This window comes from Pectobacterium brasiliense (assembly GCF_016950255.1).
Taxonomy (GTDB): Bacteria; Pseudomonadota; Gammaproteobacteria; order Enterobacterales; family Enterobacteriaceae; genus Pectobacterium; species Pectobacterium brasiliense.
In genome coordinates, this window is record NZ_JACGFN010000004.1 from 1 (window position 1) to 57,671 (window position 57,671).

Genomic DNA, 57,671 nt, shown 5'->3' on the forward strand with positions numbered 1-57,671 from the left:
GGAAGCGGTTTTTTTCGATGGACTGAAGGCGCACCATTTTGATCGCGGAATCCGTCAGATCGCGGATGATGGAGTCAACTCTTTACCCTACGTAGCCCCACTTCGGTTGAATTTTAGTGGCTTCCACTTTGATGAACGGCGCATTGGCGAGCTTCGCCAGACGGCGAGCGATTTCGGTTTTACCGGACGCCCGGTCGGACCGACTCATGAGAATATTTTTTTAGGCGTCACTTCATGACGAAGTGCTTCGTCCAACTGCATGCGGCGCCAGCGGTTACGCAGCGCGATGGAAAACAGCGCGTTTCGCTTTATGCTGGCCGATGATATACGCTGTCGAGTTCGCTGACTATCTCGCGCGGGTCATTTCAGACATAGTTGAATCCTTACGCCTTGGAGGCTAATTCTTCTATCGTGTGGAACTGGTTGGTGTAGATACAGATGTCGCCAGCAATCCCCAGAGATTTCTCGACGATATCACGCCGCACCCAGCTCGGTGTTTTCCAGTAAAGCACGCGCGGCAGCCTGTGCATAAGGACCCGCCGAACCAATCGCGATCAGATCGTTTTCAGGCTGCACGACATCACCATTACCGGTAATGATCAGCGAGGCATTTCGTCCGCAACGGCTAACAGGGCTTCCAGCTTGCGTAGCATACGGTCAGTACGCCAGTCTTTCGCCAGCTCGACGGCAGCTTCACCAGATGACCCTGATGTAATTCCAGCTTGCGCTCAAAAAGCTCAAAAAGGGTGAAGGCATCCGCCCGTGGCCGCCTGCGAAACCGGCGATGACGCGGTCATGGTAGAGACGACGCACTTTACGCACGTTGCCTTTCATCACGGTGTTGCCCAGAGTGGCTTGTCCATCACCGCCAATGACCACCTGGCCGTTGCGGCGTACGCTTACAATTGTTGTCACGAGTCAGTCCCCGTTTGAAGAAAAAGATCCCCGCATGATTCGGGGCCACATTGAAGTTATAGATGGGGGAAGGCGTGGGGTTTTTCAACCCCCGCTGGCAAGAGGAATACAGTTTGATGCGCCCGCGCCCTTAAGACGTTGGATCATGCTATCTGCGGCAGCACGGTTGTTATAAGGCCCAAGCATAATACGGTTCCAGCCGCCGTTAGAGGTGATGCGGCTTTCGATACCGGCAAACGCCAGCTGTGCTCTGACCGATTCGGCAGGATCCATGGTTTTGAAGGAGCCACATTGGATCGCCCAGCGCTGGGTTTTCTCGGCTTTTGGCGCTTCAGGCTGTTTGACCGGCTGTTGCTTCGGTGCTTCCTGTTTTGCTGCTTCATGTCTCGGCACAACAGGTGTCGTTTGCGTGACCGCAGGTGCGCGTGTGGCGGGTTGCGTTGTTACGACAGGCGGCTGCTGCATCGATTGGGTCGGCGGCTTGATTGTCACCTGAGAGCGCGGAACCTGCGTCTGGTCGTTATACGGCACTTCGGAAAGCTGCGTTGGCTGACGACGCATATCAGACTGCATCTGTTCCAGCAGCTGGCGCTGTTCGTCCCGTCAACTGCACTGGCGACTGAATTTCGCCACCCGCGGAAGGCTCCGTTGGCGTCGTGACGCCCAACTGACGATTTTCCAGTTCTTTGATGTAGCGCCAGCGTTCTTCCGGTTTGGGGGGCAGCCCGTTACCTTTGCCTGCATTCTGATGCGGCAGGACGGGTGAATCGTCCGGTTTATTATGGGCGATAAAGTACAGACCGCCCGCGAAGGTGACCAAAACGGCAACAGCGAGTGCGATCATCGTTTTGGACGCACCTGAAGCCTTGCCTTTTTTCCGGCTATTTGTCGTTTTCCGGCGCGTCCCTGATGAACGTCCCCGGCTCACGTAGTCTCTTTGTGCCACTGTCGTTTCGCTGTGAATTGATAGGTAAATAATATAATTAGGGGGTCATGTTACTGAACCCTCAAATATTTGACCAGCACCTGAAGTCTTAAAGCCTGTTACGGGCGTAATTCGGCGCGGCGACGCTGTCGCGTATGACCAGCTCACTGGACAACAGACGGGAACCGCTTTGTACCGTGTTACCTTGCAACTGCTCTAAGAGTAGCAGCATTGCCTCGCGTCCGATCTGATAACGAGGCTGGGCGACAGAAGTTAGAGGCGGCCAGCTGTACTGCGCCTGTTCGATATCATCGAAACCGATAATTGAGAGGTCGCGCGGGATATCCAGCCCCATCTTTCTGGCCTGCGCCAGCACGCCCAGCGCCATGAGATCGCTATGACAGAAGACTGCACTGGGCGGCTGAGGATGTTGCATCAGCGCAATCAGGCCGTTTATCCCGGTTTCGTAGGTGAAATCGCCCCGAAAGATATACTGATTATCGATAAGAATCCCGTTGCGGCGCAGGGCCTGAATATATCCCTGGAGGCGATATTGGCTCAGGTGCATGTGCTCTGGCCCCGCAATGCAGGCGATGCGTTGATGACCCGCCTGATACAGATAGTGTACGGCTTCAAAGGCGGCGGTCAGGTTATCGATATGCACGGTGGGTAGCGCCAGATCCGGTGAGAACTCATTCGCCATCACCATCGGCGGCAGATTACGCTGCTCTTCCTGGCCTGCGTCAAACGGCAGATTAGAGCCGAGTAACAGCATGCCGTCGATCTGTTTGGTAATAATCAGGTCGACAAAGGTTTTTTCTTTCTGATGCTGGTGAGCACAATCGCCAATCAACACCAGATAGCCGTGTTCGGCTGCCGTTTCCTCGATCCCGCGAAATATTTCGGAGAAATAAGGATCGCAGATATCCGGGACGATCGTCAGGATCGTGCGCGATTCGTTACGCTTGAGATTCCTGTTGAGTGCGTGAGGCGAATAGCCAACGGCGATGACAGCCTGCTCGACCTTCCTACGGGTGGTCGCAGAGACTTTCTCTGGGTTCATTAACGTTCGGGATACGGTCGCGGTGGAAACGCCCGCTTCATCCGCCACGTCTTTCATCGTCGCCGTGGTGACGCCTTTCTTCTGCTTCAACGCTTTTCTCCTTGCGTCAGCGTTAACTGGCGCTGACTGTCAGCAGAACGCCCCTGTCTACTGACTTTCTATGATTACGGGTAACGCTTTTTGGGGACGGTATGCCGATGGAACGGCGCTATACCTGAGTACACGATCTGACCTCAGTAAACGGCTGGCCTCAGCATACGGCCTACGCAGACAGTGATAACAGATTGAACGCAGGTTTTGTTGCTTAATTTGCACAGAAAGTGTGATGAATATCGTGTTCTCGACGCCGATCGCAAAAAATGAGTGGCAAGAAACCGAAATGGCGCTAACAGGAAGCGCTAACCGTCCGTGGGGTCGACATCCAGCATCCATTTCACTTTACGCGCCTGCGGCAGCGTGCCGATTAGCGTCAGCGATGTTCTGACCAGTTTCTGCAATAGCGCTCTGGAGGGGTGCTGTAGCAAGAGCTGCCAGCGGAAGCGTCCCGCACGTTTGGGTTGCAAAGCAGGGACTGGGCCCAGCAGCCAGAGTGATTCATCCCGCAGCGGGCTCGCCTCCAGCAAATTACGCAACTGCTGGAGGAATAATGCGGCCTGCTGATTATCGTGGTCGTCAGCGCGGAAGAGAATATGGCTGGTAAACGGCGGCAGAAAAACGCTTTTCCGTTCAGTCAGCGCCTGGCTGGCAAAGGCATCGTAGCCCTGTTGCAGCAGCGTTTGTAATAGCGGATGTTCCGGGTGGTGAGTTTGCAGCGCCACTTCGCCCGCCTTGCCTGCACGTCCTGCGCGACCCGCCACCTGAGTATAGAGCTGCGCAAAACGTTCGGCTGCGCGGAAGTCGGCAGAGAACAGCGAACCGTCCACGTCCAGCAGGGCCACCAGCGTCACGTCAGGGAAGTGATGCCCCTTTGCCAACATTTGTGTGCCGATGAGAAGACGTGCGCCGCCCTGCCTGACCTGCGAGAGCTGCTGCTCAAGCGCCCCTTTACGGCTGGTGGTATCACGATCGATGCGGGTGATCGGGACATCTGGAAAGATCGGCGCAAGGCTTTGTTCCAACTGCTCGGTACCCAGACCGACCGGCACCATATTGGTTGAGCCGCAGCCGGGGCACTGCTGTGGAACCGGACGCTGGCTGTCGCAGTGGTGGCAGCGCAGCATCCTCTGATGCTGGTGGTAGGTATAGTAGTGATCGCAGCGCTGACACTCGGCAATCCAGCCGCACTCGTGGCACATCACCACGGGGGCGAACCCGCGCCGATTAAGGAACAAGATAACCTGATTATCGTTCGTCAGATGGTGGCGGATGCGGGTAATCAACGGCTGAGATAACCCGGCCGTCAGCGGCAGCCCTTTCAGATCGATGACGTGCTGTTTGGCTAGCGAGGCATTGCCCGCTCGTTTGGTCAGATTCAAGCGTCGATACTTGCCGATCTGGACGTTATACAGCGTTTCCAGCGCGGGCGTCGCCGTCCCCATGACGATGGGAATGTCTTCTTCTCTGGCGCGGAACACCGCCAAATCACGGGCGTGATAGCGCCAGCCTTCCTGCTGTTTGTAGGAACTGTCGTGCTCTTCATCGATCACAATCAGCCCCAAACGGGCAAAGGGCGTAAATAACGCTGACCGCGTTCCGATGACGATGGCGGCTTCACCGCTGCGGGCACGTAGCCAGACTGCAAGGCGTTCGCTGTCGTTGAGTGCAGAGTGCAGCACATCCACCGGGGCGTTAAACCGTTCGCGGAAGCGGGCGATGGTTTGCGGCGTCAGGCCAATTTCCGGCACTAACACCAGCGCCTGTTTGCCCTGTGCCAGCACGTTTTCCAACACGCTGAGATAGACTTCGGTTTTGCCCGAGCCGGTGATACCTGCGAGCAGCCAGGCGGCAAAGTGGTTATCTTCGCTGCGGATCGCGCCGACGGCAGTAGCCTGTTCGGTATTCAAACGCAGTCGGTCGGTTGCCAAACTAAAACTTTGACGCCAGTCGTGAAGCGTTTGCTCTGCGGCCTGTAATTCGCACAGACCTTTGCTGCGTAGCGCCTGCAACGCCGTCTCCGTCAGCCCGATTTCGCTTACCTGATGGCGGTAAAGCGGCGACTGAAGTAGGGCCGCCAGCGCCTGCTGCTGTTTTGCGGCACGTTTGAGTGTGCTGAGCGGCGTCGCCCGACCCTGTTCGGTGGCAAACCACTGCCAGAGAGGAGCACGGTGTGCGGGTTTCCCCTGACGCAGTAGGATCGGCAGCGCGTGGAACAGCACTTCGCCAATCGGATAGTGATAATACTCAACGGCCCACAGCAAGATGCGCCACAGGCTGGGGGGGAACAGCGGCTGCTCGTCCAGCACGTCATGCACGGGTTTTAATTGTTCAAGCGGAAGTTCGCTGGTGTCGCTCAGCGCGGTAATAATGCCGATCGCTTTACGGTTACCAAAGGAGACGCTGACGCGCGCGCGCCGACCTGCGGAGTGATGCCTCCTGCGGGTAGCAAATAATCGAATGTACGTGCCAATGGCACGGGCAAAGCGACCTGAGCGACAGACATAACTTCTCCGTGATAGTCGACGTGATTTGTGCGGCGATCAATGACATAACCGAGGGGTCTGTATCATGCGCGACGCGGGGTGAAAATAACGCAAGGCGCTAGTGTACATGCTGCGAGGGATAATGTGTGGATGCGATTGCATCAGGGTAGCGGATTCTGTATGATCCGCCGCCATTGTGCCGTTTGCATAATGAAACTTACTTATACAACTTTCGTGTGGTGTCTGGCGGAACAGGGCTGGATAGCGACACGGCCTTAACTGAGGTTTCCCCATGAAAAAAGGTATTCACCCGAATTATTCTGCAGTTACTGTAACTTGCTCTTGCGGTAACGTGATCAAGACCCATTCTACCGTGGGTCGTGACCTGAACCTGGACGTTTGTGGCGAATGCCACCCGTTCTACACCGGCAAACAACGTGATGTTGCAACTGGTGGCCGTGTTGACCGCTTCAACAAGCGTTTCTCCGTTCCAGGCGCTAAAAAATAAGTTCTACTGGCCAATTGGCATCGTCCCTTTTGGCATAGTAACTTTCTGCAAAGGCACCGACAGGTGCCTTTGTTGTTTCTGGTGTGTCAGTGCTATTTATCGGGAAGACGAGATTCGCTCTAATGCCGCCTGCGCGAGAAAACCTGAGCGGCTTTTAAATTCAGGATTACTCGCCACGCAACGGTCAATTCGGTCAATCAGCGATTTAGGCAGCGTGACGTTAATTTTTTCTGAACCGCCCATTAAACGCGTCACATCGATATCAACAACCGCCCACGTGTACCCGGCGTATTCTGCGCTTTTTGCCAATTTGCCTACTGACGACACGGTAGGAACATCCTGACCCATCTCGATCAGCAGTTCGATATGTCCGGTAATCGCCTCTTTAGCATTCGCGATGGCATCGTCTAGCGTATCGCCTGCAGAAAAACAGCCCGGTAGATCTGGCACTGTTACACCGTATGCGTGGGTATCGTCGCCTGCTTCAATTGCAATCGGATAAAACATAATTAAGCCTCTTCGAGTCAGCGATGATCATATTCCTGCTTGTTTCCTGATGCTTTTTACCGTGCCTATCGGTAAATCTTTCTTAGGGTGGGGGATTGTGACTAACCCCGGTTTACTAGGATGCATAAAATGGTGGTGGCTTCCGTTCACTCTTATCAGTTCCCACCCATCGGCCTTGATTTCTGCTATTAACGTCCTGCTATCCATCCCTGCACCCCGCTGCCCTTTAATACGATAAAGATAACCCCAATAACTCCAGCTGGCAATATTTTGGAGTTATTGGAGTTATTTCATCCCTGCTGACGTTTTACCAGCATCCCCAGAACGAAAATGCCGCCCAACCCTGCCGTAATAATCCCGATGGGTAATTCCTGTGGTGCCAGTAGCTGTCGGCTGAGCCAATCGCCGCCGCACAGCAGTACCGCACCCAGCACGGCGGTCAGCGGCAGAAGCTTCTTGTGCAGCACGCCGCTCAGCGGGCGAGCCAGATGGGGAATCATCAGGCCGATAAACCCAATCACGCCAGTCAGCGCGACTAACAGCGACGTGGCGAACGCGCAGCAGATGAAAATTTCCACCCGTACGCGAGACAGATTAACCCCCATTGAGGCTGCGGTTTGTCCGCCAGCCAGCAGCGCGTCGAGCGCACGCCAGCGCAGGGCGGTGAGGCCGAATAGCAGCAGAACGCTGAACACCGCAAAAGGTAACGTGTTCCAACGGGCAAGGCCCAGCCCGCCCAGCGACCAGAAAAGAATCGAGCTGGCGGCCCGCTGATCGCCGGAAAACACCAAATAATTTGTCAGCGCGCCGAACAGAAATGAGATCGCCAATCCGCAGATGATGAGGCGCTCTGCGCCCCGCGCCTGTTGCAGCAGAAACAGCACGGTTACGGCGACAGCCGATAAGAGTCCGCCGCAGAAGGCCGCCATCGGCAGCGCCCAGTCACCGAGCTGCTCACCAAAGCGGGTGATGACGGCGACCGCACCCGCTGAGGCTCCTGCAGACAGGCCAAACAGAAACGGGTCAGCCAGATCGTTGCGGGTTGCCGTTTGCAAAAAGGCACCGACCATTGCTAACCCCGCGCCGCACAGCGCCGCCAGCAGGCTGCGGGGAATACGCAGTTCCAGAATGATGCGTGACGTCATCGGCGACACGTCCGCCGACGATAGCCCCAACACGCTGGCGACCTGCGTAAGGGGGATCGTCGTGCTGCCTGTCGCAATGTTTAACAGCATCAGCCCAGCCAGTATCAGCAGCGCGATAACGAAGGTCACGGCATAACGTGAAGACGTAGGGCTCACTTAAAAGCATCCGGATAGAGTGCGTGCGCCAGTTTATCGACGGCAGCGATATTCGCGGGCCCCGGCGTGAGCTCTGCATATTGCAGTTTCAGATAGCGATGCTGTCGTACGGCGGGGGTAAATTTTATCAGCGGATGTGATTCCAGAAAGCGCCTTAACGCATCTGCACCGTTGCCGGTCTGGTAATCCAGCAAAATGATAACGTCAGGCTCGCGTGCCGCCACACTTTCCCACGATGTCGAGGCCCAGCTCGTCTCCATATCGTCCATGACGTTCTTGCCGCCCGCCGCCTCAATGATGGCGGTTGGCATGGCGAATTTCCCGCTGGTAAAGGGCTTATCGTCGCCAGAGTCATACAGAAAAACCGTCTGCTTTGGCTGATTGCCAATACGGGTTTGCAGTTCGGCAATGTGCTGCTTCCAGCCGTCAATCTGTTCCTGAGCCTGTTCCTGCTTACCGAAGATTTTCCCCAGTTTCAGCATGTCGCCGTAGAGCAGATCCATGCTGGCTCGTGGCCGCTGTTTCTGCTGTTCGGTGAAAACGCAGCTTTCGCTGAGTACCAGTGTCTGAATGCCGTATTTTTGCAGCGCTTGCGGCGTGACTTCGCCACCGACTTTCATGCCGTAGTTCCACCCTGCAAAGAAGAAATCCGGGTGTACAGCCAGCAGATTTTCCAACGTCGGGTATTTTGCTGCCAGTTCAGGGATTGTGCCCTGCTGCTTGATAAAGTCCGGGGGCGCTTTATACCAGCCGGTGATCCCCGTCAGCCCGACAATATTTTTTTGCAGCCCAAGCGCAAACGCCATTTCCGTCATGTTCAGATCATGAATAACGGCTCGCTGCGGCGGCTGGGTGAAGGTTAGCGGTTGCCCACAGCTGTCGACCGTGACCGGAAAACCCGAGGCGTGTGCCCAGCACGACGTCAATGCCAGCAGTCCAGACAGAAGCGTTATTTTCATCAGGGTTCCTTAGTGCAGTTCAGGGGCTTCAAAGATGCGAATGGGCGAGCCGTTTATCGGATGCGGCACCGTAAAACTCTCCATTCCAAATACGGATTTCACACAGTCGGCGCTCAGCGCGTGTGCAGGTGTTCCCCAGCGGAGTAGCGTTCCCTGTTGCAACACAGCGACACGGTCGGCAAAGGGGGTGATGAGTGGCAGATCGTGCAGCACCGCCAGCGTTGAAATACCGCGTTTCCGCACCAGAGACAGCAGTTGCGCACGTGCTAATGGATCGAGATGGTTAGTGGGCTCATCCAACAGCAGGAGCTGCGGCGTTTGCGCAAACGTACGCGCCAGCGCCGCGCGTTGACGTTCTCCACCGGAGAGCGTGCCCAGCAGGCGGTGGCGCAGCGGTAATAATCCGGTATCGTCCAGCGCTTCTTCAATGAGCTGGCGATCGTACGCAGGCGTGCTGAATCCGTGGTGGGGAATCCGCCCTAAGGCGACGTACTCTGCGACCCGCAGACGCAGGTCCGGTGCATCGTTCTGCGCCAGAATAGCGATGCGCTTTGCTCGCTCATGACGGCTGAGTGTATTCAGCGGTTGACCGTTTAGATGGACGTATCCCGCTGTTGCGCCGAGTTCGCTGGTTAACACGCGCAACAGCGTGGATTTACCGCTACCGTTGGGTCCAACCAACGCCAAGCGCTCGCCCGCGTGCATGGACAGCGAGATATCACTGAGTCGCGGCGCACGATTGGCGTCGGCAACGGAAACATGGTGAAGCTGTAGCAGCGCGGGTTTACTGGAGAGAAGCTCTGTCATGATGCGGCATATCACCGTTATAGATTAAAAATGGTATGTTATAACATAACAAATTAAATGCAATCCCGATTCACAGCGTGAGTGGAAGACGAAGCGTTCGGAAGAAGTGCGAGCGGTGGAGGGGCGAGGTTTTAGAGGTTAATGAAGAGTGATGTGTTGAGCGGGATTCTTTGCATAGCAAAACCCCGCCAGAGAAGGCGGGGCTAGCCACGAAACCGACAGCGCAAACGCGATCAGTATTCCCATGTATCCGGGTCGATACCCATTTCACGCATGATGATTTTCGCGGCTTCAGGAATTTCATCGCTGCGTTCTTTACGCAGGTCTTCGTCATTCGGTAACGGTTGACCTGTGAACGCGTGCAGAAACGCCTCGCACAGCAGTTCGCTGTTGGTGGCATGGCGCAGGTTGTTCACCTGACGACGCGTGCGTTCGTCAGTCAGTATCTTTAATACTTTCAATGGGATAGATACTGTTATCTTCTTGACTTGCTCGCTTTTTTTACCGTGTTCAGCGTAAGGGCTGACATACTCGCCGTTCCACTCAGCCATGGGATACCTTAAAAATTAATCTAATGAAGACAGCATCTGTCATGAAATGCCACAATTCTAGCGGTTATTATGCTTATGCTCAATCTATACGCAAAGAAGTTTAGATGTCTAGATGTGTTGACGTCTATTAAAACTGCGTTTACTCTTAAGTTCCTATCTTTTCAGCCTCCAGCCAGGAAATGAGCCGATGACGCGTAAACAGGCAACGATCGCAGTCCGCAGCGGGTTAAATGATGATGAGCAGTATGGCTGCGTCGTCCCCCCCATTCACCTTTCCAGCACGTATAACTTTACCGGATTCAACCAGCCACGCGCACACGACTATTCGCGTCGCGGTAACCCCACGCGTGATGTTGTGCAGCATGCGCTTGCTGAACTGGAAGGTGGTGCGGGTGCGGTAATGACGAGCAGCGGAATGTCGGCGATTATGCTGGTTTGCACGGTGTTCCTGCGTCCCGGCGATCTGCTGGTGGCGCCGCATGATTGCTATGGCGGCAGCTATCGTCTGTTTGACAGCCTGAGCAAACGCGGCGCATTTCGCGTCAAATTTGTCGATCAAAGTGATACCGATGCGCTCAACGCGGCATTGGCAGAAAAGCCGAAGCTGGTGCTGGTGGAAAGTCCGAGTAATCCGCTGCTGCGCGTCGTGGATATTGCCGCGATTTGTCAGGCTGCGCGGGAAGCAGGCGCGGTTAGCGTGGTCGATAACACCTTCCTGAGCCCGGCGCTGCAGAAGCCGCTGGAGTTGGGGGCCGATCTGGTGGTGCATTCCTGTACCAAGTACCTGAATGGTCACTCTGACGTAGTGGCGGGTGCAGTGATCGCCAAAGATGCCGATACCATTACTGAACTGGCCTGGTGGGCGAACAATATCGGTGTTACAGGCGCGGCGTTTGACAGCTATCTGCTGCTACGTGGCCTGCGTACCTTATCGCCACGTATGGCGGCCGCGCAGCGTAATGCGCAACAAGTGGTTGAATTCTTACAGACGCAGCCGTTGGTGAAGGCGCTGTACCATCCTTCACTGCCGAACAATCCCGGTCATGATATTGCCCGCCGTCAACAATCCGGCTTTGGCGCTATGCTAAGTTTTGAGCTGGATGGAGATGAAGACACGCTACGCCGTTTTCTGGCCTCGCTGGAGCTGTTCACACTGGCGGAATCGCTGGGCGGAGTCGAAAGCCTCATCTCTCATGCGGCAACGATGACGCATGCTGGCATGGCACCAGAAGCGCGTGCCGCGGCGGGTATCTCTGAAACATTACTGCGTATTTCCACCGGCATTGAAGACGGCGATGATCTGGTTGCCGATCTGGATCGTGCGTTTCAAGCCGCAGCCAAGAGGTAAGAATGAGTGCATTAGGAGTAGCGCCATCGGTAACGGGCCGACAGCTGCATAAGTTTGGCGGTAGCAGTCTGGCCGATGTGAAGTGTTACCTGCGCGTAGCCGGTATTATGGCGGAGTATAGCCACCCCGGTGATTTGATGGTGGTATCTGCCGCAGGCAGTACCACAAACCAGCTGATTAGCTGGTTGAAACTGAGCCAGAACGACCGTCTGTCGGCGCATCAGGTTCAGCAGGCATTACGCCGCTACCACAGTGAACTGATTGCCGGGCTTCTGCCTGCGCAAGAGGCAGAGACGCTGACCGCTCAGTTTATTCGCGATCTGGAGCGTTTGGCTGCGCTGCTGGATGGCAAGATGACGGATGCCGTCTACGCCGAAGTGGTTGGGCACGGGGAAATCTGGTCGGCTCGTTTGATGTCCGCCTTACTGAATCATCGGGATATGAATGCCGCGTGGCTGGATGCGCGTGATTTTCTCTGCGCAGAACGTGCCGCGCAGCCGCAGGTGGATGAAGGCCGTTCCTGGCCGCTGTTGCAGCAATATCTGACGCAACACGCAGGGCAGCGTTTAGTGGTAACGGGTTTTATCTGCCGCAATGATGCAGGTGAAACGGTGCTGCTGGGGCGCAACGGTAGTGACTATTCTGCTACACAAATTGGTGCATTGGCGGGCGTTGAACGCGTGACCATCTGGAGCGACGTCGCCGGGGTATATAGCGCCGACCCGCGTAAAGTGAAAGATGCCTGCCTGTTGCCACTGCTGCGGCTAGATGAAGCCAGTGAACTGGCGCGTTTGGCGGCACCGGTATTACATACGCGTACCTTACAGCCCGTTTCCGGCAGCGATATCGACCTGCAGTTGCGTTGCAGCTATCAGCCTGAACAAGGGTCGACGCGTATTGAACGCGTACTGGCCTCGGGCACAGGTGCCAAAATTGTCACCAGTCATGATGACGTGTGCCTGATTGAAGTTCAGGTTCCTTCTGAACACGATTTTGTGCTGCTGCAAAAAGAAGTCGAACAGCTTCTGAACCGTGCGCAGTTGAAACCGCTGGCGATCGGCGTTCATCAGGATCGTAACCTGCTGCAACTGTGTTACACCTCCGAAGTGGTGGATAGCGCGCTGCAACTGCTGGCACAGGCTGCGTTACCCGTTGAACTCAATCAGCGTGACGGGCTGGCGATGGTCGCGATGGTCGGTGCAGGCGTGGGTAAAAATCCGCTGCACAGCCACCGCTTCTATCAGCAGTTGAAAGATCAGCCGATTGAATTTGTCCGCCAGGCCGATGATGGCATCAGCCTGGTGGCGGTGCTGCGTGTCGGTCCGACGGAGCATCTGATTCGCGGGCTGCACCATTCGCTGTTCCGGGCAGAAAAACGTATCGGTCTGGTGCTGTTCGGCAAAGGAAATATTGGTTCACGCTGGCTGGAGCTGTTTGCGCGTGAGCAGAGCAATCTGTCTGCACGTACCGGTTTTGAGTTTGTACTGGCCGGTGTGGTGGACAGTACGCGCAGCCTGTTGAACTATGACGGATTGGATGCCAGCCGTGCGTTGGCCTTCTTCGAAAGTGAAGCGCAAGAGCGGGATGGTGAAGATCTGTTCCTGTGGATGCGTGCGCACCCCTTCGATGATTTGGTGGTGCTGGACGTCACCGCCAGTGAATCGGTCGCCGATCTGTATCTGGATTTCGCCAGCTATGGTTTCCACGTCATCAGCGCTAACAAACTGGCGGGTGCATCAGGCGGCAATAACTATCGCCAGATCCGCGACGCGTTCGCTAAAACGGATCGTCACTGGTTGTATAACGCGACCGTGGGCGCGGGTTTGCCGGTCAACTTTGCGGTACGCGATCTGCGCGAAAGCGGAGATAGTATTTTGGCACTCAGTGGGATTTTCTCCGGCACGCTTTCCTGGCTGTTCTTGCAGTTTGACGGCACCGTGCCGTTCACCGAACTGGTCGATCAGGCTTGCCAGCAGGGTCTGACCGAGCCGGATCCGCGTGTTGACCTCTCTGGTCAGGACGTCATGCGTAAGCTGGTGATTCTGGCGCGTGAAGCGGGCTATGACATCGAGCCTAGTCAGGTTCGGGTTGAGTCGCTGGTGCCGCCGGGTTGTGAGCAGGGGTCTGTCGATTACTTCTTCGAGAACGGCGATTCGTTGAACGAGCAAATGCTGCGTCGTTTGGAAGCCGCACAGGAAATGGGTCTGGTTCTGCGTCACGTCGCACGCTTTGACAGCAACGGTAAAGCGCGCGTGGGCGTTGAAGCGGTTCGCCCCGATCATCCGCTGGCCTCGCTGCTGCCGGGTGATAACGTGTTTGCGATTGAAAGCCGCTGGTATCGGGATAACCCGCTGGTTATCCGTGGGCCGGGCGCGGGACGCGATGTCACCGCTGGTGCGCTTCAGTCTGACCTAAACCGTTTGGCGCAGTTGTTGTAGAACCTGCTGTAAGCGCGACATACTATTGGCCGTCTCTTAGTCATATTTTTATGCAGACGAAGAGACGGTTTCGTGCGCCACTATATCGCCATTTTCATGTTATCTCGTAGCACGCACCCGACATGGGCCGGATCAAACGCCGCTCGCCCTATGCCGCTGGTTTTCTGGCTTAGCTTGAGCCGTCTCCCTGCGTTCATCCTAAGCCCGTACTCTCCTCAGCATAATTTTTTACGCCGGATAACGGCACAACCCACGATACTTCTGGGTTTGTGTATAAAAGTCACCACTCCTGATCCATCATGAACTTTTTTCATTTACCGTGAGCAATCATCACGGGTTGTCGTGCTGAAAAACGTTGACTCTTTAAGCAGATTACGTCATTTTCTATATAGACGTCTAAACGTATAGACGTTTAACGAATGATAATAACAATCACGGTCAACGGGGTAGCAGGTATGAGCTTTTTTCACGCAAACCAGCGGGAAGCGCTGAATCAAAGTCTGGCGGAATTACAGGGGCGCATTAATGTGTCGTTCGAATTTTTCCCGCCGCGTACCAGCGAGATGGAAGACACCCTGTGGAGTTCTATCGATCGACTGAGCAGCCTGAAGCCCAAGTTTGTTTCCGTGACCTACGGGGCAAATTCTGGCGAGCGTGACCGTACTCACAGCATTATCAAAACGATTAAAGAGCGTACTGGCCTGGAAGCGGCACCTCACCTGACCTGTATTGATGCGTCGCGTGAGCAACTGCGTGAAATTGCGCAGGATTACTGGCAGAGCGGTATCCGCCATATTGTCGCGCTGCGCGGCGATTTGCCGCCAGAAGGCGGTAAACCGGACATGTACGCGGCGGATCTGGTTTCGCTGTTGAAAGAGGTCGGTGATTTCGATATTTCCGTTGCTGCCTATCCTGAAGTACACCCTGAAGCGAAAAGCGCCCAGGCTGACCTGATTAACCTGAAACACAAGATTGATGCTGGCGCGAACCGGGCTATCACACAGTTTTTCTTCGACGTAGAAAGCTATCTGCGGTTCCGCGATCGCTGCGTGGCGACGGGCATCGATGTAGAAATTGTGCCGGGCATTCTGCCAGTGTCGAACTTCAAGCAGTTGCAAAAATTTGCCACGATGACCAACGTCCGAGTGCCGAACTGGATGACGACCATGTTTGACGGCCTGGATAACGATCCAGAAACCCGCAAAATGGTGGGCGCGTCTATCGCCATGGATATGGTGAAAATTCTCAGTCGTGAAGGCGTAAAAGATTTCCATTTCTATACGCTGAACCGCGCGGAACTGAGCTATGCGATTTGCCATACGCTGGGTGTCCGCCCTGATGTGGCACGCTGAGGCGACACGCAATATTTCAGGAAGAAAGAGGCCGCAGCGCGGTGACGAAGAGTAACGGGATTGGAACGCCTTTCAACGTCACTAACTTCGGCTCTGAAAAGGAGGAGTCTCAGGGATGAGATTCCTATTCATGTAAGAGCGCTACTGAACGATTCAGTGATTATCTCCAGCGCCTGCTTTTATCTCTTATCCCGCTTTTATCGCGAGTCGTTCAAATAATTGTTTCTATTATTCATAACAGTACGATGACCGCTCGGCGGCGTTATTAACCATCCTCCTGACTATTCGAATCCTATATTTCTCTCCGCGTATTCCCATACCGTTAATGACTTTGCCTGCTGGTCAGATTTCCCGCTGTCGATCGCGGGAGTATCGTTGGCCGACACACACAAAATGCTGTCGCTGCCAAATCGCTTGAAGATGTCAGTCTGCTTGTTATAGCGTGGCGGAAGCAGGTAGGCATGCCCAAGTGGTACCGAAATCGTAAAAATATTGTTTTATTCCTGTAGAAATCAATAGATACGCTTTGGTGGGATATATTATTCATTTTGGATGTTGATAGGGATTATCGTTCGTTGATATCCTATCTATCGCTGTTAGCTATCATGATAAGGAGAATAATAATGAATATTCGGGACTTAGAGTATCTTGTCGCGCTGGCAGAACATCGTCACTTTCGGCGTGCGGCAGATTCCTGCCATGTGAGTCAGCCAACACTTAGTGGACAGATTCGTAAACTGGAAGATGAACTCGGCGTGATGCTGCTGGAACGAACCAGTCGCAAGGTCTTGTTTACGCAAGCGGGGCTGCTGCTGGTCGAGCAGGCACGAACGGTATTACGCGAGGTTAAAGTATTAAAAGAGATGGCGAGTCAGCAGGGTGAAACCATGTCCGGACCGTTGCACATCGGCCTGATCCCCACTGTGGGGCCTTATCTGCTGCCGCAAATCATTCCAATGCTGCATCGCACGTTTCCCAAACTCGAAATGTATCTGCACGAAGCGCAAACCCATCAGTTGCTGGCCCAGTTGGACAGCGGCAAACTGGACTGCGCCATTCTGGCGATGGTGAAAGAGTCCGAAGCTTTCATCGAAGTTCCCCTCTTCGACGAGCCGATGAAGCTGGCCATTTATCAGGATCACCCTTGGGCGAACCGCGAACGCGTGGCGATGTCCGATCTGGCGGGTGAAAAACTGCTGATGCTGGAAGACGGCCACTGCCTGCGCGATCAGGCGATGGGCTTCTGTTTTCAGGCGGGAGCGGACGAAGATACGCATTTCCGGGCGACCAGTCTGGAGACACTGCGCAACATGGTCGCAGCTGGAAGCGGTATTACGCTGCTGCCGTCGTTGTCGGTTCCGCGTGAGCGTGAGCGCGATGGCGTCTGCTATTTGCCGTGCTATAAACCGGAGCCCAAGCGCACTATCGCGCTGGTGTATCGCCCCGGTTCACCGCTGCGCGGACGCTATGAGCAACTTGCTGATACCATCCGCGAGCATATGCAAGGCTATATGGAAAACCTGTCAAAATAAGCGGTTAAGCCCGTTCAGCGCGGCTACACGGTATGCTTCTGCCATGGTTGGATAGTTGAAGGTAGTATTAACGAAATATTCGATAGTATTGCCTTCACCTTTCTGTTCCATGATGGCCTGCCCGATGTGGATAATCTCAGCGGCGCGTTCACCAAAGCAGTGAATACCCAGAATCTGTTTCGTTTCACGGTGAAACAGAATCTTCAAACTCCCCACATTCATCCCAACAATCTGCGCTCGCGCCAGATGCTTGAACTGTGCCCGCCCGACTTCATAAGGCACTTTCATCGCGGTGAGCTCTTGCTCGGTTTTCCCCACGGAACTGATTTCCGGGATGGTATAAATGCCGGTTGGGATATCTTCGATCAGATGCGCGCTGGCATCACCTTTGATGATCGCCTGTGCTGCGAGTCGACCCTGATCGTACGCCGCTGATGCCAGGCTAGGATAGCCAATGACATCGCCGATGGCATAAATATGCGCCAGCGCCGTCTGGTACATGCTGTTGACCTTGAGCTGCCCGCGGCTGTCAGTGCTCAGGCCGATATTCTCTAGCCCCAGCGTTTCCGTGTTACCCGTGCGCCCGTTGGCATAAAGCAGGCAGTCCGCCTTCATCTTTTTGCCTGACTTCAGATGAACGATAACGCCGTCAGACAGCCCTTCAATACTCTCGAACTCTTCGTTGTGGCGAATCACCACGCCGTTGTTCCAGAAATGGTAAGACAGGGCGTCCGACATTTCCTGATCGAGAAAGGCCAGTAGCCTATCGCGGGTATTGATTAAATCGACCTTAACGCTCAGGCCGCGAAAGATAGAGGCATATTCGCAGCCGATAACGCCCGCACCGTAAATGATGACGTGCTGAGGCTCGTGATCGAGTTGCAGAATCGAGTCGCTGTCATAAATACGCGGGTGGTTAAAGTCGACTTCTGCCGGATGATACGGACGTGAACCGGTCGCGATAATGATATTCGCGGCGGTCAGCGTTTCATGGGTATTGTCTGGGTAGTGAACGGCAATCGTATGTGCATCGATGAAGCTGGCTTCACCGGAAAACAACTCGCACTGGTTACGCTCATAAAATCCTTGTCGCATACGGGTTTGCTGACCAATGACGCTGTCGGCGTGGCGCAGGATGTCGGAAAATGAGGAGCGGATAATGCGGGAGTTGTCACTGTAGAGGGGGTTTTGATTGAACTCGATAATACGGCTGACGGCGTGGCGGAGGGCTTTGGAAGGAATCGTACCCCAGTGGGTACAGCCGCCGCCGACATTGTAGTGACGTTCAATCACCGCAATTTTGGCACCGTGCTTGGCCAATCCCATTGCTGCACCTTCACCGCCGGGACCGGAACCAATCACAATGGCATCATAATCGAATTGATGTTCTAGAGTCATGGTAGGTTAAACCTGTTTTTATACAAAATAATAACGTGGCCTTAACATTGTGCGATTGTAACATCGACTGCGGCAGAACCCAATCATCCCTGCCTTTACTATGGAAACAGATTCTCACATTCTTAATATGGCAAACTTTGTCGCATTCTGCGGACAATAAAGTTTGCTATAGTGCCCCTCTGGAAAGGGGAGTAGATCATTTGGGCAGCATAATGGGTGTCAGAGCACAACAAAAAGAACGGACTCGTCGTTCCCTTATTGAAGCTGCATTTAGCCAGTTAAGCGCTGAACGCAGTTTTGCCAGCCTGAGTCTGCGTGAAGTTGCCCGAGAAGCGGGTATCGCGCCGACGTCTTTCTATCGTCATTTTCGTGACGTGGATGAGCTGGGGCTGACAATGGTTGACGAAAGCGGGCTGATGCTGCGCCAGTTAATGCGACAGGCCCGGCAGCGTATTGCCAAGACGGGTAGCATCATCAGGACGTCGGTTGCCACCTTCATGGAGTTTATCGGCAATAATCCTAATGCGTTCCGGCTGTTGCTGCGTGAGCGCTCAGGGACGTCGGCGGCATTCCGTGCGGCGGTTGCGCGGGAGATTCAGCATTTTATCGCTGAACTGGCGGATTATCTTGAGGTGGAAAACCATATCCCCCGCAGTTTCGCGGAAGCGCAGTCGGAAGCGATGGTGACCATTGTTTTCAGCGCGGGGGCGGAAGCCCTGGATGTTTCCCTGGAACAGCGTAGACAGCTAGAAGAGCGGTTAGTACTGCAACTGCGGATGATCGCCAAAGGTGCTTATTACTGGTACAGAAAAGAACACGATAGTAGCTTTACCGTGCCATAAATCCTCTATACCAACAACATGAAAAGGGAGAATCCATGACAGAAAAACCTCACCAAGAAAAAGGTACGCTGGTGCTGGCGTTGATTGCGGGCTTATCCGTCAATGGCGCATTCGCCGCCTTGTTCAGCAGTATTGTTCCGTTCTCTATTTTTCCCCTGATTGCGCTGGTATTGTCCATTTATTGTCTGCATCAACGCTATTTACACCACAGTATGCCGGAAGGCATTCCGATGCTGGCGGCGGCCAGTTTTCTGCTGGGATTATTGATTTACAGCGCCATCGTGCGCGTTGAATATCCCGCCATAGGATCGAACTTTATTCCTTCAATCCTGTGCGTGGTGTTGGTTTTCTGGATTGGCCTGAAGCTGCGCCGCAGAAAAGAAACGGATTCCGTATCCGCAGAGGAGAGCGAGACGTTATAGCAGCAGGCGATGCTGGCGGGATGGCCCGCCAGCTTGTGTGCGTTACTGACGTCTTTCCAATAGCACGCCACACTCCATATGATGGGTGTACGGGAATTGATCGAACAGCGCCAGACGGCGAATGTCGTGGGTTTCCGAGAGCGTTTGCAGGTTGTTGCTCAGCGTTTCCGGGTTGCAGGAAATATAAAGAATGCGCGGATACGCCTGCACCAGTTTCACCGTTTCGTCATCCAGTCCGCTGCGCGGCGGGTCAACAAAAATGGTCTCGCATTGGTAGCTCGTCAGATCGATACCCTTTAAGCGGTTAAACTGGCGTACGCCCTGCATAGCCTGCGTAAATTCTTCTGCCGCCATGCGGATAATCTGCACGTTCTCTATCTGGTTCGCCGCGATATTATATTGTGCCGCCGCGACGGAGGGCTTGGCAATCTCGGTTGCCAGTACGCGTTCGAAATTTCTTGCCAGCGCGAGTGAAAAGTTGCCGTTGCCGCAATACAGCTCCAGTAAATCTCCCGTTGATCCCGCTGTCGCATCCAGCGCCCATTCCAGCATCTGAATATTTATCGCGGCATTCGGCTGCGTGAAGCTGTTTTCTACCTGTCGGTAAATCATATCCCGACCTGCAACCGGCAGGCATTCATCGACATAATCGCGATCGAGGCAGATTTTGGTTTTTGTCGCGCGACCAATCAACTGTAGACGGAACCCCTGCGCTGTCAGGCTATCGCGCAGCGCGCGGGCATGTTCCTGCCATTCCTCATCCAGTGCGCGGTGATACAGCAGAGAAACGATCACTTCGCCGCTAAGGGTGGACAGATAGTCTATCTGGAACAGTTTGCGGCGCAGGACGGAATCGGGCTGAATGGCGGCAAGCAGCTCCGGCATCAGGCGGTTGATCAGTTCACTGGCAGCCGGAAAGCGGTCGACCCGAATGCGCTGTTTGGTTTGCTGGTCAAACATGATGTGGTAAAGCTCGTCGCCATCGTGCCAGATACGGAATTCGGCGCGCATCCGATAGTGACTGACGGGAGAACGGAAGACGACAGGCTCCGGTGCATTGAACGGTGCCATCATCCCACGCAGACGCTCGGTTTTCTCTGCAAGCTGGTCGTCGTATTGTTCGATGGGCAGGATTTCTGGCGTCATGGTTTTCTCGTCAACAGCGTCTAAAAGGGTGTTATTGGCCGGGAATTGTAGGGAATCCGGCCAGGAAGTCCAGTTTTGTTACGTGATTATCCTGTAGTGATATAGAAGTCTAGACTTCCACAATTCGCGATTGTAGGATGAGCGTCCGGCCTTGTACCACAAGTTAAAAGGGAATCCAGTGTAAATCTGGAGCTGACGCGCAGCGGTAAGGAATGCCCCGGCGATAGCATTATTATGCAGACACTGTCTTCAACTTTTGAGGATGGGAAGTCATCGCTTTCGTTGTATCCCCTACCGTCGTTGACGGTTTGTGGCGACAACGGCATCCAAGCCCGAAGACCTACCGGAATACGTCGCAATTGGTTCTGCATATCGCGTGCTATTAACAGAGCCTGCGGCATCCTTATTATTTCTCGGATGCTTTAACAATGATTAAAAAAATTTCGCTGCTGACGGCGCTTTCCGTCACGGCATTTTCTGGCTGGGCACAGGAAAACAGTTCATCTCCAAATTCGTCATCGGAAAAAAATGCCGATGATATGGTAGTCACAGCAAATCGTTTCGCACAGCCAGTTTCGTCGGTGCTGGCACCCACGACTGTAGTGACCAGAGAAGAGATCGAGCGTTTGCAGGCGAAGAGCCTGACTGATGTTATGCGCCGCTTGCCGGGTGTGGACATCGGACAAAACGGCGGCTTAGGGCAAAAAAGTTCGTTGTTTATCCGTGGGACTAACTCGAGCCATGTGTTGGTGCTGATCGATGGTATTCGCCTTAATCAAGCGGGTCTAAGTGGTTCATCTGACCTCAGCCAAATCCCCCTCTCACTGGTGCAGAAAGTTGAATATATTCGTGGCGCACGTTCTGCGGTTTATGGTTCTGATGCAATTGGCGGCGTAGTAAACATCATCACCACCAGAGAGAAGAACGGTACGACGCTGTCCGCTGGTATCGGCTCTAATGGGTATCAATCTTATGATGCAGTAACGCAAAAAGCATTTGGCGACAGTACAACAGCGACATTGGCTGGTAATTACGTCTACACCAAAGGATTTGACGTGGTTGCTTACGGTACTGCTTCGCCCGCGCAACCCGACCGTGACGGATTTATGAGTAAATCGCTGTATGGGACGGTTGAACATAAGTTTGGTGAGCATTTTAGCGGTTTTTTACGGGGCTATGGTTATGACAACCGTACTGACTACGATAACTTCTCAGCAGTAGATACTCGCCAGCTTTATAGCCAAACATGGGATACCGGTCTGCGTTATCAGAGCGGCATCTACTCCACGCAGCTAATTGGAAGCTATAGCCATAGCAAGGATTATGACTACGATCCGCTCCGAGGCCTACATGGTGTTGGTGCGACGTTAGTTGATTCTCAGCAATACAACGCACAGTGGGGCAATACACTGCAAGTGGGCACGGGTACAGTGAGTGCTGGTGTTGATTGGCAGGATCAGATCATCAAGCCTGATTCAACTAATGTGAACCGAGAGGAAAGCCAGCACAATACTGGTATTTACCTGACTGGTCAGCAACGTTTTGCTTCCGTAGTGCTTGAAGGGTCTGTACGTGGCGACGATCAATCTGAATTCGGTTGGCATAGTACTTGGCAAACCGGGGCGTCCTGGGAATTTATTGAAGGCTATCGCCTGATTGCTTCTTATGGTACTGCATTTAAAGCGCCAAATATGGGACAGCTATATGGAAGGTTTGGCAGCAACCGTGACCTTCAGCCAGAAGAAAGTAAACAGTGGGAAAGTGGGGTTGAAGGCCTTACTGGGCCAGTTACATGGAGGGTTTCTGGATACCGCAATGACATCGACAATCTGATTGATGCAACAGGCAGTACAGGTTACGTTTATGAAAATGTCGGTAAAGCCAAAATCAAAGGAATTGAAGCCACCGCCAGTTTTGACACTGGGCCTGTAGGTCATCGTATTAGCTATGACTATGTTGACTCACGTAATGCCATCACCGATGAGCCACTGGCTCGCCGTGCAAAGCAGCAGGTGAAATATCAACTGGATTGGCAGGTGTTCGACCTCGATTGGAGCGTAACGTACCAATATCTGGGAGGTCGTTATGACAAAGATTATGGCAATTATGTTCCTGCGATTGATGACTACCAGACTGTCAAGCTTGGCGGCGTAAGCCTCTGGGATCTCGCTGCCTCATATCCGATCACCTCTCATCTGACAGTTCGTGGTAGAATCGCCAACCTGTTTGATAAAGATTATGAGACGGCATATGGCTACCGCACGGCAGGGCGAGAATACTATCTCACAGGAAGCTATACCTTCTAACCTGCCATCTCGTCCTACGGTTCTGGTCTTCGATTCCGGCGTAGGCGGGCTGTCTGTTTATGATGAAATCCGGCAGCTCTTGCCGGATCTTCACTATATATACGCATTCGATAACGAAGCGTTTCCGTATGGTGAAAAATCACAGCAGTTTATTATCGAGCGCGTGGTTGAGATTGTTAACGCAGTTCAACTACGCCATCAGCTCGCATTGGTTGTAATCGCCTGTAATACGGCGAGTACGATTTCCCTTCCTGCCCTGCGTGAGCGCTTTACTTTCCCTGTCGTGGGCGTTGTCCCTGCGGTGAAGCCTGCGGCTAAGCTGACGCGCAACGGCGTTGTCGGCCTATTGGCAACGCGCGCAACGGTTCAACGTCCGTATACGCACGAACTGATTGCCCGTTTTGCGACGGATTGCCAAATTTTGTCATTGGGATCGTCAGAACTAGTCGAGTTAGCAGAAGCGAAATTGCAGGGGGAGACGATCTCCATTTCTGAACTGCAAAGAATTCTGCGCCCTTGGCTGCGTTTACCGGAACCGCCAGATACGGTCGTGCTTGGATGTACGCATTTTCCATTATTAGCAGAAGAACTGAAAATGGCCTTGCCAGATGGTACACGTCTTGTGGATTCTGGTTCTGCTATAGCTAAAAGAACAGCATGGCTAATTGCTAATCTGGATAATCCTCCACTTTCGACAGATAAGAATCTGGTTTACTGCCTGACGATTACACCTAAAGTCGCCACGCTGTGGCCAATATTGCAGCGTTATGGCTTCGATTCGCTGGAAAAACTGCCACTTTGATAGCCTTGTGGGCAAATAGTAGACGAACGATAATTTTTTTGCATTTAGCACTTGTCAGCCGCCGAGAAGTCCCTATAATGCGCCTCCACTGACACGGCAACAGCGACACGCAGTTGCGGTAACAGGAAAAAAGATTCACCGAAGGCGGTCAGTAATGACTTGACTTCACAGCGGAAAAGCATAGTATATGCAGCCCGCGCCACCGATGAAGTGGCACTGCTCTTTAACAATTTAATCAGACAATCTGTGTGGGCACTCACAAGACCGTATCTTAACGATATAAAAAAGTCTTGAAGAGTGAACAACAGTAAATTCATTACGAATAAACAGTTTTAATTCTTTGAGCATCGCTGACGAGTTCAGCAAATCAAACAAATCTTAAATTGAAGAGTTTGATCATGGCTCAGATTGAACGCTGGCGGCAGGCCTAACACATGCAAGTCGAGCGGTAGCACAGAAGAGCTTGCTCTTTGGGTGACGAGCGGCGGACGGGTGAGTAATGTCTGGGAAACTGCCTGATGGAGGGGGATAACTACTGGAAACGGTAGCTAATACCGCATAACCTCGCAAGAGCAAAGAGGGGGACCTTAGGGCCTCTCGCCATCAGATGTGCCCAGATGGGATTAGCTAGTAGGTGAGGTAATGGCTCACCTAGGCGACGATCCCTAGCTGGTCTGAGAGGATGACCAGCCACACTGGAACTGAGACACGGTCCAGACTCCTACGGGAGGCAGCAGTGGGGAATATTGCACAATGGGCGCAAGCCTGATGCAGCCATGCCGCGTGTGTGAAGAAGGCCTTCGGGTTGTAAAGCACTTTCAGCGGGGAGGAAGGCAGTAAGGTTAATAACCTTATTGATTGACGTTACCCGCAGAAGAAGCACCGGCTAACTCCGTGCCAGCAGCCGCGGTAATACGGAGGGTGCAAGCGTTAATCGGAATGACTGGGCGTAAAGCGCACGCAGGCGGTCTGTTAAGTTGGATGTGAAATCCCCGGGCTTAACCTGGGAACTGCATTCAAAACTGACAGGCTAGAGTCTTGTAGAGGGGGGTAGAATTCCAGGTGTAGCGGTGAAATGCGTAGAGATCTGGAGGAATACCGGTGGCGAAGGCGGCCCCCTGGACAAAGACTGACGCTCAGGTGCGAAAGCGTGGGGAGCAAACAGGATTAGATACCCTGGTAGTCCACGCTGTAAACGATGTCGATTTGGAGGTTGTGCCCTTGAGGCGTGGCTTCCGGAGCTAACGCGTTAAATCGACCGCCTGGGGAGTACGGCCGCAAGGTTAAAACTCAAATGAATTGACGGGGGCCCGCACAAGCGGTGGAGCATGTGGTTTAATTCGATGCAACGCGAAGAACCTTACCTACTCTTGACATCCACAGAATTCGGCAGAGATGCCTTAGTGCCTTCGGGAACTGTGAGACAGGTGCTGCATGGCTGTCGTCAGCTCGTGTTGTGAAATGTTGGGTTAAGTCCCGCAACGAGCGCAACCCTTATCCTTTGTTGCCAGCGATTCGGTCGGGAACTCAAAGGAGACTGCCGGTGATAAACCGGAGGAAGGTGGGGATGACGTCAAGTCATCATGGCCCTTACGAGTAGGGCTACACACGTGCTACAATGGCGTATACAAAGAGAAGCGACCTCGCGAGAGCAAGCGGACCTCATAAAGTACGTCGTAGTCCGGATTGGAGTCTGCAACTCGACTCCATGAAGTCGGAATCGCTAGTAATCGTAGATCAGAATGCTACGGTGAATACGTTCCCGGGCCTTGTACACACCGCCCGTCACACCATGGGAGTGGGTTGCAAAAGAAGTAGGTAGCTTAACCTTCGGGAGGGCGCTTACCACTTTGTGATTCATGACTGGGGTGAAGTCGTAACAAGGTAACCGTAGGGGAACCTGCGGTTGGATCACCTCCTTACCAAGAAGATGTGTGTTGCGTGAAGTGCTCACACAGATTGTCTGATGAAAATACTGAGCAAGCGCACCTGTTGATGTCATGAGTGTAGACTCATGCTGACGCGAGCGTGCCGGGTTTATGACCTGGTGCGGATTTTTCGTGTCCCCATCGTCTAGAGGCCTAGGACACTGCCCTTTCACGGCTGTAACAGGGGTTCGAATCCCCTTGGGGACGCCAATCCGATAATGAGTGAAAGACATTATCACGAATATCTTAAAGATGATTCTTCGGAGTCATGTTTACGATATTGCTCTTTAACAATCTGGAACAAGCTGAAAATTGAAACATGACAGCTGAACATTGATGACTGCCTTCGGGCGGGTCATGATGAATCAGCCTGTCAATGAGTCTCTCAAATAATCGCAGCGCGATGATGAATCAATCGAAACATCTTCGGGTTGTGAGGTTAAGCGACTAAGCGTACACGGTGGATGCCTAGGCAGTCAGAGGCGATGAAGGGCGTGCTAATCTGCGATAAGCGTCGGTAAGCTGATATGAAGCGTTATACCCGACGATACCCGAATGGGGAAACCCAGTGTGTTTCGACACACTATCATGACATGAATACATAGTGTCATGAGGCGAACCGGGGGAACTGAAACATCTCAGTACCCCGAGGAAAAGAAATCAACCGAGATTCCCCCAGTAGCGGCGAGCGAACGGGGAGGAGCCCAGAACCTGAATCAGTTTGTGTGTTAGTGGAAGCGTCTGGAAAGTCGCACAGTAAAGGGTGATAGTCCCGTACACAAAAATGCACAAGCTGTGAGTTCGATGAGTAGGGCGGGACACGTGACATCCTGTCTGAATATGGGGGGACCATCCTCCAAGGCTAAATACTCCTGACTGACCGATAGTGAACCAGTACCGTGAGGGAAAGGCGAAAAGAACCCCGGCGAGGGGAGTGAAATAGAACCTGAAACCGTGTACGTACAAGCAGTGGGAGCCTACTTGTTAGGTGACTGCGTACCTTTTGTATAATGGGTCAGCGACTTATATTCTGTAGCAAGGTTAACCGTATAGGGGAGCCGCAGGGAAACCGAGTCTTAACTGGGCGTTAAGTTGCAGGGTATAGACCCGAAACCCGGTGATCTAGCCATGGGCAGGTTGAAGGTTGGGTAACACTAACTGGAGGACCGAACCGACTAATGTTGAAAAATTAGCGGATGACTTGTGGCTGGGGGTGAAAGGCCAATCAAACCGGGAGATAGCTGGTTCTCCCCGAAAGCTATTTAGGTAGCGCCTCGTGAACTCATCTTCGGGGGTAGAGCACTGTTTCGGCTAGGGGGTCATCCCGACTTACCAACCCGATGCAAACTACGAATACCGAAGAATGTTATCACGGGAGACACACGGCGGGTGCTAACGTTCGTCGTGAAGAGGGAAACAACCCAGACCGCCAGCTAAGGTCCCAAAGTCATGGTTAAGTGGGAAACGATGTGGGAAGGCACAGACAGCCAGGATGTTGGCTTAGAAGCAGCCATCATTTAAAGAAAGCGTAATAGCTCACTGGTCGAGTCGGCCTGCGCGGAAGATGTAACGGGGCTAAACCATGCACCGAAGCTGCGGCAGCGACACTTAGGTGTTGTTGGGTAGGGGAGCGTTCTGTAAGCCTGCGAAGGTGGCCTGTGAGGGCTGCTGGAGGTATCAGAAGTGCGAATGCTGACATAAGTAACGATAATGCGGGTGAAAAACCCGCACGCCGGAAGACCAAGGGTTCCTGTCCAACGTTAATCGGGGCAGGGTGAGTCGACCCCTAAGGCGAGGCTGAAAAGCGTAGTCGATGGGAAACAGGTTAATATTCCTGTACTCGGTGTTACTGCGAAGGGGGGACGGAGAAAGCTAGGTTATCCGGGCGACGGTTGTCCCGGTTTAAGCGTGAAGGTGGATGACTTTGGTAAATCCGGGTCATCGTTAACACTGAGGCGTGATGACGAGTCACTACGGTGATGAAGTAACCGATGCTACGCTTCCAGGAAAAGCCTCTAAGCTCCAGGTAACATCAAATCGTACCCCAAACCGACACAGGTGGTCAGGTAGAGAATACTCAGGCGCTTGAGAGAACTCGGGTGAAGGAACTAGGCAAAATGGTGCCGTAACTTCGGGAGAAGGCACGCTGATGGTAAGTGAAGTGACTTGCTCATGGAGCTGAAATCAGTCGAAGATACCAGCTGGCTGCAACTGTTTAATAAAAACACAGCACTGTGCAAACACGAAAGTGGACGTATACGGTGTGACGCCTGCCCGGTGCCGGAAGGTTAATTGATGGGGTCAGCCGCAAGGCGAAGCTCTTGATCGAAGCCCCGGTAAACGGCGGCCGTAACTATAACGGTCCTAAGGTAGCGAAATTCCTTGTCGGGTAAGTTCCGACCTGCACGAATGGCGTAATGATGGCCAGGCTGTCTCCACCCGAGACTCAGTGAAATTGAACTCGCTGTGAAGATGCAGTGTACCCGCGGCAAGACGGAAAGACCCCGTGAACCTTTACTATAGCTTGACACTGAACCTTGAGCCTTGATGTGTAGGATAGGTGGGAGGCTTTGAAGTGTGGACGCCAGTCTGCATGGAGCCAACCTTGAAATACCACCCTTTAATGTTTGATGTTCTAACGTGGACCCGTGATCCGGGTTGCGGACAGTGTCTGGTGGGTAGTTTGACTGGGGCGGTCTCCTCCCAAAGCGTAACGGAGGAGCACGAAGGTTAGCTAATCCTGGTCGGACATCAGGAGGTTAGTGCAAAGGCATAAGCTAGCTTGACTGCGAGAGTGACAGCTCGAGCAGGTGCGAAAGCAGGTCTTAGTGATCCGGTGGTTCTGAATGGAAGGGCCATCGCTCAACGGATAAAAGGTACTCCGGGGATAACAGGCTGATACCGCCCAAGAGTTCATATCGACGGCGGTGTTTGGCACCTCGATGTCGGCTCATCACATCCTGGGGCTGAAGTAGGTCCCAAGGGTATGGCTGTTCGCCATTTAAAGTGGTACGCGAGCTGGGTTTAGAACGTCGTGAGACAGTTCGGTCCCTATCTGCCGTGGGCGTTGGAAGATTGAGAGGGGTTGCTCCTAGTACGAGAGGACCGGAGTGAACGCACCACTGGTGTACGGGTTGTGATGCCAATTGCATTGCCCGGTAGCTAAGTGCGGAAGAGATAACCGCTGAAAGCATCTAAGCGGGAAACTTGCCTCGAGATGAGTCTTCCCTGGGCACTAGATGCCCCTGAAGGGCCGTTGAAGACGACGACGTAGATAGGCTGGGTGTGTAAGCGTAGCGATACGTTGAGCTAACCAGTACTAATGACCCGAGAGGCTTAACCTTACAACACCGAAGGTGTTTTGTGGGTGATGAAAGACTCATAGAGAACGATGTTCAGCTTGTTCAGAGATTGGTTCTGGTGGTTGCGTGATGACAAGAGAGAGAAAGTCAGCACAGTAACGGCTGGAATGAAACAGAATTTGCCTGGCGGCGATAGCGCGGTGGTCCCACCTGACCCCATGCCGAACTCAGAAGTGAAACGCCGTAGCGCCGATGGTAGTGTGGGGCTTCCCCATGTGAGAGTAGGGAACTGCCAGGCATCAAACAAGTGGAAAGCCCCTGTCGAAAGACAGGGGCTTTTTGCTATGGGCGTTAGGAAAAATTGTTTATACGTATCCGGTGGCAAAAGGCAGTCGGTATCTTGCGTAGATCAGGTAGACTATGCGATATCTGAATTAGTAGGTATTTCTATCATGGCGTCGAGCGTTATTTCATTAAAGTCTTATAACTCTTTCTCATTACCTGTTTCCGCATCTTGTATTAAGGTTGCGGATACTCAGGAGAAATTGATTGAAGGATGGCGCGTCGCCAGTGCATCACAAGAGCCGATTTTGTTGCTAGGGGAAGGGAGTAATGTCCTTTTTCTTGAAGACTTTTTAGGTACTATTCTGCTAAATCGGCTTAAGGGTATAGATATTCGAGAAGAAAGCGATGGCTGGTATCTTCATGTTGGTGCAGGTGAGAATTGGCATCAATTAGTTGAATATACACTTAAGCGTGGCATTGCTGGGTTAGAAAATCTGGCATTAATTCCCGGATGTGTGGGTTCTGCACCGATACAGAATATCGGTGCGTACGGTATCGAGTTACAGCATGTTTGTGATTATGTTGACGTGTTAGATCTGGCTGAAGGTAAAGTCATGCGTTTTACCTCTGAGGAATGCCAGTTCGGTTACCGTGAAAGCATATTTAAGCATCAATACCGCTCTGGATTTGCGATCACCGCTGTAGGGCTTTTTTTAAAGAAAGAGTGGAACCCGATACTTAACTACGGTGATTTGGTCAAGCTGGACCCTACAACCGTTACGCCACTGCAGGTATTTGACTCTGTATGTCATATGCGTCGAAGTAAACTCCCAGACCCTGTAGTGACAGGTAATGCTGGTAGCTTCTTCAAAAATCCAATAATTGCACAACAGCATGCCGAACGTATTTTACGAGAGTATCCAAACGCACCTCAGTATTTGCAAGCCGATGGTAACGTTAAATTGGCAGCTGGATGGTTAATTGATCAGTGTAAACTTAAAGGATTCCAGCTTGGTGGTGCTGCTGTTCACGAGAAACAGGCATTAGTTCTGATTAATAAAAATAATTCAAAAAGCTCAGATATTGTTGAATTAGCTCGTTACGTCCGCAACCAAGTTTCTGAAAAATTCTCCATACAGCTGGAACCTGAAGTTCGCTTTATTGCTGCGCATGGAGAGGTCAATGCCATCGAGGTATTATCATGAGAGATATTACAGTTCCTCTTAAGTTGATTAAAATTCTCTCTGATGGGGAGTTTTATTCCGGTGAGTTGCTGGGCGAAATGATGGGGATGAGCCGTGCTGCGATTAATAAACACATTCAAACTATACGCGACTGGGGAATTGATATATTTACTGTAACGGGTAAGGGCTATTCTTTGCCAGCGCCTATGCAGTTATTAGATGAAGAGGTTATCCTTAAGGACCTACCTGAAGGTGGCGTAACGGTTTTACCTGTCGTCGATTCTACGAATCAGTACATTTTAGAACGATTGGATACACTGTCCTCCGGTGATGCATGCCTTGCTGAATATCAGCAGGCTGGGCGTGGTCGTCGGGGGCGGCAATGGTTTTCACCCTTTGGTGCGAATTTGTATTTGTCCTTATATTGGCGCTTAGAGCAGGGACCCGCTGCGGCTGTTGGCGTGAGTCTGGTTATCGGTATCGTAATGGCCGAAGTGCTACATAAGCTGGGTGCTGATGGTGTTCGAGTCAAATGGCCTAATGACTTATATTTGAAGGATAGAAAGTTGGCTGGCATTCTTGTCGAGCTGACAGGGAAAACTGGGGATGCTGCTAATTTAGTCATTGGTGCAGGTATTAATCTACAAATGAGAGCACCTGCTCCAGATACGATTAATCAAGGCTGGATAAATTTACAAGAGGCAGGTATAGAGATTAATCGTAATACTCTCGCTTCGACTCTTATTTCTGAATTAAGAAGCGCTTTGGCCGTCTTTGAACTACAAGGTCTTGAACCATTTATTCCCAGATGGGAAAAGTTGGATAACTATTTTAATCGTCCGATCCGCTTGATTATCGGTAATCGCGAAATTCATGGGGTAGACCGAGGAATCGATCGCCAGGGTGCATTGTTATTAGAAGCTGATGGTTTGATAACACCGTATATTGGTGGGGAAATTTCTCTGCGCGGCGCATAAAAAAGGGGGAATTCCCCCTTTTCCATATTCATTCATTTTTACTTTCTTAATCGAACACATTCAACGGCATGATTAGCACTTTTAGTCATAATAAGACTCGCTCTCTCCCGAGTGGGAAGGATATTTTCTTTTAGATTAAGTCCATTAATTTCCGCCCATAACTGAGATGCAATACCGACGGCTTCTTCTTTCGCCAATTTTGCATAATTATGGAAGTATGAATTTGGATTTGAGAATGCACCTTGTCTAAATTTCAAAAAGCGATTTATATACCATGTTTTTAGCAGTGTTTCAGGTGCATCCACATAGATAGAGAAATCTACAAAATCAGAAACGAAAACTCTATGTGGATCATGTGGATAGTCCATTCCGCTTTGTAAAACATTCAACCCTTCTAATATTAAAATATCAGGTTGTTCCAACACTTTATTGTTATTAGGGACGATATCATATGTCAGATGGGAATAAGTCGGAGCTGTGACTTTGTGTGTCCCTGACTTTATATCAGAAACAAATTTTACCAGGCTGTGCATATCATATGACTGTGGAAAGCCTTTTTTCTTCATCAAGTCGCGTTCTTTTAGCACCTTATTTGGATGAAGAAATCCATCGGTTGTAATAAGTTCTACACTGCGATGTTCCGGCCAGCGGCTTAATAACGCTTGGAGCACACGGGCTGTGGTACTTTTCCCTACAGCGACACTACCTGCGATGCCGATTATGTAAGGTATTTTTTGGCCATCGGTTCCTAAAAACTGCTCGAGCACAGCCTGACGGCGTAAATTAGAGCTTATATAGAAATTGAGCAGGCGAGATAGCGGCAGATAAATTTCCGCGACTTCGTCTAATGAAAGGTCTTCGTTAATGCCTTTGAGCTTAACGATTTCTTCCTCTGTCAGCGTTAACGGGACGGAATCGCGCAAGGCGGCCCATTGGCTGCGGTTAAATTGTAGATATGGCGTGGCCAAGGATTGCTCTCTGTTGCTCATAAGTCGTGTTCTGCCTGCTTCACAGGTAAGAAAAGGGACTCTCAGCCCAGCGAAGAAAACGGGCTATTAGTTTAGCCAACGCGATGATCGCGGCACCTTCTCTTATGTAATAAATTTTTGATAATGGGCAGGTTAACACTTTGCTACTAGAAAGAAGAAGAGAAAATCGGTGCTGTACCCGATGCTTCTATGTTTACGCATCGGGTACTCGCTAGCTAGCGATGGCTTTACCTAAACCATTCACAGCAAAGAGACGCTTATAATAGATGGCTGTTGGGTGGTAATAGCCATCAGGTGTGCAAGCATAGTCTGGCAATTCTCCCAGATGGCGATAACCCAAGGCACGGTAAAACGCTTCTGCGGGGGAACCTGCTTGGGTGTCTAAGTAGAGCAAGCCCCTCTGCTGTAAAAGTGCGCTCTTTTCCAATAGCTGAATGAGCAGTCGGCCTATTCCCGCTCTTCTTGTGCGGCTATGGACCAGTAATTTTTGAATTTCAGCTCTGTTTTTTCCGTTTGTTTTTTGACACAACTCGAGCTGTACGCTTCCGACGATACCCTCCTCATCGCGCGCCACCCATATCATACGTTCACCGTTGGAAACTGATTTTTGCAAACTATGAAAATATTCTGTGGCTTCTTTATGGGACAGTGGCGAGTGGTATCCAACAGAAGCGCCTTTTTCTACAGCATCTATCAATAGATTAGCCAGTTCCTCACGATAGACAGGCAAGGTTGCTGCATTGAGTTGAACGGTTTTCATCGTACTTTGCCCCTTCTACAGACATTTATTTTTAATCAAGCAAAATGCATTCCAGGTCTGTTTTCTTAGAAAAACGAGCAAAATAGCATCGGTCGGTGCAGCGACTGCTCTTCTAAAGGGCAAAATCGTATTTTTGGTGCAAGAGAAACAAGAGGAAGGTTGATGGCGAAATCACCATTTTGTTGGATAGGGTTGGTGGTTCTTTGCACTATTTCTTACTGTTATTCTAGATTTATAGCTGAATTTGGATAAAATCTAAGCGATAGCGCATTTTACGCAATTTTTTTGTTGCATCGAGCGTTCTGTCTACCTAGAATGCGCAGCACTTGAAGCCGGCTTAGCTCAGTAGGTAGAGCAACTGACTTGTAATCAGTAGGTCACCAGTTCGATTCCGGTAGCCGGCACCATCAAGTACACAATCAGGTGGGGTTCCCGAGCGGCCAAAGGGAGCAGACTGTAAATCTGCCGTCACAGACTTCGAAGGTTCGAATCCTTCCCCACCACCAAATTCAATTCTGGCAACAGGATATTCGATACGGTAGCAAGACTAAGCCGGATCGACGAAGGCGGGGTCTATAAAATCTTATTCCTCAACTTCAAAATCTACAGAAAAATTAGGTAGCCGAGTTCCAGGATGCGGGCATCGTATAATGGCTATTACCTCAGCCTTCCAAGCTGATGATGTGGGTTCGATTCCCACTGCCCGCTCCAAGATGTGCTGATATAGCTCAGTTGGTAGAGCGCACCCTTGGTAAGGGTGAGGTCGGCAGTTCGAATCTGCCTATCAGCACCACTTCCTTTTCCTCCTCCTGATTTTCTTTCTGTGAATAAATTCAGCAAGCTATCGCTTGGTTGATGTGGTGATACCACCGATTTATCCGTGTCTTAGAGGGACAATCGATGTCTAAAGAAAAATTTGAACGTACAAAACCGCACGTTAACGTCGGTACTATCGGCCACGTTGACCATGGTAAAACAACGCTGACCGCTGCAATCACTACCGTTCTGGCTAAAACCTACGGTGGTAGCGCGCGTGCATTCGACCAGATCGATAACGCACCGGAAGAAAAAGCACGTGGTATCACCATCAACACGTCTCACGTTGAATACGATACCCCGTCTCGCCACTACGCGCACGTTGACTGCCCAGGACACGCCGACTATGTGAAAAACATGATCACCGGTGCTGCCCAGATGGATGGCGCGATCCTGGTTGTTGCTGCGACTGACGGCCCAATGCCTCAGACTCGTGAGCACATCCTGCTGGGTCGTCAGGTTGGCGTTCCTTTCATCATCGTGTTCCTGAACAAATGTGACATGGTTGATGACGAAGAGCTGCTGGAACTGGTTGAGATGGAAGTGCGTGAGCTGCTGTCTCAGTACGACTTCCCAGGCGACGACACCCCAGTGGTTCGTGGTTCTGCTCTGAAAGCGCTGGAAGGCGAAGCTGAATGGGAAGCAAAAATCATCGAACTGGCAGAGCACCTGGATTCTTACATCCCAGAACCAGAGCGTGCCATTGACAAGCCGTTCCTGCTGCCAATCGAAGACGTATTCTCCATCTCCGGTCGTGGTACTGTTGTTACCGGTCGTGTAGAGCGCGGTATCGTTAAAGTCGGTGAAGAAGTTGAAATCGTTGGTATCAAGGATACGGCGAAATCTACCTGTACTGGCGTAGAAATGTTCCGCAAACTGCTGGACGAAGGTCGTGCAGGTGAGAACGTTGGTGTTCTGCTGCGTGGTATCAAGCGTGAAGAAATCGAGCGTGGTCAGGTACTGGCTAAGCCGGGTTCAATCAAGCCGCACACTCAGTTCGAATCCGAAGTGTATATCCTGAGCAAAGATGAAGGCGGCCGTCATACTCCGTTCTTCAAAGGCTACCGTCCTCAGTTCTACTTCCGTACAACTGACGTAACGGGCACCATCGAACTGCCAGAAGGCGTAGAGATGGTAATGCCGGGCGACAACATCAAAATGGTTGTTACCCTGATCCACCCAATCGCGATGGACGACGGTTTGCGTTTCGCCATCCGTGAAGGCGGCCGTACAGTAGGCGCGGGCGTTGTTGCTAAAGTTATCGCTTAATCGCTGATAACATTTGACGCGACACGCGATAAAAGGGCATCATTTGATGCCCTTTTTCTACGCTGTCATGGTAGAACCTATCTCATCAGCGATTGTGAGATATAATCATTGGTGAGATAGGCTCTGTAGATACGGCGTAAATACCGAATTATTCGTTTTACAGAACATCTTTCGGTTTGGTTGCCCCGTGGTTGCGGGGCAAAGTTATTTGTCTGAATCATTGTGACAGGTTGGTTTATGAGTGCGAATACCGAAGCTCAGGATAGTGGGCGTGGCCTGGAAGTGATTAAGTGGTTGGTAGTAGGTGCCTTGCTGGTTGTTGCGATTGTTGGCAATTATTATTACCGCGAATTTAGTCTTCCTCTGCGTGCATTGGCCGTTGTTATCCTGATCGCCGCAGCCGGTGGTGTGGCACTGCTGACCACGAAAGGCAAAGCAACCGTAGCGTTTGCTCGCGAAGCGCGTACCGAAGTGCGCAAAGTAATTTGGCCGACTCGTCAGGAAACGTTACACACCACGTTAATCGTTGCCGCGGTGACTGCCGTGATGTCACTGATTTTGTGGGGGCTGGATGGTATTCTGGTCCGTCTGGTATCGTTTATCACTGGCCTGAGGTTCTAAGATGTCTGAAGCTCCAAAAAAACGTTGGTACGTCGTTCAGGCGTTTTCTGGTTTTGAAGGTCGCGTAGCACAATCTCTGCGTGAGCATATCAAACTCCATAATATGGAAGAGCTGTTTGGCGAAGTCATGGTTCCGACTGAAGAAGTCGTTGAGATCCGTGGTGGCCAGCGTCGCAAGAGCGAACGCAAGTTTTTCCCTGGTTATGTTTTAGTACAGATGGTGATGGAAGATGCCAGTTGGCATCTTGTACGCAGCGTACCTCGTGTTATGGGGTTCATTGGCGGCACATCTGACCGTCCTGCTCCAATTAGTGACAAAGAAGTGGATGCGATCATGAATCGTCTCCAGCAGGTTGGCGACAAGCCTCGTCCGAAAACGCTGTTTGAACCGGGCGAAATGGTTCGTGTCAACGATGGTCCATTTGCCGACTTTAACGGTGTTGTTGAAGAAGTAGACTATGAGAAGAGCCGCCTGAAGGTGTCTGTTTCTATATTTGGTCGTGCGACACCTGTTGAACTGGACTTTGCTCAGGTCGAAAAAGGCTAATTGCCTGATAAGATTTGCTGAAAATAGCGACTTGCCTATGGCGCGAAATTAACCTATAATTTCGCGCCTTTTGTTTTTCAGTGGCCTCAATGGCGACTGAAGCGTAATACAAACCACGGGGAGCCTTTCACTAGGCGCTATTACCCAATCGAGGAAAGTTAAATGGCCAAGAAAGTACAAGCCTACGTCAAGCTGCAAGTTGCAGCTGGTATGGCTAACCCGAGCCCACCGGTAGGTCCGGCTCTGGGTCAGCAAGGTGTTAACATCATGGAATTCTGTAAGGCGTTCAACGCTAAAACTGAAAGCCTTGAGAAGGGTCTGCCGACTCCGGTTGTTATTACCGTTTATTCTGACCGTTCTTTCACCTTCGTTACCAAAACGCCTCCAGCAGCTGTTCTGCTGAAGAAAGCGGCTGGTATCAAGTCTGGTTCCGGCAAGCCGAACAAAGACAAAGTTGGTAAAGTAACGAGCGCTCAGGTTCGTGAAATCGCAGAAACTAAAGCTGCGGACATGACTGGTTCTGATGTAGACGCCATGGCGCGCTCTATCGCAGGTACCGCTCGTTCCATGGGCCTGGTAGTGGAGGATTAATAAATGGCTAAGCTGACCAAGCGCATGCGCGTGATCCGTGACAAAGTTGATGTAACTAAACAGTATGACATCAACGAAGCTGTTGCTCTGCTCAAAGAGCTGGCCACTGCTAAGTTCGTAGAAAGTGTAGACGTAGCTGTTAACCTCGGCATCGATGCACGTAAATCTGACCAAAACGTTCGCGGTGCAACCGTTCTGCCTCACGGCACCGGTCGTTCTGTTCGCGTAGCTGTCTTCACCCAAGGTGCAAACGCTGAAGCTGCTAAAGCAGCTGGCGCTGAATTCGTGGGCATGGAAGATCTGGCTGATCAGATCAAGAAAGGCGAAATGGGCTTTGATGTTGTTATTGCATCTCCAGATGCAATGCGCGTTGTTGGCCAATTGGGCCAGGTTCTGGGTCCACGTGGCCTTATGCCAAACCCGAAAGTGGGTACTGTAACTCCTAACGTTGCTGAAGCGGTTAACAATGCTAAAGCGGGTCAGGTTCGTTACCGTAACGACAAGAACGGCATCATCCATACCACTATCGGTAAGGTTGATTTCGATTCTAACAAATTGAAAGAAAACCTAGAGTCTCTGTTGATTGCGCTGAAAAAAGCAAAACCATCTCAGGCGAAAGGCGTGTACATCAAGAAAGTTAGCTTGTCTACCACTATGGGCGCTGGCGTTGCCATCGACCAGAGCGGTCTGAACGCTGCTGCTAACTAATAGCTTTTGTTCCGCTTTACTCGGGTGTGAGATTTACCTATAATTTTACGCCCGTTGTTCCTCAAGTGGAATGGCGCAAGAATTTTCGGTTGGAGCCTGGCCTATCCAGGCCTCCGTCCAAGACCGCAGGTGTTTCGCAAGAAACTTAATTCTCCTGCGTAGACGGTGACAGAGCCTAAATAACGTTTTTCTTTTTTATAAAGAATAATTTTTTACTGGATTCTGCTCACCGTGTTTCAACGCTTATCTCTAATTTTGGCGATAAGTGAAGTGAGTTCCGGAGAGTTTCTCCGGCTAAATCCAGGAGCAAAAGCTAATGGCATTAAATCTTCAAGACAAACAAGCGATTGTTGCTGAAGTCAGCGAAGTAGCCAAAGGTGCGCTGTCTGCGGTTGTTGCGGATTCCCGTGGCGTTACCGTTGATAAAATGACCGAACTGCGTAAAGCAGCGCGTGAAGCTGGCGTTTACATGCGTGTTGTTCGTAACACCCTGCTGCGCCGCGTTGTTGAAGGTACTCAATTTGAGTGCCTGAAAGACACGTTTGTCGGTCCGACCCTGATTGCATATTCTCTGGAACACCCGGGCGCTGCTGCTCGTTTGTTCAAAGAGTTCGCGAAAGCGAATGCAAAATTCGAGGTCAAAGCTGCAGCCTTTGAAGGTGAGCTGATCCCGGCGGCTCAAATTGACCGTCTGGCAACGCTGCCGACTTACGAAGAAGCACTGGCACGTCTGATGTCGACCATGAAAGAAGCCGCTGCAGGCAAACTGGTCCGCACTCTGGCTGCTGTTCGCGATGCAAAAGAAGCTGCGTAATAGCACTTTCTTTTCTAACGTACTTGCTAACGTATAAACTATTTCTGATTCTTAGGAACAATTGTTATGTCTATCACTAAAGATCAAATTCTGGAAGCAGTAGCAGCTATGTCTGTAATGGATGTTGTTGAGCTGGTTTCTGCTATGGAAGAAAAATTCGGTGTTTCTGCTGCTGCTGCTGTAGCTGTTGCTGCTGGCCCAGCTGAAGTTGCTGAAGAAAAAACTGAGTTCGACGTTGTGCTGAAAGCTATCGGTGCTAACAAAGTTGCTGTAATCAAAGCTGTTCGCGGCGCGACTGGTCTGGGCCTGAAAGAAGCCAAAGATCTGGTTGAATCTGCACCTGCAGTTCTGAAAGAAGGCGTGAGCAAAGATGACGCTGAAGCACTGAAAAAATCACTGGAAGAAGCTGGCGCAGAAGTTGAAGTTAAATAAGCCAACCTTTCAGGTTGCAGCCTGATTTATTAGGCTGATGGCTGGTGACTTTTTAGTCACCAGCCTTTTTGCGCTGTAGGGCATCAATGGGGTTTCACACTGTTTAGCCATTGATTTCTCCCAATATTTTTTTCTATTGACGACTTAATATACTGCTTTCCTGCATGGGCTCCATGCCTAAGCAAGAGCAACGAAATGGTTTAAGAGTAATAGAAAGACGTATTACGGAAAGTTCTCTATTTTCCGACCAACATAAATAGTGTTGCATGAACTGTCCTTGTTAGGGCAGACAGAGTGGTTCGACTTGTCAGCTAGCTGAGGAACCCTATGGTTTACTCCTATACCGAGAAAAAACGCATTCGTAAGGATTTTGGTAAACGTCCACAGGTTTTGGACATACCTTATCTCCTTTCTATCCAACTTGACTCGTTCCAGAAGTTTATCGAGCAAGACCCGGAAGGTCAGTACGGTTTGGAAGCTGCATTCCGTTCTGTTTTCCCTATAAAAAGCTATAGCGGTAATTCAGAGCTGCAATACGTTAGCTATCGCTTGGGCGAGCCAGTATTTGACGTTAAAGAATGTCAGATCCGTGGCGTGACGTTCTCTGCGCCGCTACGCGTAAAACTGCGCCTGGTGATCTACGAGCGCGAAGCGCCTGAAGGCACCGTTAAAGACATCAAAGAACAAGAAGTTTACATGGGCGAAATTCCGCTCATGACCGATAACGGTACCTTCGTGATCAACGGTACTGAGCGTGTAATCGTGTCTCAGTTACACCGTAGTCCAGGTGTGTTCTTCGATAGCGACAAAGGTAAAACCCACTCTTCAGGTAAGGTGCTGTATAACGCACGTATTATTCCTTACCGTGGTTCCTGGCTGGATTTCGAGTTTGATCCAAAGGATAACCTGTTTGTTCGTATCGACCGTCGTCGCAAATTGCCTGCGACCATTATCCTGCGCGCGCTGGGTTATTCCACCGAACAGATTCTCGATCTTTTCTTCGATAAAATTGTCTATGAAATCAATGGCAATAAGTTGCAGATGGATCTGGTTCCTGAGCGTCTGCGTGGTGAAACCGCATCGTTTGATATTGAAGCGAACGGTAAAGTTTATATCGAAAAAGGTCGCCGCATCACTGCGCGTCATATCCGTCAGTTAGAGAAAGACGGCATTGAACGCATTGAAGTGCCTGTTGAATATATCGCTGGCAAAGTACTGTCCAAAGATTATATCGACGAGAGCACCGGTGAACTGATCGGCGCAGCCAACATGGAGCTGTCGCTGGATCTGCTGGCCAAACTGAGCCAGTCTGGTCACAAACGTATTGAGACACTGTTCACCAACGATCTTGATCATGGTGCATACATGTCTGAAACCGTGCGCGTCGATCCGTCAAACGATCGCCTGAGTGCGCTGGTTGAAATCTATCGCATGATGCGTCCTGGTGAGCCACCAACGCGTGAAGCAGCAGAAACGCTGTTTGAGAACCTGTTCTTCTCAGAAGACCGCTATGATCTGTCTGCGGTTGGTCGTATGAAGTTCAACCGTTCTCTGCTACGTGATGAGATCGAAGGTTCCGGTATCCTGAGCAAAGATGACATCATCGAAGTGATGAAGAAGCTCATTGATATCCGTAACGGTAAAGGCGAAGTGGATGATATCGACCACCTCGGCAACCGTCGTATCCGTTCCGTCGGCGAAATGGCAGAAAACCAATTCCGCGTTGGTCTGGTGCGTGTAGAACGTGCTGTAAAAGAGCGTCTGTCTCTGGGCGACCTTGATACGCTGATGCCACAGGACATGATCAACGCCAAGCCGATTTCGGCTGCCGTTAAAGAGTTCTTCGGTTCAAGTCAGCTGTCACAGTTTATGGACCAGAACAACCCGCTGTCCGAGATTACGCACAAACGTCGTATCTCTGCATTGGGCCCAGGCGGTCTGACGCGTGAACGTGCTGGCTTTGAAGTTCGTGACGTACACCCGACTCACTACGGTCGCGTTTGTCCTATCGAAACGCCGGAAGGTCCGAACATCGGTCTGATCAACTCCCTGTCCGTTTATGCGCAAACGAACGAATACGGTTTCCTTGAAACCCCGTATCGTCGCGTGCGTGACAACGTGGTGACGGATGAGATCCATTACCTGTCTGCGATTGAAGAAGGTAACTTCGTTATCGCACAGGCGAACACCAATTTGGACGAAGAAGGCCGCTTCATCGACGAACTGGTGACCTGCCGTAACAAAGGCGAGTCCAGCTTGTTCAGCCGCGATCAGGTTGAATACATGGACGTTTCCACACAGCAGGTGGTTTCCGTCGGTGCATCCCTGATTCCGTTCCTGGAACACGATGACGCCAACCGCGCCCTGATGGGTGCGAACATGCAACGTCAGGCCGTTCCGACTCTGCGCGCTGATAAGCCGCTGGTTGGTACCGGTATGGAACGCGCTGTTGCGGTTGACTCCGGTGTAACTGCCGTAGCCAAACGTGGTGGTACAGTACAATACGTGGATGCATCCCGTATTGTAATCCGCGTTAATGACGATGAAATGTATCCGGGCGAAGCCGGGATCGACATCTATAACCTGACCAAATATACCCGTTCTAACCAGAATACCTGCATCAGCCAGATGCCATGTGTGTCTCTGGGTGAGCCGGTAGAACGTGGTGATGTTCTGGCAGATGGCCCGTCCACCGATCTGGGTGAATTGGCGCTGGGTCAGAACATGCGCGTGGCATTCATGCCATGGAACGGTTACAACTTCGAAGACTCCATCCTCGTTTCCGAGCGTGTGGTCCAGGAAGATCGCTTTACGACCATCCATATTCAGGAACTGGCCTGTGTGTCTCGTGACACCAAGTTGGGGCCTGAAGAAATTACTGCAGACATCCCGAACGTGGGTGAAGCAGCACTTTCCAAACTGGATGAGTCCGGCATTGTTTACATCGGTGCGGAAGTGACCGGTGGTGACATTCTGGTTGGTAAGGTAACGCCGAAAGGTGAAACCCAACTGACGCCAGAAGAGAAACTGCTGCGTGCGATCTTCGGTGAGAAAGCGTCTGACGTTAAAGACTCTTCTCTGCGTGTACCAAACGGTGTTTCCGGTACGATTATCGACGTACAGGTCTTTACCCGCGATGGCGTGGAAAAAGACAAACGTGCGCTGGAAATCGAAGAAATGCAGCTGAAGCAGGCGAAGAAAGACCTGACTGAAGAATTGCAGATTCTGGAAGCGGGCCTGTTTGCACGTATCCACGCTGTGCTGGTTTCCGGTGGCGTAGAAGCTGACAAACTAGACAAACTGCCGCGCGAGCGCTGGTTGGAACTGGGTCTGACTGATGAAGATAAACAGAATCAGTTGGAACAGCTGGCAGAACAGTATGATGAGCTGAAGCACGAGTTTGAGAAAAAACTCGAAGCTAAGCGCCGTAAAATCACCCAAGGCGATGATCTGGCACCGGGCGTGCTGAAAATCGTTAAGGTTTATCTGGCCGTTAAACGTCAGATCCAACCGGGTGACAAGATGGCTGGTCGTCACGGGAACAAAGGTGTTATCTCCAAGATCAACCCGATCGAAGATATGCCTTACGATGAGAACGGTACGCCGGTCGATATCGTACTGAACCCGCTGGGCGTACCTTCACGTATGAACATTGGTCAGATTCTGGAAACCCACTTGGGTATGGCTGCAAAAGGTATCGGCGAGAAAATCAACGCCATGCTCAAGCAGCACGAAGAAGTGACTAAACTGCGTGAGTTCATCCAGAGAGCCTATGACCTGGGCGATGATGTGCGTCAAAAAGTCGACCTGAGCACTTTCTCAGACGAAGAAGTAATGCGTCTGGCTGAAAACCTGAAAAAAGGTATGCCAATTGCAACGCCGGTATTCGACGGTGCAAAAGAGAAAGAAATCAAGGAACTGTTGCAGATGGGCGGTATCCCTACCTCCGGTCAGATTACCCTGTACGATGGACGTACCGGTGAGCAATTTGAGCGTCAGGTTACAGTGGGCTACATGTACATGCTGAAACTGAACCACTTGGTCGACGATAAGATGCATGCCCGTTCCACCGGTTCTTATAGCCTGGTTACTCAGCAGCCGCTGGGTGGTAAGGCACAGTTCGGTGGTCAACGCTTCGGTGAGATGGAAGTGTGGGCGCTGGAAGCTTATGGTGCAGCTTATACCCTGCAAGAAATGTTGACCGTTAAGTCTGATGACGTGAACGGCCGTACCAAGATGTATAAAAACATCGTGGATGGCAATCATCAGATGGAACCAGGCATGCCGGAATCCTTCAACGTATTGTTGAAAGAAATCCGCTCGCTGGGTATCAACATCGAGCTGGAAGAAAAGTAATTCCAGCCCGTTGTATTGCTGGCATTCGTCATAGGGACATCTGAACTGTGTTTTTAACAGCATGGTTCAGGTGTCTATCAGGTCTAACTCCGACAGGAGCCAATCCGTGAAAGACTTATTAAAGTTTCTGAAAGCGCAAACTAAAACCGAAGAGTTTGATGCGATCAAAATTGCTCTGGCCTCGCCAGACATGATCCGTTCGTGGTCTTTTGGTGAAGTTAAAAAGCCAGAAACCATCAACTACCGTACGTTCAAACCTGAGCGTGACGGCCTTTTCTGCGCCCGTATCTTTGGGCCAGTAAAAGATTATGAGTGCTTGTGCGGTAAGTATAAGCGCCTGAAACACCGTGGTGTTATTTGTGAGAAGTGCGGCGTTGAAGTGACCCAGACTAAAGTGCGCCGTGAGCGTATGGGCCACATCGAGCTGGCTTCTCCGACTGCGCACATCTGGTTCCTGAAGTCACTGCCTTCCCGTATCGGTTTGCTGCTGGATATGCCGCTGCGTGATATCGAACGCGTGCTTTATTTTGAATCTTATGTCGTGGTTGAAGGCGGCATGACCAACCTCGAGCGTCGTCAGATCCTGACTGAAGAGCAGTATCTGGATGCGCTGGAAGAGTTTGGTGATGAGTTCGACGCGAAAATGGGTGCCGAAGCGATCCAGGCTCTGTTGAAGAACATGGATCTGGAGCAGGAATGCGAGCAGCTGCGTGAAGAGCTGACCGAAACCAACTCCGAAACCAAACGTAAAAAGCTGACCAAGCGCATTAAGCTGCTGGAAGCGTTCGTACAGTCTGGTAACAAGCCAGAGTGGATGATTCTGACCGTTCTTCCGGTACTGCCGCCAGATCTGCGTCCGCTGGTTCCGTTGGATGGTGGCCGTTTCGCGACTTCCGACCTGAACGATCTGTATCGCCGTGTGATCAACCGTAACAACCGTTTGAAACGTCTGCTTGATCTGGCTGCGCCGGACATCATCGTACGTAACGAAAAACGTATGTTGCAGGAAGCGGTTGATGCCCTGCTGGATAACGGCCGTCGCGGTCGTGCGATCACCGGTTCTAACAAACGTCCTCTGAAATCTTTGGCCGATATGATCAAAGGTAAACAGGGTCGTTTCCGTCAGAACCTGCTCGGTAAGCGTGTTGACTACTCCGGTCGTTCCGTAATCACCGTTGGTCCATACCTGCGTCTGCACCAGTGTGGTCTGCCGAAGAAAATGGCACTGGAACTGTTCAAACCGTTCATCTACGGCAAGCTGGAACTGCGTGGTCTTGCTACCACCATTAAAGCTGCCAAGAAAATGGTTGAGCGTGAAGAAGCCGTCGTATGGGATATCCTGGACGAAGTCATCCGCGAACACCCGGTATTGTTGAACCGTGCACCAACACTGCACCGTTTGGGTATCCAGGCATTTGAACCTGTACTGATCGAAGGTAAAGCCATCCAGCTGCACCCGCTGGTTTGTGCGGCCTATAACGCCGACTTCGACGGTGACCAAATGGCTGTACACGTACCGTTGACGCTGGAAGCCCAGTTGGAAGCGCGTGCGTTGATGATGTCGACTAACAACATCTTGTCCCCTGCGAATGGTGAGCCAATCATCGTTCCTTCTCAGGACGTGGTATTGGGTCTGTACTACATGACGCGTGACTGTGTTAACGCCAAAGGCGAAGGCATGGTGCTCACGGGTCCGAAAGAAGCTGAACGCGTTTACCGCGCTGGTCTGGCCTCTCTGCATGCGCGCGTTAAAGTGCGTATCACGGAAGAGATCAAGAGCATCGACGGCGATGTTACGCATCAGACGTCGATTATTGATACGACGATCGGTCGCGCCATCCTGTGGATGATCGTACCGAAAGGCCTGCCATACTCGATCGTTAACCAGCCTCTGGGCAAAAAAGCGATCTCCAAAATGCTGAACACCTGTTACCGCATTTTGGGTCTGAAACCGACAGTTATCTTCGCTGACCAGACTATGTACACCGGTTTTGCTTACGCGGCGCGCTCTGGTGCTTCCGTAGGTATCGATGACATGGTTATCCCGGAGAAAAAAGCCGAGATTATCGAAGAAGCAGAAACCGAAGTTGCCGAGATTCAGGAGCAGTTCCAGTCTGGTCTGGTTACGGCGGGCGAACGCTATAACAAAGTGATCGATATCTGGGCCGCGGCGAACGAACGTGTTGCGAAAGCGATGATGGAGAACCTGTCCGTTGAGGATGTGGTTAACCGTGATGGCGTGGTTGAGCAGCAGGTCTCTTTCAACAGCATCTTTATGATGGCCGACTCCGGTGCGCGTGGTTCTGCTGCACAGATTCGTCAGCTGGCGGGGATGCGTGGTCTGATGGCGAAACCAGATGGTTCGATCATCGAGACGCCGATTACCGCAAACTTCCGTGAAGGTCTGAACGTACTCCAGTACTTCATCTCGACGCACGGTGCGCGTAAAGGTCTGGCGGATACCGCACTGAAAACAGCGAACTCCGGTTATCTGACTCGTCGTCTGGTTGATGTTGCGCAGGATCTGGTTGTGACCGAAGACGATTGTGGTACCCACGAAGGTATCATGATGACGCCGGTTATCGAGGGTGGTGATGTTAAAGAGCCACTGCGTGAGCGCGTACTGGGTCGTGTAACGGCTGAAGATGTGATCAAACCGGGCACGGCGGACATTCTGGTTCCACGTAACACGCTGCTGAATGAGCAGTGGTGTGACATGTTGGAAGAGAACTCCGTTGACGCCGTTAAAGTACGTTCAGTCGTAAGCTGCGAAACCGACTTTGGCGTGTGCGCCAACTGCTACGGTCGCGACCTGGCTCGTGGTCACATCATCAACAAAGGTGAGGCCATCGGGGTTATCGCGGCACAGTCCATCGGTGAACCAGGTACACAGTTAACCATGCGTACGTTCCACATCGGTGGTGCGGCATCGCGTGCGGCGGCTGAGTCCAGCATTCAGGTGAAAAACAAAGGTAGCCTGAAACTGAGCAATGCTAAGTTCGTCGTGAACAGCAACGGTAAACTGGTTATTACTTCACGTAATACCGAACTGAAACTGATCGACGAATTCGGACGTACGAAAGAAAGCTATAAAGTGCCTTATGGTGCGGTGATGGCGAAAGGTGATGGCTCAGAGGTTACTGGTGGCGAAACCGTAGCAAACTGGGACCCGCACACCATGCCAGTGGTGACCGAAGTGAACGGTTTCATCCGTTTTGCTGATATGATTGACGGTCAGACCATTACACGCCAGACCGACGAACTGACCGGTTTGTCTTCCATCGTGGTTCTGGATAGCGCAGAGCGTACCGGTAGCGGTAAAGATCTGCGTCCGGCACTGAAAATCGTCGATGGCAAAGGTGAAGATGTATTGATCCCAGGTACCGATATGCCTGCTCAATACTTCCTGCCGGGTAAAACAATTGTTCAGTTGGAAGATGGAGTGCAGATTGGTGCCGGTGATACATTGGCGCGTCTTCCTCAGGAATCCAGCGGTACCAAGGATATTACCGGTGGTCTGCCACGTGTAGCCGACCTGTTCGAAGCGCGCCGTCCGAAAGAACCAGCTATTCTGGCGGAAATCAGCGGTATCATTTCCTTCGGTAAAGAAACCAAAGGTAAGCGCCGTCTGGTAATTTCTCCGTTAGATGGCAGCGATGCTTACGAAGAGATGATTCCGAAGTGGCGTCAGCTCAACGTGTTCGAAGGTGAAGTGGTGGAACGTGGTGACGTTGTTTCCGACGGCCCAGAATCTCCGCACGATATCCTGCGTCTGCGTGGCGTACATGCAGTAACGCGTTATATCACCAACGAAGTTCAGGAAGTTTACCGTCTGCAAGGCGTTAAGATTAACGATAAACACATCGAAGTTATCGTTCGTCAGATGTTGCGTAAAGGCACCATCGTTAGCGCGGGTGGTACGGAGTTCCTGGAAGGCGAACAGGCAGAAATGTCTCGCATCAAGATTGCCAACCGTCAGTTGGAAGCGGATGGCAAGATCACGGCAACGTACAGCCGCGATCTGCTGGGTATCACCAAAGCATCTCTGGCGACCGAGTCCTTCATTTCTGCGGCATCGTTCCAGGAAACCACTCGCGTACTGACCGAAGCCGCTGTTGCGGGTAAACGTGATGAACTGCGTGGCCTGAAAGAGAACGTTATCGTAGGTCGTCTGATCCCAGCGGGTACAGGTTATGCGTACCACCAGGATCGTATGCGCCGCCGTCAGGCGGGTGAAGCGCCTATCGTGCCTCAGGTGAGTGCCGATGAAGCTTCTGCTAACCTGGCTGAACTGCTGAACGCAGGCTTTGGTAGCAGCGACGACGAGTAAGTCTCTTTACACTGCATTATCATGCGGTAAATAACAAAACCCCAGCTATCATGGCTGGGGTTTTTTATTGCGCACATCCCTGTGCGCTACCTAAAGGCCGTCGCAAGCGACGTTAAAAATTGATGGAAGGCGTCCTGCCTTCTACCCTACGGGCCAACGCGGTGCGTTGTTAAAAAACGCTCCCGGCGTTTTATATCATCCTGAAATTTTTTGTTGTACAGTAGTGTAAAGTAAATAGAACGGAACCGACATGGACACCTCAACTACGCCAACACTCTCACAGCCTGGCGGCTCATTACCTCAGCAAGATGACTCACTTTCTTCTGATAAAACCTTACAAACACAGTCAGTAAGCCATTCTCAACATCGAGCAAAACGCGCAGCATGGGGCAGTTTTGTGGGGGCCGTTGTCGACTGGTACGATTTTCTACTGTACGGAATTGTTGCCGCCCTTGTATTTAATACCGAATTTTTCCCACAGGTCAGCCCGACAATGGGGACGCTGGCGGCATTTGGTACGTTTGGCGTGGGTTTCCTGTTCCGACCGCTAGGTGGGATGGTGTTCGGCCACTTCGGCGATAAGCTGGGTCGTAAACGAATGTTGATGATCACGGTCTGGATGATGGGCATTTCTACTGCGCTGATTGGCCTGTTGCCGTCGTTTGATTCCATCGGCTGGTGGGCACCGGTGCTGCTGGTTACGCTGCGTGCAATTCAGGGCTTTGCGGTTGGTGGTGAATGGGGTGGGGCGGCGCTGTTGGCGGTAGAGAATGCACCGAAGAAGAAGAAAGCCTTTTATAGTAGCGGCGTACAGGTTGGCTTTGGGGTCGGATTGTTGCTAGCTACTGGGTCGGTATCGGTGGTGAGCAATTTGACGACCAATGAAGAATTTACCACCTGGGGCTGGCGTCTGCCGTTCTTATTCAGCCTGATTCTGGTGGCTATCGCCTGGTGGGTGCGTAACGGGATGGATGAGTCTCAGGAATTTGAGGCGAATAAAACGCTGGGAGAAAGAGCCAATAAGCTGCGTTCTTTCCCTATCATGGAAGCACTGCGCCAGCACCCGAAGGCATTTCTGCTGATTATTGCGCTACGGCTTGGTGAACTGCTGACGATGTATATCGTTACCGCGTTTGCCCTCAATTATTCCACGACTCATCTTGGGCTATCGCGGGATATCTTCCTGAATATCGGGCTGCTGGTGGGGGCGATCAGCTGCGTATCTATTCCTTTCTTTGCCTATCTGGCAGATAGCTTTGGCCGCCGTCGGATCTACGTTACTGGTGCACTGATTGGGGCTGCGAGTGCGGTGCCATTCTTTATGGCGCTGGAAAGCCATAACACACTGCTGATTCTGTTCTTTGCCATCATGCTGGCGAATATTGCTCACGATATGATTGTTAGCGTACAGCAGCCGATGTTTACCGAACTATTTGGCACGGCGTACCGCTATAGCGGGGCGGGTGTGGGTTATCAGGTCGCCAGCGTGGTTGGCGGCGGTTTTACACCGTTTATCGCCGTTCTGCTGGTGCAGTTTATGGATGGTTCATGGCATGCGGTGGCAGCTTACCTTGCCATTGGCTGCTTACTCTCGGCGATTGTCGGGATGCGGATGAAGGCAACATCAGCGGACGCCTTATCTCACTAACCTCTTTACTTCACCCATCTCGCGTGCCGATACAGATGCAGAGTCTGTATCGGCATATTTTTTACTGCTTCTTAGTCTACTGTTTTTGCCGTGGCGTTATCTGAACCGATCAAGATCGCTTCGCTTCAGCCCGATATCTTTAAGCCCGTCATCGCTCATATTCCGTAGTATCTTCAGCGTTTGTGCTCTTGCCCGCCAGGCTTTCCACAAGCGGTACGGCAAAATAAGCATTAGCCAGAACGGTGACTCGCGGAACGGTTTTTGTGATCGATTCTCATGAAATTCCATATTTTCCCCCTCGCCAGTGAATGATCGCTATGATGGGGCGAAAGGCATTTTCAATACAGGCGCAAAAAATTCATTTTTTTAGCATACAGATTGTGTGATATTGCATCTGAATGGTGATTTTTATTTGAATCTGTACTGGTTACTGCTTTGAATCTTGATAGGGAATGATACTGATGACGCGTTATCAACACCTGGCTGGGCTGTTAGAACAGCGGATCGAACAAGGGTTGTATCAAAGTGGGGAGCGCCTGCCTTCTGTGCGAGCGCTGAGTGCAGAACATGGTGTGAGCATCAGTACCGTCCAGCAAGCCTATCATCTGCTGGAAACCCGGCAGTTGATTATGCCGCAGCCGCGTTCGGGATATTTTGTTACGCCGCGTAAGGCAACGCCGCCCGTACCCGCGCTGACGCGTCCTGCTCAACGCCCGGTTGAGATCACGCAGTGGGAATCGGTGCTGGAGTTGGTGAATGTGCGTCTGGAAACCAACGTGTTGAAATTTGGCAGCGGAATGCCGGATGTGAGCCAGCCGACCATCAAACCACTGTGGAAAGAGATGGCTCGCCTCTGCCAGTATCAGGATCCCCGGATCTTACAGTATGACAGCGTATATGGCGTGCCTGCGTTGCGTGAACAGATTGCCCGTCTTACGGTCGACTGCGGCTGCCAGCTGACTCAAGATGATATTGTGATCACGACCGGATGTCAGGAAGCCTTATTTGTTGCGGTCCGCGCCGTTTGCCAACCCGGCGACATCGTGGCCGTTGAATCACCCGCTTTTCCGGGTACGATGCAGATCCTCCGTGGACTAGATATCAAAGCGATCGAGATCCCAACCGATTCGGTAACGGGGATCAGCCTTGAAGCGTTAAGACTGGCGTTGGATCAGTGGCCGATCAAAGCCGTGCTTCTGGTGCCGAGCTGTAACAACCCGCTTGGCTTCATCATGCCTGACGCCCGCAAGAAATCGCTGGTGACGCTGGCGCAGCATTTTGATATCGCGATTATTGAAGATGATGCCTATGGCGAGCTGGCTTATGAATATCCGCGTCCCCGCGCGATAAAATCATTTGATGAAGATGGGCGTGTACTGTTGTGCAGTTCGTTTTCAAAGAATCTGGCACCCGGTTTGCGCGTTGGCTGGATCGCCCCGGGGCGCTATCTGGAACGCGTGATCCATACAAAATACATCAGTACGGGATCGACGGTGGTACAGCCCCAGCTAGCCGTGGCGGAATTTATTCGTAACGGACACTATCAGCCTCATCTACGCCGTATGCGTGCTCAGTACAAGGCTAATCTGGATACGTTTACCTGCTGGGTTCGTGAGTATTTTCCGTCCAATATTTGTGTGAGTCGCCCGCAAGGTGGCTTTCTGATGTGGATTGAACTGCCTGAATATTTTGATTCGCTCAAGCTCAGCCGTGAGGTCAGAAAAGCGGGCATACAGATAGCTGCGGGTTCGCTCTTCTCCGCCTCGGGAAAATACCGTAATTGTCTTCGGCTCAATTATGCCAATCGCTTCACGGAAGAGATGAGGGAAGGGCTGCGCATCGTGGGGAGTGAAATCGCGAAGATGATGCACACGTTTCCTGACCAGAACGTAACCTGATTATTGTAAAGGAAGGGCCGATACGGGTAAGGATAAGCCCCGTATCGGCGGGTTGATGTGCAGAGCCGATAAGTAGCAAACGGCTCTGGCCAACAAGCTCCGTAATCATGCTCAGGCTTGCCAACGACGCTACTGTATTACTCAGCGAATGCCGTGACGATAGGCCGAATGTCATGTTGCGCGGCGCTATCCTGAGAATGTTGCCTTCCGTGTAATTCTCATTTCGGCTTGCGAGTCGCGTCCCAAATCAGGCGTATCGCTGTCTTATCTGTTCAGTAACTATCTGCCCAAATAACCGTCCCAGTCTTTCCACACGGGTTGGAGACCTGCGCGTATGATGGCCTGCGCCACGTCTTCAGGGCGCCGCGAGTCATGCGGTGAAAACTGTTCCAGTTCCGGATGGTCGTCGGCGTAGCCACCTGGCTGGGTTTTAGAAAATGCGCTGACGTTGTTAATCGCGATAGGAATGGCATGATCGCGGAAGAAAGGCGACTCACGCGTGGAAAGCGACAGTTCAATATCCGGCGACAGCAATCGGAATGCGCAAATCACCTGCATGAGCTGCGCTTCATCCATAATCGACGCCGGTTCAATGCCGCCCGCACAGGGGCGCAGGCGCGGGAACGAGATAGAATACCGGCTCTGCCAATAGCTCTGCTGTAAGTGCAGCAGGTGTTCCGCCACCATGTAGCAGTCGGTGCGCCAGCTATTGGACAGGCCGATTAAGGCACCCAGCCCGATCTTGTCGATCCCCGCACGACCCAATCGATCCGGTGTGGCGAGTCGCCAGTGGAAATCCTGCTTTTGTCCTTTTAGATGGTGCAACTGGTAGGTCGCCGGATGATAGGTTTCCTGATAGACCATCACGCCATCCAGACCCAGTGCTTTTAATTCGGCGTACTCGTCCTGCGACAAGGGCTGAACTTCAATCATCAGCGAACTAAAGAGCGGTCGGATCAGCGGAAAGACGCGACGAAAATAATCCATGCCTACTTTACGCTGGTGCTCGCCGGTCACGAGCAACAGGTGTTCAAACCCCAGTTCCTTGATAGCGGCGCATTCACGCAGGATCTCCGCTTCATCCAGCGTTTTTCGCTTGATGTGGTTACTCATCGAAAAGCCGCAGTAGGTACAGTCGTTGGAGCACAGATTGGACAGATACAGCGGGACATAGAAGCTTACCGTATTGCCGAAACGCTGTCGGGTAAGCTGCTGTGCCCGCTGAGCTAGCGGTTCCAGATAGGCACTGGCGGCAGGTGAAATGAGCGCCATAAAATCGTCACGCGTCAGGTGTGGGACAGCAAGCGCTCGTTCAACATCACGTGCGGTTTTTCCGTTGATGCGCAGCGTCAGGTCATCCCAGTCGAGCTGTTCCCAGACGGTTTGGAAATCGACGTTCATTACTTTGTCCCTTCTGTTTGCCGATGAAGAAAACCGGTGAGCGGGCTGGTGGCGCTGGCGACAAACTGCTTACTTCCCAGCCCGGCCTGACAAGCAAGCCCTCCGGCATCGACTGCCAGCCGAAATGCGTGTGCCATCGCTACGGGATCGCGAGCAACGGCGATGGCCGTGTTGACCAGAACGGCATCGGCTCCCATTTCCAGCGCATCAGCCGCATGGCTGGGGGCGCCAATACCCGCATCGACAATCACTGGAACGCGCGCCTGTTCGATGATGATGCGGAGAAAGTCACGCGTTTGCAGTCCCTGATTGGAGCCAATCGGTGCGCCCAGCGGCATCACCGCCGCGCAGCCGACTTCTTCCAGCCGTTTGCATAGTACCGGGTCGGCACCGCAGTAGGGCAGTACCGTGAATCCCTCTTTTACCAGCTGTTCGGCGGCCTTCAGGGTTTCGATAGGGTCGGGCAGCAGGTATTTCACATCGGGATGAATTTCCAGTTTCAGCCAGCGAGTGCCCAGCGCTTCACGTGCCAGCCGGGCCGCAAAAATGGCTTCGTCTGCGGTTTTGGCACCTGACGTATTCGGCAGCAGCTTAATGCCGAGCTGGCGTAGCGGGGCAAGAATGGCATCGTTGCCGCCGTTCAGGTCAACGCGTTTCATCGCCATGGTCACCAACTGAGAGCCGGAAGCTTCAAGCGCTGCCAGCATCAGTTCTGGCGTAGAGAATTTCCCGGTGCCAGTCAGCAGCCGTGAAGTGAATGTCGTATCGGCAATGTGCAGCATGTCATCCTCCCGCGATGGCCTGAAAAAGCAAAATATCATCACCGTCCTGCACCTGATGCTGCGACCAGGTGGCGTGCGGGATAATGGTCTGGTTGATGGCTAACGCTGTGCCAGGCTGGAGCCGATTGATCTGGCTCAGCAGCGCCTCAACCGTGATGGCCTCTGGAAATTCAAAAGGCTCATCATTCAGCGTGATTCTCATACTGCTCCCCCGCATACCGGGCAATGGGGTGCGCGCGTGAGCTGGAGTGTGTTCCAACTTTGCTGTTTGCCATTGAACATTCTCAGCTTGCCGTCCAACGCGGATGGCATACCGGCTAGCAGCTTGATCGCTTCCAGTGCCTGAAGTGTGCCAATCACGCCGACCACCGGGCCCAGCACGCCTGCGGTACGGCAGTTGCGCTGTGGCTCCGCCGTATCGGGATACAGGCAGGCGTAGCAGCCAGCGTGATAAGGCGGCCTGAAGACGGCGAGCTGACCACTGAAGCCGACGGCGCTCCCACTGATGAGCGGTTTGCCTGTGCTAAAACAGGCGGCGTTAACCGCATGGCGAGTGGTCATGTTATCGCTGCAATCCAACACCAGATCGACGCGGCTAACGGCGCGGTGTAACGCGTCACCGCTGAGCCTCTCGGTAATCGCAATCGCTTCTGAGTTCGGGTTTAACGCCTGTAGCTGACGCTGGGCCAGCACGGCTTTGGGCTTGTCGGTATCGCTGGTGCGATACAGAATCTGGCGTTGCAGGTTGCTGATATGCAGTGAGTCATCGTCGGCAAGCAGCAGCGTGCCAATCCCTGCGGCTGCCAGATAGAGCGAGGCGGGAGCCCCCAGTCCACCCAGCCCCACCAGCAGAACGCGGGCGGCTTTGAGCTTCTCCTGACCGTCCGGGCCAATATCTTCCAGCATCAGCTGACGGCTGTAGCGCATGAACTCGCTATCGCTCAGTCCGGCAGACGTTGTATGGGGATTCGTTACCATGTCATGCCTCCCGTCCTTCAATCATCCTGAGCAGCGTCGCGGTTGCCTGCCGCCAGTCTGGTGCCTGCGTAATGGCGCTGACGACGGCAATACTGCCTACGCCCGTTTTCAGCACCGCAGGTACTCTGTCGATGCTGATGCCGCCAATCGCAACGGTAGGAAATCGACCTTGTAGATCGGTGATGTGGCGCGTCAGTTCGACGACCCCCTGCGGCGCTGATGGCATGTCTTTGGTTTGGGTTGGGAAAATATGCCCCAGCGCGATGTAGGACGGGCTGATTGCCACCGCACGCGCCAGCTCACGATCGTCGTGCGTGGAGACGCCTAAGCGCAGGCCAGCTTGTTTAATCGCGGCCAGATCGGCGGTGTCCAGATCTTCCTGACCCAGATGTACGCCGTATGCCTGATGTTTGACGGCCAATCTCCAGTAGTCATTGATGAAAAGCTGCGCCTGATAGCGGCGACCCAAAGCGATCGCTTGGATCACCTCGGCTTCGGCTTGTTCATCTGACCGATCTTTGATTCTCAGTTGGATCGTTTTCACCCCGACGCCGAGTAATCGTTCGATCCATTCCACGCTATCGACGACGGGATAAAGCCCCAGCCGCTGCGGCGTTGGGGCAAAGGGCGTCGAATCCGTCATTTGCTCTCCTCGGTTTGCAGGCTGGTGGCGCTGTGATAAAGCTCGCTGCCGCGAGAACGGAATTCTTGCGACATCTGCGCCATACCAACTTCAATCGGTTTGGCTTCCGCTTCCTGTTTCGCGGCGTAGTCGCGCACTTCCTGTGAGATTTTCATCGAGCAGAATTTAGGACCGCACATAGAGCAGAAGTGGGCGACTTTACCGGATTCCTGCGGCAAGGTTTCATCGTGGTAGGCGCGGGCTGTTTGGGGATCGAGCGCCAGATTGAACTGGTCTTCCCAGCGGAATTCGAAGCGCGCTTTTGACATGGCGTTATCACGGATCTGCGCGCCGGGATGGCCTTTCGCCAGATCGGCTGCGTGAGCGGCGATCTTGTAGGTAATCAGCCCCTGTTTGACGTCTTCTTTGTTCGGCAAGCCGAGATGCTCTTTCGGCGTCACGTAGCAGAGCATCGCACAGCCGAACCAGCCGATCATGGCGGCACCGATGCCGGAGGTGAAATGATCGTAGCCCGGTGCGATATCGGTAGTTAGCGGGCCGAGCGTATAGAACGGTGCTTCGTGGCAGTGCTCCAGCTCTTCGGTCATGTTGCGGCGGATCATCTGCATCGGAACGTGCCCGGGGCCTTCGATCATTACCTGAACGTCGTATTCCCAGGCGATTTTGGTCAGCTCGCCCAGCGTATGCAGCTCGGCAAACTGGGCTTCGTCGTTGGCGTCCTGGATGGAACCGGGGCGTAAGCCGTCACCCAGCGACAGCGCGACGTCATAAGCGGCACAAATTTCACAGATTTCGCGGAAGTGTTCGAACAGGAAACTCTCTTTGTGATGCGACAGACACCACTTCGCCATAATGGAACCGCCGCGTGAGACGATGCCAGTCAGGCGTTTGGCCGTCATCGGCACGTAGCGCAGCAGGACACCTGCGTGGATCGTAAAATAGTCCACCCCTTGCTCGGCCTGCTCCAGCAGCGTATCGCGGAACATTTCCCAGTTCAGGTTTTCCGCTACGCCATTCACTTTCTCCAGCGCCTGATAAATCGGTACCGTCCCGATTGGCACGGGGCTGTTACGCAGAATCCACTCGCGGGTTTCGTGAATATAGCGACCAGTGGAGAGATCCATCACCGTATCCGCGCCCCAGCGGGTAGACCAGACCAGCTTTTCCACTTCTTCTTCGATGGAGGAGGTCACGGCGGAGTTGCCGATATTGGCGTTAACCTTCACCAGAAAATTGCGACCGATGATCATCGGCTCTGATTCTGGATGGTTGATGTTGGAAGGGATAATAGCGCGACCGGCGGCTACTTCCTGACGGACAAATTCCGGCGTGATGTTCTCCGGCAGGAGAGCTCCGAAACTTTGCCCCGGATGCTGCTGGCGCAGCACCTCACCGCGAATGCGTTCGCGTCCCATATTTTCGCGAATGGCGATAAATTCCATTTCGGGGGTAATGATCCCCTGTCGCGCATAGTGGAGCTGGGTAACGCGTTTGCCTGCTTTGGCACGTAAAGGTCGTGGCAAGTGCTCGAAGCGCAAATGATCCAGACCGGCATCCGCCAACCGCTGTTGGGTGAAATCGGAGCTGACGCCGGATAGCGACTCGGTGTCGTAACGTTCTGCAATCCAACTGGCGCGCAGTTTCTCTAGCCCAACGCGGACATCGGGTTGCGCAGCAGGATCGCCATAAGGCCCTGACGTATCGTAAACCGGGATTGGTTCATTGGGCTCGTATTGAGGATTGTTTTTACTGCCGCCGAGTAACGTCGGGCTAAGCTGAATCTCCCGCATTGGCACGTGGATGTCGTCACGCGAACCCGCAAGGTAAATGCGTTTGGAGTTGGGAAAGGCGGTTCCCTGTAAGGTTTCAATAAACTGCTGGGCGGCGGCGCGCTGTTCACGGCGCCCCGATTTTGACGACACTGTTTTTATAGACAAGGGTTCTGTAGACATAGCAAGTTCCTGTAAGACGTAAAGGGAAGATTGCTTGTCTGGAGCCGGAGGGAGTAATAATGATATTGAGCGTCAGAGCAGGTATGTGGGAATACGCAGCCTTGGGCTCAATAGAGGTGCATTACTCTTGTTCCCTTCGCAGGTATTAACCCGATCAGGTTCCGCGGATCCCGAATTAACGGTCTCAGCCTGTGCGCTCATAAGTTTCGTTATAACGATTGATTTCGTAAAACAAAACACGAGCACGCTAGGCACTCCGACAAGATATGCCCGTCTCTTAAACGGGCCAATAAAACCCCTACACTGTATGTCGGCAAAACGCGGATGTCAAAGCGTGCCGCTTTTGCTTTTACACTGTGTGATGATGTCCTGAAATAACGTCAAATGACGGCTATTTGTCGTAAACCTGCTGAATCATTCTGTCTTCTAACGTAAAACGTTCCTCCAGCGCTTCGCCGACGTGGGAAAGTGCCTGCTGGAATTCGAGGCAGTTATCATGGTCGATGGCTGCCGCCAGATGGCTATCGTAAAACGTCATAATTTGCTGCGTGTTATTTTGCAGGGCGAGGTCGAGCTGGGTGGAAAGCGCTAATACTTGTTCGCTGTGCGTCGCTGCTTCATGCAGCATTTTTTCGTATAAATGAAAGTGGCCGGTAGAAAGATAGTCCACCAGATTTTGGCAAAAATTATCCAATGCCTCTTCATCCAGAAGAGAAAGCGTTTCTTTATTCGGCTTGATGCCAACCAGATGATAGTAAG

At 52.2% G+C, this 57,671-nt stretch carries 41 protein-coding genes, 5 tRNA genes, 3 rRNA genes, 4 pseudogenes and 2 riboswitches (1 of these 55 running past the window's edge); of the genes and pseudogenes, 30 read left to right on the plus strand and 23 right to left on the minus strand.

Annotated elements, in window-relative coordinates; all coding sequences use genetic code 11:
- From hslU to priA, 5 genes and pseudogenes are all read right to left on the minus strand, one after another.
- Positions 1–373: pseudogene (gene hslU / locus H4F65_RS21310) on the minus strand (HslU--HslV peptidase ATPase subunit); the annotation flags it as partial.
- 10 nt (positions 374–383) lie between these two features.
- Positions 384–915 (minus strand): annotated as a pseudogene (hslV, locus tag H4F65_RS21315) (ATP-dependent protease subunit HslV).
- 84 nt (positions 916–999) lie between these two features.
- A pseudogene (ftsN, locus tag H4F65_RS21320) lies at positions 1,000–1,861 on the minus strand (cell division protein FtsN).
- 88 nt (positions 1,862–1,949) lie between these two features.
- Complete coding sequence (gene cytR, locus H4F65_RS21325; protein WP_010281514.1) at positions 1,950–2,993, minus strand: DNA-binding transcriptional regulator CytR; 1,044 nt, start codon at positions 2,991–2,993, stop codon at positions 1,950–1,952.
- A gap of 308 nt (positions 2,994–3,301) precedes the next feature.
- A pseudogene (gene priA, locus H4F65_RS21330) lies at positions 3,302–5,502 on the minus strand (primosomal protein N').
- Between the two features lie 272 nt (positions 5,503–5,774).
- On the opposite strand from priA, the gene rpmE reads away from it, so the two are divergent.
- Positions 5,775–5,990 carry a 50S ribosomal protein L31 gene (gene rpmE / locus H4F65_RS21335; RefSeq protein ID WP_010281510.1) on the plus strand — a complete coding sequence of 72 codons (216 nt, stop codon included), beginning with the start codon at positions 5,775–5,777 and terminating at the stop codon, positions 5,988–5,990.
- A gap of 96 nt (positions 5,991–6,086) precedes the next feature.
- On the opposite strand, the gene H4F65_RS21340 is transcribed toward rpmE, so the two are convergent.
- From H4F65_RS21340 to metJ, 6 genes are all read right to left on the minus strand, one after another.
- The gene (locus H4F65_RS21340) at positions 6,087–6,497 is read right to left on the minus strand and encodes a type II toxin-antitoxin system HicB family antitoxin (RefSeq protein WP_010281508.1); all 411 of its coding nucleotides are present in this window, start codon (positions 6,495–6,497) and stop codon (positions 6,087–6,089) included.
- A 27-nt stretch (positions 6,498–6,524) separates the two neighbouring features.
- The gene (locus H4F65_RS21345) at positions 6,525–6,704 is read right to left on the minus strand and encodes a type II toxin-antitoxin system HicA family toxin (protein WP_010281507.1); all 180 of its coding nucleotides are present in this window, start codon (positions 6,702–6,704) and stop codon (positions 6,525–6,527) included.
- A gap of 83 nt (positions 6,705–6,787) precedes the next feature.
- On the minus strand, positions 6,788–7,798 hold the full coding sequence (locus H4F65_RS21350) for a FecCD family ABC transporter permease (RefSeq protein WP_010281503.1): 1,011 nt from the start codon (positions 7,796–7,798) through the stop codon (positions 6,788–6,790).
- Positions 7,795–8,757, minus strand: a complete 963-nt coding sequence (locus tag H4F65_RS21355) for an ABC transporter substrate-binding protein (RefSeq protein WP_010281502.1) — start codon at positions 8,755–8,757, stop codon at positions 7,795–7,797. The genes H4F65_RS21350 and H4F65_RS21355 overlap by 4 nt, the downstream gene beginning before the upstream one ends.
- A 9-nt stretch (positions 8,758–8,766) precedes the next feature.
- Positions 8,767–9,564, minus strand: coding sequence for an ABC transporter ATP-binding protein (locus H4F65_RS21360; RefSeq protein WP_010281500.1), 798 nt, complete (start codon positions 9,562–9,564; stop codon positions 8,767–8,769).
- Positions 9,565–9,797: 233 nt separating this feature from the next.
- Positions 9,798–10,115, minus strand: coding sequence for a met regulon transcriptional regulator MetJ (gene metJ / locus H4F65_RS21365; protein WP_005973355.1), 318 nt, complete (start codon positions 10,113–10,115; stop codon positions 9,798–9,800).
- Between the two features lie 187 nt (positions 10,116–10,302).
- Between metJ and metB the strand changes: the two genes are divergently transcribed.
- The 4 genes from metB (at position 10,303) to oxyR (ending at position 16,785) form a co-directional block, all read left to right on the plus strand.
- Entirely contained in the window at positions 10,303–11,463 is a 1,161-nt protein-coding gene (metB, locus tag H4F65_RS21370) for a cystathionine gamma-synthase (RefSeq protein WP_010281494.1), read from the plus strand.
- A gap of 2 nt (positions 11,464–11,465) precedes the next feature.
- A complete protein-coding gene (locus tag H4F65_RS21375) occupies positions 11,466–13,901 on the plus strand; it encodes a bifunctional aspartate kinase/homoserine dehydrogenase II (RefSeq protein ID WP_010281491.1) in 2,436 nt (811 codons plus the stop codon).
- 455 nt (positions 13,902–14,356) lie between these two features.
- The gene (gene metF / locus H4F65_RS21380) at positions 14,357–15,253 is read left to right on the plus strand and encodes a methylenetetrahydrofolate reductase (RefSeq protein WP_010281488.1); all 897 of its coding nucleotides are present in this window, start codon (positions 14,357–14,359) and stop codon (positions 15,251–15,253) included.
- Positions 15,254–15,876: 623 nt separating this feature from the next.
- Positions 15,877–16,785 (plus strand): DNA-binding transcriptional regulator OxyR, encoded by a 909-nt coding sequence (gene oxyR / locus H4F65_RS21385; RefSeq protein WP_010281486.1) that lies wholly within the window; start codon positions 15,877–15,879, stop codon positions 16,783–16,785.
- On the opposite strand, the gene sthA is transcribed toward oxyR, so the two are convergent.
- A complete protein-coding gene (sthA, locus tag H4F65_RS21390; protein ID WP_010281485.1) occupies positions 16,777–18,183 on the minus strand; it encodes a Si-specific NAD(P)(+) transhydrogenase in 1,407 nt (468 codons plus the stop codon). The genes oxyR and sthA overlap by 9 nt on opposite strands.
- Positions 18,184–18,395: 212 nt before the next feature.
- Here sthA and fabR point away from each other — a divergent pair, with 212 nt between their 5' ends.
- Together fabR and H4F65_RS21400 are read left to right on the plus strand one after the other, a co-directional pair.
- On the plus strand, positions 18,396–19,025 hold the full coding sequence (gene fabR, locus H4F65_RS21395; protein ID WP_010281484.1) for an HTH-type transcriptional repressor FabR: 630 nt from the start codon (positions 18,396–18,398) through the stop codon (positions 19,023–19,025).
- Between the two features lie 35 nt (positions 19,026–19,060).
- On the plus strand, positions 19,061–19,447 hold the full coding sequence (locus tag H4F65_RS21400; RefSeq protein ID WP_010281483.1) for a YijD family membrane protein: 387 nt from the start codon (positions 19,061–19,063) through the stop codon (positions 19,445–19,447).
- A gap of 42 nt (positions 19,448–19,489) precedes the next feature.
- Here the strand turns inward: H4F65_RS21400 and trmA are convergent, their stop codons facing one another.
- Positions 19,490–20,593 carry a tRNA (uridine(54)-C5)-methyltransferase TrmA gene (gene trmA, locus H4F65_RS21405; protein ID WP_010281482.1) on the minus strand — a complete coding sequence of 368 codons (1,104 nt, stop codon included), beginning with the start codon at positions 20,591–20,593 and terminating at the stop codon, positions 19,490–19,492.
- A 131-nt stretch (positions 20,594–20,724) separates the two neighbouring features.
- Positions 20,725–20,955: riboswitch (cobalamin riboswitch) on the plus strand.
- 66 nt (positions 20,956–21,021) lie between these two features.
- On the opposite strand from trmA, the gene btuB reads away from it, so the two are divergent.
- From btuB to birA, 8 genes are all read left to right on the plus strand, one after another.
- Entirely contained in the window at positions 21,022–22,899 is a 1,878-nt protein-coding gene (gene btuB / locus H4F65_RS21410; RefSeq protein WP_010281481.1) for a TonB-dependent vitamin B12 receptor BtuB, read from the plus strand.
- Positions 22,844–23,701, plus strand: a complete 858-nt coding sequence (gene murI / locus H4F65_RS21415; protein ID WP_010281480.1) for a glutamate racemase — start codon at positions 22,844–22,846, stop codon at positions 23,699–23,701. The genes btuB and murI overlap by 56 nt, the downstream gene beginning before the upstream one ends.
- A gap of 380 nt (positions 23,702–24,081) precedes the next feature.
- Positions 24,082–25,623: ribosomal RNA gene (locus H4F65_RS21420) — 16S ribosomal RNA — on the plus strand.
- A gap of 140 nt (positions 25,624–25,763) precedes the next feature.
- Positions 25,764–25,839, plus strand: a tRNA-Glu gene (locus H4F65_RS21425).
- 227 nt (positions 25,840–26,066) lie between these two features.
- Positions 26,067–28,973, plus strand: a 23S ribosomal RNA gene (locus tag H4F65_RS21430).
- A gap of 140 nt (positions 28,974–29,113) precedes the next feature.
- Positions 29,114–29,229 (plus strand): 5S ribosomal RNA (gene rrf / locus H4F65_RS21435).
- Together the 16S, 23S and 5S rRNA genes with 1 tRNA gene alongside form the textbook arrangement of a ribosomal RNA operon.
- A 154-nt stretch (positions 29,230–29,383) precedes the next feature.
- Positions 29,384–30,421, plus strand: a complete 1,038-nt coding sequence (murB, locus tag H4F65_RS21440; protein WP_010287071.1) for a UDP-N-acetylmuramate dehydrogenase — start codon at positions 29,384–29,386, stop codon at positions 30,419–30,421.
- A complete protein-coding gene (birA, locus tag H4F65_RS21445; protein WP_010287073.1) occupies positions 30,418–31,377 on the plus strand; it encodes a bifunctional biotin--[acetyl-CoA-carboxylase] ligase/biotin operon repressor BirA in 960 nt (319 codons plus the stop codon). Before murB ends, birA begins: the two co-directional genes overlap by 4 nt.
- Positions 31,378–31,415: 38 nt before the next feature.
- On the opposite strand, the gene coaA is transcribed toward birA, so the two are convergent.
- Both coaA and H4F65_RS21455 read right to left on the minus strand, forming a co-directional pair.
- Entirely contained in the window at positions 31,416–32,366 is a 951-nt protein-coding gene (gene coaA, locus H4F65_RS21450; protein WP_010287077.1) for a type I pantothenate kinase, read from the minus strand.
- A 211-nt stretch (positions 32,367–32,577) separates the two neighbouring features.
- Complete coding sequence (locus H4F65_RS21455) at positions 32,578–33,126, minus strand: GNAT family N-acetyltransferase (RefSeq protein ID WP_010287078.1); 549 nt, start codon at positions 33,124–33,126, stop codon at positions 32,578–32,580.
- Positions 33,127–33,457: 331 nt separating this feature from the next.
- On the opposite strand from H4F65_RS21455, the gene H4F65_RS21460 reads away from it, so the two are divergent.
- The 14 genes from H4F65_RS21460 (at position 33,458) to shiA (ending at position 49,258) form a co-directional block, all read left to right on the plus strand.
- A tRNA-Thr gene (locus tag H4F65_RS21460) sits at positions 33,458–33,533 on the plus strand.
- A 15-nt stretch (positions 33,534–33,548) separates the two neighbouring features.
- Positions 33,549–33,632 (plus strand) — tRNA-Tyr (locus tag H4F65_RS21465).
- Positions 33,633–33,762: 130 nt separating this feature from the next.
- Positions 33,763–33,837, plus strand: a tRNA-Gly gene (locus H4F65_RS21470).
- A gap of 6 nt (positions 33,838–33,843) precedes the next feature.
- Positions 33,844–33,919 (plus strand) — tRNA-Thr (locus H4F65_RS21475).
- Between the two features lie 107 nt (positions 33,920–34,026).
- Positions 34,027–35,211 carry an elongation factor Tu gene (gene tuf / locus H4F65_RS21480; RefSeq protein WP_010277443.1) on the plus strand — a complete coding sequence of 395 codons (1,185 nt, stop codon included), beginning with the start codon at positions 34,027–34,029 and terminating at the stop codon, positions 35,209–35,211.
- 237 nt (positions 35,212–35,448) lie between these two features.
- Positions 35,449–35,832 (plus strand): preprotein translocase subunit SecE, encoded by a 384-nt coding sequence (secE, locus tag H4F65_RS21485; protein WP_010285488.1) that lies wholly within the window; start codon positions 35,449–35,451, stop codon positions 35,830–35,832.
- Between the two features lies 1 nt (position 35,833).
- Positions 35,834–36,379 (plus strand): transcription termination/antitermination protein NusG, encoded by a 546-nt coding sequence (gene nusG / locus H4F65_RS21490; protein WP_005970339.1) that lies wholly within the window; start codon positions 35,834–35,836, stop codon positions 36,377–36,379.
- 162 nt (positions 36,380–36,541) lie between these two features.
- Positions 36,542–36,970, plus strand: a complete 429-nt coding sequence (rplK, locus tag H4F65_RS21495; protein WP_005970337.1) for a 50S ribosomal protein L11 — start codon at positions 36,542–36,544, stop codon at positions 36,968–36,970.
- Positions 36,971–36,973: 3 nt separating this feature from the next.
- Entirely contained in the window at positions 36,974–37,678 is a 705-nt protein-coding gene (rplA, locus tag H4F65_RS21500) for a 50S ribosomal protein L1 (RefSeq protein WP_010285494.1), read from the plus strand.
- A 316-nt stretch (positions 37,679–37,994) separates the two neighbouring features.
- Positions 37,995–38,492, plus strand: coding sequence for a 50S ribosomal protein L10 (gene rplJ, locus H4F65_RS21505; RefSeq protein WP_010285495.1), 498 nt, complete (start codon positions 37,995–37,997; stop codon positions 38,490–38,492).
- 66 nt (positions 38,493–38,558) lie between these two features.
- Positions 38,559–38,924: a 50S ribosomal protein L7/L12 gene (rplL, locus tag H4F65_RS21510; RefSeq protein ID WP_010285496.1), complete on the plus strand. Its 366-nt coding sequence runs from the start codon at positions 38,559–38,561 to the stop codon at positions 38,922–38,924.
- Between the two features lie 327 nt (positions 38,925–39,251).
- Positions 39,252–43,280 carry a DNA-directed RNA polymerase subunit beta gene (rpoB, locus tag H4F65_RS21515; RefSeq protein WP_039311347.1) on the plus strand — a complete coding sequence of 1,343 codons (4,029 nt, stop codon included), beginning with the start codon at positions 39,252–39,254 and terminating at the stop codon, positions 43,278–43,280.
- A 106-nt stretch (positions 43,281–43,386) separates the two neighbouring features.
- Complete coding sequence (gene rpoC / locus H4F65_RS21520) at positions 43,387–47,610, plus strand: DNA-directed RNA polymerase subunit beta' (protein ID WP_010285499.1); 4,224 nt, start codon at positions 43,387–43,389, stop codon at positions 47,608–47,610.
- A gap of 250 nt (positions 47,611–47,860) precedes the next feature.
- The gene (shiA, locus tag H4F65_RS21525; RefSeq protein ID WP_039320743.1) at positions 47,861–49,258 is read left to right on the plus strand and encodes a shikimate transporter; all 1,398 of its coding nucleotides are present in this window, start codon (positions 47,861–47,863) and stop codon (positions 49,256–49,258) included.
- Between the two features lie 96 nt (positions 49,259–49,354).
- Here the strand turns inward: shiA and H4F65_RS21530 are convergent, their stop codons facing one another.
- Complete coding sequence (locus tag H4F65_RS21530) at positions 49,355–49,546, minus strand: DUF1127 domain-containing protein (protein WP_010285501.1); 192 nt, start codon at positions 49,544–49,546, stop codon at positions 49,355–49,357.
- Between the two features lie 173 nt (positions 49,547–49,719).
- Here H4F65_RS21530 and H4F65_RS21535 point away from each other — a divergent pair, with 173 nt between their 5' ends.
- The gene (locus tag H4F65_RS21535; RefSeq protein WP_010285502.1) at positions 49,720–51,156 is read left to right on the plus strand and encodes an aminotransferase-like domain-containing protein; all 1,437 of its coding nucleotides are present in this window, start codon (positions 49,720–49,722) and stop codon (positions 51,154–51,156) included.
- Positions 51,157–51,435: 279 nt separating this feature from the next.
- Here the strand turns inward: H4F65_RS21535 and thiH are convergent, their stop codons facing one another.
- The 7 genes from thiH to H4F65_RS21570 form a co-directional block, all read right to left on the minus strand.
- The gene (gene thiH / locus H4F65_RS21540; protein ID WP_010285505.1) at positions 51,436–52,557 is read right to left on the minus strand and encodes a 2-iminoacetate synthase ThiH; all 1,122 of its coding nucleotides are present in this window, start codon (positions 52,555–52,557) and stop codon (positions 51,436–51,438) included.
- The gene (locus tag H4F65_RS21545; RefSeq protein ID WP_010285508.1) at positions 52,557–53,339 is read right to left on the minus strand and encodes a thiazole synthase; all 783 of its coding nucleotides are present in this window, start codon (positions 53,337–53,339) and stop codon (positions 52,557–52,559) included. The genes thiH and H4F65_RS21545 overlap by 1 nt, the downstream gene beginning before the upstream one ends.
- Position 53,340: 1 nt before the next feature.
- Positions 53,341–53,541, minus strand: coding sequence for a sulfur carrier protein ThiS (gene thiS / locus H4F65_RS21550; RefSeq protein ID WP_010285513.1), 201 nt, complete (start codon positions 53,539–53,541; stop codon positions 53,341–53,343).
- Positions 53,538–54,317, minus strand: coding sequence for a HesA/MoeB/ThiF family protein (locus H4F65_RS21555; RefSeq protein ID WP_010285515.1), 780 nt, complete (start codon positions 54,315–54,317; stop codon positions 53,538–53,540). The genes thiS and H4F65_RS21555 overlap by 4 nt, the downstream gene beginning before the upstream one ends.
- A gap of 1 nt (position 54,318) precedes the next feature.
- Positions 54,319–54,960, minus strand: coding sequence for a thiamine phosphate synthase (gene thiE / locus H4F65_RS21560; protein WP_010285516.1), 642 nt, complete (start codon positions 54,958–54,960; stop codon positions 54,319–54,321).
- Positions 54,957–56,912, minus strand: a complete 1,956-nt coding sequence (thiC, locus tag H4F65_RS21565) for a phosphomethylpyrimidine synthase ThiC (protein WP_010285517.1) — start codon at positions 56,910–56,912, stop codon at positions 54,957–54,959. Before thiC ends, thiE begins: the two co-directional genes overlap by 4 nt.
- 114 nt (positions 56,913–57,026) lie before the next feature.
- A riboswitch (TPP riboswitch) is annotated at positions 57,027–57,181 on the minus strand.
- Between the two features lie 122 nt (positions 57,182–57,303).
- Positions 57,304–57,671, minus strand: partial view of an Rsd/AlgQ family anti-sigma factor gene (locus tag H4F65_RS21570; RefSeq protein WP_010285518.1) — the 3' portion only. It continues 94 nt past the right edge of the window; 368 of the gene's 462 nt are visible here — the last part of the coding sequence; its start codon lies beyond the right edge, outside the window — the gene reads right to left on this strand; it ends in the stop codon at positions 57,304–57,306.

Bases quoted from the DNA above. Each gene is read 5' to 3' on its own strand.
- rpmE (WP_010281510.1), top strand. From the start codon at position 5,775: ATGAAAAAAGGTATTCACCCGAATTATTCTGCAGTTACTGTAACTTGC.
- H4F65_RS21340 (WP_010281508.1), bottom strand. From the start codon at position 6,497: ATGTTTTATCCGATTGCAATTGAAGCAGGCGACGATACCCACGCATAC.
- H4F65_RS21345 (WP_010281507.1), bottom strand. From the start codon at position 6,704: ATGGATAGCAGGACGTTAATAGCAGAAATCAAGGCCGATGGGTGGGAA.
- H4F65_RS21355 (WP_010281502.1), bottom strand. From the start codon at position 8,757: ATGAAAATAACGCTTCTGTCTGGACTGCTGGCATTGACGTCGTGCTGG.
- H4F65_RS21360 (WP_010281500.1), bottom strand. From the start codon at position 9,564: ATGACAGAGCTTCTCTCCAGTAAACCCGCGCTGCTACAGCTTCACCAT.
- metJ (WP_005973355.1), bottom strand. From the start codon at position 10,115: ATGGCTGAGTGGAACGGCGAGTATGTCAGCCCTTACGCTGAACACGGT.
- metB (WP_010281494.1), top strand. From the start codon at position 10,303: ATGACGCGTAAACAGGCAACGATCGCAGTCCGCAGCGGGTTAAATGAT.
- H4F65_RS21375 (WP_010281491.1), top strand. From the start codon at position 11,466: ATGAGTGCATTAGGAGTAGCGCCATCGGTAACGGGCCGACAGCTGCAT.
- metF (WP_010281488.1), top strand. From the start codon at position 14,357: ATGAGCTTTTTTCACGCAAACCAGCGGGAAGCGCTGAATCAAAGTCTG.
- oxyR (WP_010281486.1), top strand. From the start codon at position 15,877: ATGAATATTCGGGACTTAGAGTATCTTGTCGCGCTGGCAGAACATCGT.
- sthA (WP_010281485.1), bottom strand. From the start codon at position 18,183: ATGACTCTAGAACATCAATTCGATTATGATGCCATTGTGATTGGTTCC.
- fabR (WP_010281484.1), top strand. From the start codon at position 18,396: ATGGGTGTCAGAGCACAACAAAAAGAACGGACTCGTCGTTCCCTTATT.
- H4F65_RS21400 (WP_010281483.1), top strand. From the start codon at position 19,061: ATGACAGAAAAACCTCACCAAGAAAAAGGTACGCTGGTGCTGGCGTTG.
- trmA (WP_010281482.1), bottom strand. From the start codon at position 20,593: ATGACGCCAGAAATCCTGCCCATCGAACAATACGACGACCAGCTTGCA.
- btuB (WP_010281481.1), top strand. From the start codon at position 21,022: ATGATTAAAAAAATTTCGCTGCTGACGGCGCTTTCCGTCACGGCATTT.
- murI (WP_010281480.1), top strand. From the start codon at position 22,844: ATGGCTACCGCACGGCAGGGCGAGAATACTATCTCACAGGAAGCTATA.
- murB (WP_010287071.1), top strand. From the start codon at position 29,384: ATGGCGTCGAGCGTTATTTCATTAAAGTCTTATAACTCTTTCTCATTA.
- birA (WP_010287073.1), top strand. From the start codon at position 30,418: ATGAGAGATATTACAGTTCCTCTTAAGTTGATTAAAATTCTCTCTGAT.
- coaA (WP_010287077.1), bottom strand. From the start codon at position 32,366: ATGAGCAACAGAGAGCAATCCTTGGCCACGCCATATCTACAATTTAAC.
- H4F65_RS21455 (WP_010287078.1), bottom strand. From the start codon at position 33,126: ATGAAAACCGTTCAACTCAATGCAGCAACCTTGCCTGTCTATCGTGAG.
- tuf (WP_010277443.1), top strand. From the start codon at position 34,027: ATGTCTAAAGAAAAATTTGAACGTACAAAACCGCACGTTAACGTCGGT.
- secE (WP_010285488.1), top strand. From the start codon at position 35,449: ATGAGTGCGAATACCGAAGCTCAGGATAGTGGGCGTGGCCTGGAAGTG.
- nusG (WP_005970339.1), top strand. From the start codon at position 35,834: ATGTCTGAAGCTCCAAAAAAACGTTGGTACGTCGTTCAGGCGTTTTCT.
- rplK (WP_005970337.1), top strand. From the start codon at position 36,542: ATGGCCAAGAAAGTACAAGCCTACGTCAAGCTGCAAGTTGCAGCTGGT.
- rplA (WP_010285494.1), top strand. From the start codon at position 36,974: ATGGCTAAGCTGACCAAGCGCATGCGCGTGATCCGTGACAAAGTTGAT.
- rplJ (WP_010285495.1), top strand. From the start codon at position 37,995: ATGGCATTAAATCTTCAAGACAAACAAGCGATTGTTGCTGAAGTCAGC.
- rplL (WP_010285496.1), top strand. From the start codon at position 38,559: ATGTCTATCACTAAAGATCAAATTCTGGAAGCAGTAGCAGCTATGTCT.
- rpoB (WP_039311347.1), top strand. From the start codon at position 39,252: ATGGTTTACTCCTATACCGAGAAAAAACGCATTCGTAAGGATTTTGGT.
- shiA (WP_039320743.1), top strand. From the start codon at position 47,861: ATGGACACCTCAACTACGCCAACACTCTCACAGCCTGGCGGCTCATTA.
- H4F65_RS21530 (WP_010285501.1), bottom strand. From the start codon at position 49,546: ATGGAATTTCATGAGAATCGATCACAAAAACCGTTCCGCGAGTCACCG.
- H4F65_RS21535 (WP_010285502.1), top strand. From the start codon at position 49,720: ATGACGCGTTATCAACACCTGGCTGGGCTGTTAGAACAGCGGATCGAA.
- thiH (WP_010285505.1), bottom strand. From the start codon at position 52,557: ATGAACGTCGATTTCCAAACCGTCTGGGAACAGCTCGACTGGGATGAC.
- H4F65_RS21545 (WP_010285508.1), bottom strand. From the start codon at position 53,339: ATGCTGCACATTGCCGATACGACATTCACTTCACGGCTGCTGACTGGC.
- thiS (WP_010285513.1), bottom strand. From the start codon at position 53,541: ATGAGAATCACGCTGAATGATGAGCCTTTTGAATTTCCAGAGGCCATC.
- H4F65_RS21555 (WP_010285515.1), bottom strand. From the start codon at position 54,317: ATGGTAACGAATCCCCATACAACGTCTGCCGGACTGAGCGATAGCGAG.
- thiE (WP_010285516.1), bottom strand. From the start codon at position 54,960: ATGACGGATTCGACGCCCTTTGCCCCAACGCCGCAGCGGCTGGGGCTT.
- thiC (WP_010285517.1), bottom strand. From the start codon at position 56,912: ATGTCTACAGAACCCTTGTCTATAAAAACAGTGTCGTCAAAATCGGGG.